The sequence below is a fragment of the Myxosarcina sp. GI1(2024) genome (assembly GCF_053543375.1).
The window spans coordinates 1652540-1710210 of sequence record NZ_JBKGTY010000001.1; the positions used below are offsets into that span (position 1 = coordinate 1652540).

General features: G+C 41.3%; 56 protein-coding genes and 1 pseudogene (1 of these 57 cut by a window edge). 26 read left to right on the top strand and 31 right to left on the bottom strand.

Annotated elements, in window-relative coordinates; translation table 11 throughout:
* A protein-coding gene (locus ACLFKQ_RS07935) for an ABC transporter ATP-binding protein (protein WP_448999259.1) crosses the window boundary here: on the bottom strand, positions 1-782 show its start. It extends 874 nt beyond the left edge of the window; 782 of the gene's 1656 nt are visible here — the first part of the coding sequence; its start codon is at positions 780-782; its stop codon lies off the left edge, out of view.
* A 116-nt stretch (positions 783-898) separates the two neighbouring features.
* Between ACLFKQ_RS07935 and lptC the strand changes: the two genes are divergently transcribed.
* Together lptC and ACLFKQ_RS07945 are read left to right on the top strand one after the other, a co-directional pair.
* Positions 899-2038, top strand: a complete 1140-nt coding sequence (gene lptC, locus ACLFKQ_RS07940) for an LPS export ABC transporter periplasmic protein LptC (RefSeq protein ID WP_448999260.1) — start codon at positions 899-901, stop codon at positions 2036-2038.
* Between the two features lie 236 nt (positions 2039-2274).
* The gene (locus tag ACLFKQ_RS07945; RefSeq protein ID WP_448999261.1) at positions 2275-2817 is read left to right on the top strand and encodes a Uma2 family endonuclease; all 543 of its coding nucleotides are present in this window, start codon (positions 2275-2277) and stop codon (positions 2815-2817) included.
* Positions 2818-2837: 20 nt separating this feature from the next.
* Here ACLFKQ_RS07945 and ACLFKQ_RS07950 read toward each other — a convergent pair whose 3' ends face one another.
* Together ACLFKQ_RS07950 and ACLFKQ_RS07955 are read right to left on the bottom strand one after the other, a co-directional pair.
* Positions 2838-5318 (bottom strand): glycosyltransferase family 39 protein, encoded by a 2481-nt coding sequence (locus tag ACLFKQ_RS07950; protein WP_448999262.1) that lies wholly within the window; start codon positions 5316-5318, stop codon positions 2838-2840.
* A gap of 11 nt (positions 5319-5329) precedes the next feature.
* Positions 5330-5767, bottom strand: coding sequence for a GNAT family N-acetyltransferase (locus ACLFKQ_RS07955; protein ID WP_448999263.1), 438 nt, complete (start codon positions 5765-5767; stop codon positions 5330-5332).
* Between the two features lie 123 nt (positions 5768-5890).
* Here ACLFKQ_RS07955 and ACLFKQ_RS07960 point away from each other — a divergent pair, with 123 nt between their 5' ends.
* The 4 genes from ACLFKQ_RS07960 (at position 5891) to ACLFKQ_RS07975 (ending at position 10156) form a co-directional block, all read left to right on the top strand.
* Positions 5891-7681, top strand: a complete 1791-nt coding sequence (locus tag ACLFKQ_RS07960; RefSeq protein ID WP_448999481.1) for an SLC13 family permease — start codon at positions 5891-5893, stop codon at positions 7679-7681.
* Positions 7682-7768: 87 nt separating this feature from the next.
* Positions 7769-8773 (top strand): thiamine phosphate synthase, encoded by a 1005-nt coding sequence (locus ACLFKQ_RS07965; protein ID WP_448999264.1) that lies wholly within the window; start codon positions 7769-7771, stop codon positions 8771-8773.
* Between the two features lie 165 nt (positions 8774-8938).
* The gene (gene thiS / locus ACLFKQ_RS07970) at positions 8939-9142 is read left to right on the top strand and encodes a sulfur carrier protein ThiS (RefSeq protein WP_448999265.1); all 204 of its coding nucleotides are present in this window, start codon (positions 8939-8941) and stop codon (positions 9140-9142) included.
* Positions 9143-9211: 69 nt separating this feature from the next.
* Positions 9212-10156, top strand: coding sequence for a DUF1517 domain-containing protein (locus ACLFKQ_RS07975; RefSeq protein WP_448999266.1), 945 nt, complete (start codon positions 9212-9214; stop codon positions 10154-10156).
* A 47-nt stretch (positions 10157-10203) separates the two neighbouring features.
* Here ACLFKQ_RS07975 and ACLFKQ_RS07980 read toward each other — a convergent pair whose 3' ends face one another.
* Together ACLFKQ_RS07980 and ACLFKQ_RS07985 are read right to left on the bottom strand one after the other, a co-directional pair.
* Positions 10204-10620, bottom strand: coding sequence for a hypothetical protein (locus ACLFKQ_RS07980; RefSeq protein WP_448999267.1), 417 nt, complete (start codon positions 10618-10620; stop codon positions 10204-10206).
* Positions 10621-10902: 282 nt separating this feature from the next.
* Positions 10903-11445 (bottom strand): DUF456 domain-containing protein, encoded by a 543-nt coding sequence (locus tag ACLFKQ_RS07985; protein WP_448999268.1) that lies wholly within the window; start codon positions 11443-11445, stop codon positions 10903-10905.
* A gap of 485 nt (positions 11446-11930) precedes the next feature.
* Between ACLFKQ_RS07985 and ACLFKQ_RS07990 the strand changes: the two genes are divergently transcribed.
* Positions 11931-12458: a DUF6658 family protein gene (locus ACLFKQ_RS07990; RefSeq protein ID WP_448999269.1), complete on the top strand. Its 528-nt coding sequence runs from the start codon at positions 11931-11933 to the stop codon at positions 12456-12458.
* Between the two features lie 155 nt (positions 12459-12613).
* Here ACLFKQ_RS07990 and ACLFKQ_RS07995 read toward each other — a convergent pair whose 3' ends face one another.
* Positions 12614-13297 carry a DNA-3-methyladenine glycosylase family protein gene (locus ACLFKQ_RS07995; RefSeq protein WP_448999270.1) on the bottom strand — a complete coding sequence of 228 codons (684 nt, stop codon included), beginning with the start codon at positions 13295-13297 and terminating at the stop codon, positions 12614-12616.
* An 11-nt stretch (positions 13298-13308) separates the two neighbouring features.
* The gene (locus ACLFKQ_RS08000; RefSeq protein WP_448999271.1) at positions 13309-15531 is read right to left on the bottom strand and encodes a glycosyltransferase; all 2223 of its coding nucleotides are present in this window, start codon (positions 15529-15531) and stop codon (positions 13309-13311) included.
* Between the two features lie 727 nt (positions 15532-16258).
* Here ACLFKQ_RS08000 and ACLFKQ_RS08005 point away from each other — a divergent pair.
* Together ACLFKQ_RS08005 and ACLFKQ_RS08010 are read left to right on the top strand one after the other, a co-directional pair.
* On the top strand, positions 16259-17827 hold the full coding sequence (locus ACLFKQ_RS08005; RefSeq protein WP_448999272.1) for a cation:proton antiporter: 1569 nt from the start codon (positions 16259-16261) through the stop codon (positions 17825-17827).
* A gap of 189 nt (positions 17828-18016) precedes the next feature.
* The gene (locus tag ACLFKQ_RS08010; protein WP_448999273.1) at positions 18017-18382 is read left to right on the top strand and encodes a DUF2237 family protein; all 366 of its coding nucleotides are present in this window, start codon (positions 18017-18019) and stop codon (positions 18380-18382) included.
* Between the two features lie 43 nt (positions 18383-18425).
* Here ACLFKQ_RS08010 and ACLFKQ_RS08015 read toward each other — a convergent pair whose 3' ends face one another.
* Positions 18426-20453 carry an FAD-dependent oxidoreductase gene (locus ACLFKQ_RS08015; protein ID WP_448999274.1) on the bottom strand — a complete coding sequence of 676 codons (2028 nt, stop codon included), beginning with the start codon at positions 20451-20453 and terminating at the stop codon, positions 18426-18428.
* A 505-nt stretch (positions 20454-20958) separates the two neighbouring features.
* Here ACLFKQ_RS08015 and ACLFKQ_RS08020 point away from each other — a divergent pair.
* Positions 20959-22374 (top strand): 2-succinylbenzoate--CoA ligase, encoded by a 1416-nt coding sequence (locus tag ACLFKQ_RS08020; RefSeq protein ID WP_448999275.1) that lies wholly within the window; start codon positions 20959-20961, stop codon positions 22372-22374.
* A gap of 33 nt (positions 22375-22407) precedes the next feature.
* Here the strand turns inward: ACLFKQ_RS08020 and ACLFKQ_RS08025 are convergent, their stop codons facing one another.
* From ACLFKQ_RS08025 to ACLFKQ_RS08035, 3 genes are all read right to left on the bottom strand, one after another.
* The gene (locus ACLFKQ_RS08025; protein WP_448999276.1) at positions 22408-23637 is read right to left on the bottom strand and encodes a DUF445 domain-containing protein; all 1230 of its coding nucleotides are present in this window, start codon (positions 23635-23637) and stop codon (positions 22408-22410) included.
* A gap of 56 nt (positions 23638-23693) precedes the next feature.
* Positions 23694-24386: a bifunctional demethylmenaquinone methyltransferase/2-methoxy-6-polyprenyl-1,4-benzoquinol methylase UbiE gene (gene ubiE / locus ACLFKQ_RS08030; RefSeq protein ID WP_448999277.1), complete on the bottom strand. Its 693-nt coding sequence runs from the start codon at positions 24384-24386 to the stop codon at positions 23694-23696.
* Positions 24387-24455: 69 nt separating this feature from the next.
* On the bottom strand, positions 24456-26105 hold the full coding sequence (locus tag ACLFKQ_RS08035) for an alpha-amylase family glycosyl hydrolase (protein ID WP_448999278.1): 1650 nt from the start codon (positions 26103-26105) through the stop codon (positions 24456-24458).
* Between the two features lie 324 nt (positions 26106-26429).
* Between ACLFKQ_RS08035 and ACLFKQ_RS08040 the strand changes: the two genes are divergently transcribed.
* Both ACLFKQ_RS08040 and rppA read left to right on the top strand, forming a co-directional pair.
* Positions 26430-26786 carry a hypothetical protein gene (locus ACLFKQ_RS08040; RefSeq protein ID WP_448999279.1) on the top strand — a complete coding sequence of 119 codons (357 nt, stop codon included), beginning with the start codon at positions 26430-26432 and terminating at the stop codon, positions 26784-26786.
* Between the two features lie 309 nt (positions 26787-27095).
* On the top strand, positions 27096-27782 hold the full coding sequence (gene rppA, locus ACLFKQ_RS08045; protein ID WP_448999280.1) for a two-component system response regulator RppA: 687 nt from the start codon (positions 27096-27098) through the stop codon (positions 27780-27782).
* A gap of 86 nt (positions 27783-27868) precedes the next feature.
* Here the strand turns inward: rppA and ACLFKQ_RS08050 are convergent, their stop codons facing one another.
* The gene (locus ACLFKQ_RS08050) at positions 27869-28513 is read right to left on the bottom strand and encodes a hypothetical protein (RefSeq protein ID WP_448999281.1); all 645 of its coding nucleotides are present in this window, start codon (positions 28511-28513) and stop codon (positions 27869-27871) included.
* Between the two features lie 109 nt (positions 28514-28622).
* On the opposite strand from ACLFKQ_RS08050, the pseudogene rppB reads away from it, so the two are divergent.
* A pseudogene (gene rppB / locus ACLFKQ_RS08055) lies at positions 28623-29971 on the top strand (two-component system sensor histidine kinase RppB).
* Between the two features lie 5 nt (positions 29972-29976).
* Here rppB and ACLFKQ_RS08060 read toward each other — a convergent pair.
* The 13 genes from ACLFKQ_RS08060 to ACLFKQ_RS08120 form a co-directional block, all read right to left on the bottom strand.
* Positions 29977-30273, bottom strand: coding sequence for a PepSY domain-containing protein (locus ACLFKQ_RS08060; protein WP_448999282.1), 297 nt, complete (start codon positions 30271-30273; stop codon positions 29977-29979).
* A 49-nt stretch (positions 30274-30322) separates the two neighbouring features.
* A complete protein-coding gene (locus ACLFKQ_RS08065; RefSeq protein WP_448999283.1) occupies positions 30323-30622 on the bottom strand; it encodes a hypothetical protein in 300 nt (99 codons plus the stop codon).
* A 292-nt stretch (positions 30623-30914) separates the two neighbouring features.
* Positions 30915-32021, bottom strand: a complete 1107-nt coding sequence (locus ACLFKQ_RS08070; RefSeq protein WP_448999284.1) for a potassium channel family protein — start codon at positions 32019-32021, stop codon at positions 30915-30917.
* Positions 32022-32099: 78 nt separating this feature from the next.
* A complete protein-coding gene (locus ACLFKQ_RS08075; protein ID WP_448999285.1) occupies positions 32100-32648 on the bottom strand; it encodes a hypothetical protein in 549 nt (182 codons plus the stop codon).
* Between the two features lie 3 nt (positions 32649-32651).
* Positions 32652-32861 (bottom strand): hypothetical protein, encoded by a 210-nt coding sequence (locus tag ACLFKQ_RS08080; RefSeq protein ID WP_448999286.1) that lies wholly within the window; start codon positions 32859-32861, stop codon positions 32652-32654.
* 148 nt (positions 32862-33009) lie between these two features.
* Positions 33010-33885 (bottom strand): hypothetical protein, encoded by an 876-nt coding sequence (locus ACLFKQ_RS08085; RefSeq protein WP_448999287.1) that lies wholly within the window; start codon positions 33883-33885, stop codon positions 33010-33012.
* Positions 33886-33947: 62 nt separating this feature from the next.
* Positions 33948-35714 (bottom strand): DUF4396 domain-containing protein, encoded by a 1767-nt coding sequence (locus ACLFKQ_RS08090; protein ID WP_448999288.1) that lies wholly within the window; start codon positions 35712-35714, stop codon positions 33948-33950.
* Between the two features lie 272 nt (positions 35715-35986).
* Positions 35987-36190, bottom strand: a complete 204-nt coding sequence (locus ACLFKQ_RS08095) for an SPW repeat domain-containing protein (protein WP_448999482.1) — start codon at positions 36188-36190, stop codon at positions 35987-35989.
* Between the two features lie 173 nt (positions 36191-36363).
* Positions 36364-38424, bottom strand: a complete 2061-nt coding sequence (locus tag ACLFKQ_RS08100) for a heavy metal translocating P-type ATPase (RefSeq protein ID WP_448999289.1) — start codon at positions 38422-38424, stop codon at positions 36364-36366.
* 91 nt (positions 38425-38515) lie between these two features.
* A complete protein-coding gene (locus tag ACLFKQ_RS08105) occupies positions 38516-38719 on the bottom strand; it encodes a DUF2933 domain-containing protein (protein ID WP_448999290.1) in 204 nt (67 codons plus the stop codon).
* Between the two features lie 352 nt (positions 38720-39071).
* Positions 39072-39362: a four-helix bundle copper-binding protein gene (locus ACLFKQ_RS08110; RefSeq protein WP_448999483.1), complete on the bottom strand. Its 291-nt coding sequence runs from the start codon at positions 39360-39362 to the stop codon at positions 39072-39074.
* Positions 39363-39907: 545 nt separating this feature from the next.
* Positions 39908-41362 (bottom strand): multicopper oxidase family protein, encoded by a 1455-nt coding sequence (locus tag ACLFKQ_RS08115; protein WP_448999291.1) that lies wholly within the window; start codon positions 41360-41362, stop codon positions 39908-39910.
* 46 nt (positions 41363-41408) lie between these two features.
* A complete protein-coding gene (locus tag ACLFKQ_RS08120; RefSeq protein WP_448999292.1) occupies positions 41409-41801 on the bottom strand; it encodes a DNA-binding protein in 393 nt (130 codons plus the stop codon).
* A gap of 73 nt (positions 41802-41874) precedes the next feature.
* Between ACLFKQ_RS08120 and ACLFKQ_RS08125 the strand changes: the two genes are divergently transcribed.
* Together ACLFKQ_RS08125 and ACLFKQ_RS08130 are read left to right on the top strand one after the other, a co-directional pair.
* The gene (locus ACLFKQ_RS08125) at positions 41875-42318 is read left to right on the top strand and encodes a hypothetical protein (RefSeq protein WP_448999293.1); all 444 of its coding nucleotides are present in this window, start codon (positions 41875-41877) and stop codon (positions 42316-42318) included.
* Between the two features lie 70 nt (positions 42319-42388).
* On the top strand, positions 42389-42613 hold the full coding sequence (locus tag ACLFKQ_RS08130; RefSeq protein WP_448999294.1) for a hypothetical protein: 225 nt from the start codon (positions 42389-42391) through the stop codon (positions 42611-42613).
* 108 nt (positions 42614-42721) lie between these two features.
* On the opposite strand, the gene ACLFKQ_RS08135 is transcribed toward ACLFKQ_RS08130, so the two are convergent.
* Both ACLFKQ_RS08135 and ACLFKQ_RS08140 read right to left on the bottom strand, forming a co-directional pair.
* Complete coding sequence (locus tag ACLFKQ_RS08135) at positions 42722-43465, bottom strand: SDR family NAD(P)-dependent oxidoreductase (RefSeq protein ID WP_448999295.1); 744 nt, start codon at positions 43463-43465, stop codon at positions 42722-42724.
* A 137-nt stretch (positions 43466-43602) separates the two neighbouring features.
* Positions 43603-43881, bottom strand: coding sequence for an HNH endonuclease (locus ACLFKQ_RS08140; RefSeq protein ID WP_448999296.1), 279 nt, complete (start codon positions 43879-43881; stop codon positions 43603-43605).
* A 40-nt stretch (positions 43882-43921) separates the two neighbouring features.
* On the opposite strand from ACLFKQ_RS08140, the gene ACLFKQ_RS08145 reads away from it, so the two are divergent.
* Positions 43922-44476, top strand: a complete 555-nt coding sequence (locus tag ACLFKQ_RS08145; protein ID WP_448999297.1) for a hypothetical protein — start codon at positions 43922-43924, stop codon at positions 44474-44476.
* Positions 44477-44609: 133 nt separating this feature from the next.
* Here ACLFKQ_RS08145 and ACLFKQ_RS08150 read toward each other — a convergent pair whose 3' ends face one another.
* Entirely contained in the window at positions 44610-44771 is a 162-nt protein-coding gene (locus ACLFKQ_RS08150; RefSeq protein ID WP_448999298.1) for a hypothetical protein, read from the bottom strand.
* A 51-nt stretch (positions 44772-44822) separates the two neighbouring features.
* Positions 44823-44981, bottom strand: a complete 159-nt coding sequence (locus ACLFKQ_RS08155) for a hypothetical protein (protein ID WP_448999299.1) — start codon at positions 44979-44981, stop codon at positions 44823-44825.
* Positions 44982-45114: 133 nt separating this feature from the next.
* On the opposite strand from ACLFKQ_RS08155, the gene ACLFKQ_RS08160 reads away from it, so the two are divergent.
* From ACLFKQ_RS08160 to ACLFKQ_RS08195, 8 genes are all read left to right on the top strand, one after another.
* On the top strand, positions 45115-45414 hold the full coding sequence (locus ACLFKQ_RS08160) for a transposase (protein ID WP_448999300.1): 300 nt from the start codon (positions 45115-45117) through the stop codon (positions 45412-45414).
* Between the two features lie 531 nt (positions 45415-45945).
* Complete coding sequence (locus tag ACLFKQ_RS08165) at positions 45946-47115, top strand: glycosyltransferase family 2 protein (RefSeq protein ID WP_448999301.1); 1170 nt, start codon at positions 45946-45948, stop codon at positions 47113-47115.
* A gap of 51 nt (positions 47116-47166) precedes the next feature.
* Positions 47167-48108 carry a glycosyltransferase gene (locus ACLFKQ_RS08170; RefSeq protein ID WP_448999302.1) on the top strand — a complete coding sequence of 314 codons (942 nt, stop codon included), beginning with the start codon at positions 47167-47169 and terminating at the stop codon, positions 48106-48108.
* Positions 48109-48220: 112 nt separating this feature from the next.
* Positions 48221-48838: a class I SAM-dependent methyltransferase gene (locus ACLFKQ_RS08175; protein ID WP_448999303.1), complete on the top strand. Its 618-nt coding sequence runs from the start codon at positions 48221-48223 to the stop codon at positions 48836-48838.
* A gap of 137 nt (positions 48839-48975) precedes the next feature.
* Positions 48976-49932, top strand: a complete 957-nt coding sequence (locus ACLFKQ_RS08180) for a sulfotransferase family protein (RefSeq protein WP_448999304.1) — start codon at positions 48976-48978, stop codon at positions 49930-49932.
* A gap of 183 nt (positions 49933-50115) precedes the next feature.
* Positions 50116-51117: a lysylphosphatidylglycerol synthase transmembrane domain-containing protein gene (locus tag ACLFKQ_RS08185; RefSeq protein WP_448999305.1), complete on the top strand. Its 1002-nt coding sequence runs from the start codon at positions 50116-50118 to the stop codon at positions 51115-51117.
* A 37-nt stretch (positions 51118-51154) separates the two neighbouring features.
* Positions 51155-52693: a hypothetical protein gene (locus ACLFKQ_RS08190; RefSeq protein ID WP_448999306.1), complete on the top strand. Its 1539-nt coding sequence runs from the start codon at positions 51155-51157 to the stop codon at positions 52691-52693.
* A 1-nt stretch (position 52694) separates the two neighbouring features.
* Complete coding sequence (locus tag ACLFKQ_RS08195; protein WP_448999307.1) at positions 52695-54197, top strand: hypothetical protein; 1503 nt, start codon at positions 52695-52697, stop codon at positions 54195-54197.
* 177 nt (positions 54198-54374) lie between these two features.
* Here ACLFKQ_RS08195 and ACLFKQ_RS08200 read toward each other — a convergent pair whose 3' ends face one another.
* Positions 54375-55436 carry an Mrp/NBP35 family ATP-binding protein gene (locus ACLFKQ_RS08200; RefSeq protein WP_448999308.1) on the bottom strand — a complete coding sequence of 354 codons (1062 nt, stop codon included), beginning with the start codon at positions 55434-55436 and terminating at the stop codon, positions 54375-54377.
* A gap of 148 nt (positions 55437-55584) precedes the next feature.
* Here ACLFKQ_RS08200 and ACLFKQ_RS08205 point away from each other — a divergent pair, with 148 nt between their 5' ends.
* Together ACLFKQ_RS08205 and ACLFKQ_RS08210 are read left to right on the top strand one after the other, a co-directional pair.
* Positions 55585-55998, top strand: coding sequence for a secondary thiamine-phosphate synthase enzyme YjbQ (locus tag ACLFKQ_RS08205; protein WP_448999484.1), 414 nt, complete (start codon positions 55585-55587; stop codon positions 55996-55998).
* Between the two features lie 186 nt (positions 55999-56184).
* A complete protein-coding gene (locus ACLFKQ_RS08210) occupies positions 56185-56913 on the top strand; it encodes a Bax inhibitor-1/YccA family protein (protein WP_448999309.1) in 729 nt (242 codons plus the stop codon).
* Positions 56914-57340: 427 nt separating this feature from the next.
* Here the strand turns inward: ACLFKQ_RS08210 and ACLFKQ_RS08215 are convergent, their stop codons facing one another.
* The gene (locus tag ACLFKQ_RS08215) at positions 57341-57502 is read right to left on the bottom strand and encodes a type II toxin-antitoxin system VapB family antitoxin (RefSeq protein ID WP_448999485.1); all 162 of its coding nucleotides are present in this window, start codon (positions 57500-57502) and stop codon (positions 57341-57343) included.
* Between the last annotated feature and the right edge of the window lie 169 nt (positions 57503-57671).

Consider the following 57671-nt stretch of genomic DNA (forward strand, 5'->3'; position numbering starts at 1 on the left):
AGCAAGGATTTAGTATATTCATGTTGGGGAGCTTGCAGAATCGATTTAACCGAGCCAGTTTCTACCATTTCGCCATCGTACATCACTCCCAGGCGATCGCAGTATTCTCCCACCATTGCCAAATCGTGAGAAATTAGTAACAGTGCCATGTCTCGTTCGCTACACAAGCGAGTCAGTTCGGTTAAAATTTCGGCAGAAACGGTAACGTCTAGGCTGCTAGTCGGTTCGTCGGCGACAATTACCTTGGGATTGAGTAATAAAGCTAGGGCGATCGCTACGCGCTGGCGCATTCCACCGCTAAACTCGTGGGGATATTGTTTGTGGCGCTCGCGAGGGATTTTCACCATCTCTAGGGTATCTAAAACTAATTGTTGGGCTTGCGAGCGCGATAATTGTGGCTGATGGGCTTGTAAAGTTTCTAAACAGTGTTCGCCAATAGTCATTAGCGGATCGAGGCGCGTCATGGGATCTTGAAAGACTAAGGCAACTACTTCTCCCCGAAACTGCCGAAGCTGCTTGGGCTCTAACTCGAAAACCGATTTGTCCTCAAAAATCACCTTTCCTTCTACTTGACTTCTAGGTGGTAACAGACGCATAATCGCCCTTCCTAGAGTAGATTTACCACAGCCAGATTCTCCTACCAATCCTAAAATTTCTCCTGGATAGAGAGCAAAAGAGACATCGTTTACTGCCCAGTTAGTCTCTTGTCTAGCGCGATCTGGATAAGCAACTCTTAAATTCTTTACTGACAACAAGCTTTGGGTAGTAAGAGTCTGAGACATAGCAGTTGAAGATTAGAAGATAATAATTCCCCTGCATTTTAATTACTAAACTCGAAAATTGCCGCTAGGAATCACAAGTTTTTATACTTAACAATAAGAGATAAATTTAAATAGAGTTGAAAATTTCTCACGCGATCGCTAAAAGCCTATTTTTCATTGTCGTTTGGTTGGGACTTGCCGCTTGTCAGCAGACTAAATCGGAAACTACTGATGCTGCTAACTCTGTCGACCGAGAGGCAACCCAGCTAACTCTCAATAATGCCGTCTGGCAACAATCTAACCCAGAAAATAAAACGGTTTGGAAGATTCGCGCTCAAAACGCTGTCTACAGTGAAGACAAACAAACTGCGCAGTTGGAAAAGGTAACGGGCAACTTACTACAGGATGGCAAACTAATTTTACAAATTAGTGCCCGACGGGGAGAAGTTCGTAATAACGGCAATTTAGTTCTACTGAACGATAATATAGTGGCAACCGATCCTCGTAACGGGGGAACCGTCAGAGGCGATATAGTAGAATGGCGACCGACAGAAAATTTACTGCTAATTCGAGAAAATCTTAGGGGCGATCGCGATAATATTCGACTAACGGCTAGCGAAGGTAGATACTATACTGATTCTGAAACTTTAGAGCTACAGAAGCAAGTTACTATATCTACAAGCGAACCATCCTTACAGCTAACTAGCGATCGCCTGTCTTGGAATATACCCCAAAACACGATCGACAGCCAAGTTCCCTTGCAAATCGTGCGCTATCAAAATAATCTTGCCAGCGATCGCCTGGTTGCCGAGCGCGGTATGGTAGACATCGATAATAATACCGTAACTTTAACTGATAACATCGAATTAATTGCAACCGCTCCTCAGTTGCAAATTGCTACTAACTCTCTAATTTGGAACTATCAAACTCGAATAATCAATACTGACAAACCGATCCAAATTATCGATCGCCAAAATCAATTAAACGTTACCGGGAATGCTGGCAAAGTAGATTTAAACCAAAACATCGCCCATTTAACAGCAGGAAGCAAGAGTATTAGTGAAGATAATTCCGCTCAACTTTACGCCCGCGAATTAATTTGGAATTTAGACACAGAAGTTGTTGAAGCGATCGGTAACGTAGTCTATCAACAAAGCGAACCACCAATAAACGTAACTGGTAACCAAGCAGAAGGGAAATTAACTGACAATAGTATTGTGGTTACTGGCGGCAAAGAATCAGGACAGGTAACTTCTATAATTGAGGAATTTGAGTAATTCTATTTTCGGTTTCGCATCAAAGAAAATAGGCAGTAATTTGATTTTTTCAACAATTTCAGCGAAGTATTTTATTAGTTAACGCGTACGCATTATTGAGATCTCGCAGCAACACTAAGCGAAGTTTGAGTTTCCAATAATGATATGATGTAAAGTAAGATAGCCTAACGGTTTGCCAAAAACGCTACAGAATAAGTTTAACTTCTATTTGTCGTTTTCTATTTTAGAGTAATTTGATGTCAACGCTAGCTAAATGGTCGGTGGAAGATTATCATTTAATGATCGAAAGCGGAGTTTTAAGCGATCGCTCGGTAGAGTTATTAGAGGGCGATATTGTTGAAATGAGTCCTGAAGGACCATTACACAGATTTATTAACGATACAGCAGCCGAATATCTGCGAGAATTGCTACGCGGACAAGCAAAAGTGTTTGAAGCCCATCCCATTACTCTTGCCAATTCCGAACCAGAACCCGATATTGCCGTAGTCCGTCTACCGAATACTAATTACTTAACTCGCCATCCTTATCCTGATGATATTTATTGGTTAATCGAAATTTCTAACACCACTTTAGAAGAAGATTTAGGCAAAAAGAAAAAAATCTACGCTAAAGCAAACATCAATGAATACTGGGTTATCGATCTCAAAACTACAGAATTAACTATATTTAGAGAACCATCGGCTAACGATTATAAAACTAAATTTACGGTGAGTTACGGGACGATCTTTTCAATTGCTTTCCCTAGTATACCGATTGAAGTTGTAAAACTATTCAATTAAAAGGCTCATTCGAGCTGTTGTTATTGCAATAAATCCCAAGCTTTAATCAAGTTACCCTGCATCAGCGCGGCGACACCTTGAAGAGTTCGTAATTCAGCAATATTGGGATCGATCTTAGCAGCGATATCTAATTTGTTAGCTGCAATCTGGGGCTGCCAGTCGTAGAGATAGACAAAAGCAAGATAGGCATAACCGTAGGGATTTTTAGGATCTAACTCGGTAATTTTGGTAAAAGTAGCGATCGCGCTATTTACATCTTGCTGCAATACTTGAGATAGTGCTACTGCATACAGCCAGTCCAGTCTTTGCTGAAGACTAATATTATCTCGTTCTAAGCGGTAGGATAAAGCTAACTCTGTTTGCGGCAAATAATCTTGTCTGCCGTCATATTGATTGATTCTGGCAGTTTGTGCGAAAATCGGCTCTAAGCTTCCGATACTGTTCGCCATCTGAGGTGCGATCGCTCGTAACTGAGTAACCGAATCTAATTCGCGTGCGGGTTTGGCTATAGTGTTATTAGCAATAGTAATAGTGGCGGAAGGAACATCTATGGGAGAGGTTTTACCCGTATCGCGGTTGAGGTAAGTCCCTTTGAGAGTATATTCACCCTCAGCAATATTTTTTGGTGGCAACATTGCCGTTCGTTCGATAACTTGAAAAGTAGCATCAAAATCTAGTTTTCTACCAGTTTCTAATGCACCCATACCGATGCCATGGTCGTGTAGCCAGAAAGATTTGTTGCTAGAGTCATTTTTTTCCCAAGTCAATAACAGTAAACCCGATCGCAACTCCGACCAACTTCCAGACCATTGATAGGTAACGGGAATGGGTGCGCCTGGAGGTGAAGTTTCTGGGATCGTAATATTTTGTAAAGAAATTTTGCTGGAAGATTTAGCAGCGATCGCTTTTACTTCAACTAGCGGTAACTTGCGGTGATAGAGTTTTAAATCGCTGTTATCGGGAAGTTGCCAGCTTCGATGTAAATTAAAATCCCCTCCAGATTCTACCAAATCTACCATTGCTGGTTGAGCATCGGGAATCGAACCCTGGTCGCCCGTTTTAGTAACAAACCAGTCGAGCGATCTCCCATCGGCTACAACTTCATTTTCTCTCACTCCTACCTGACGACCAAATACTTGAAAGTTTTTTAGTCCGCCATAATAAGAAAAATTATGCTGATTGATTTCGGGAGTAGAAGGTAATACGCCCAAAGTCGAGCGCAAATAGGGAGAGGTGTTAATCATTTCTCGAATAACTTCTTTATGGGGATATGATTTACCAGTGTAAGGATGTTGTTGAAAGTAGGGACTCAGTTTGGCTGTAATCGTATTTCCTCCCCAAGAAAATAAGTTAAATAGCATTAAAATTATCGCCAATAAAACCGTTCCCCAACGAATGTAGTGTTGCCAGCGTCCCGTCCATGACATTAAACCCGCAGCCAAGATTAAAGATAGGACGGGTAACAAAGGTAAGATGTAGCGAGCATCCTTATTGATATTTAAAGAAGAAAGTAGATAACCACCGATTAGGAATACTGTTAACCAACCCCATTCAACCATACGAAACATAGGGAGATAGGAAGATGGAGATATAGGGAGAGTTTTACTGTACTTACGGATGGCGTAGAAAATAAAACCAGCAATAGGAATTATAAATAATAGCCAGGAAAGCAAATAGGGTAAAATTTTAGCGTAATACGTCCACGCATCCAGAGTATGTAGTGCCGGATCGCCTTCGGCGATTGCCGAATCTACGGTAGCCCGTTTTCCAGATGTCAGAATTAATAGCCAGTTAGTACGATACCAAGGAAAACAAATTGCTACCCCGATTGAGATACTGGCGACAAGCTGAATCAAACGCCACCATTGCCGATTTTTCAGACAAGCAGTAAATAGCCACAAAATCGGAAAAAATAGAAAAAATAAAGCGGTTTGTTTGAGTAAAACCGCTAAGCCAAGGGAAATACCAAATAGTATTGCCGTGAATGTATTGTTTTTTAGTTTCCAGAGAGTTAATAACCAAAAACTAAGAGTCACCATCGCCGTTAGCGGATAGTCCAGCAAAAACTCCAGGCGATAGTAATATAATCCCGGCAATAGCTGACATAATCCAGCCGCCCATAACCCTACCGTAGGGTTAAATAAAATTACTCCCAAACCGTAAGTAGCAACCAGCAAAACTGCACTATAAAGCAGCATTACAGCAGTTGCCGCATCTCGGCTATTGCCGAGCAAATCGAAGAAAGGGACGGTCAAAATATAGTGAAACGGGGGAATCTTATTAGATCGCAGCCAAAACTCCCGCCACCAGTTACCATCAAACCAATGAGGAGTTTGTAAAGCACTCCAGTAGTTTAATACCCCGTTGAGATAATCAGCCCGATCCCAGTCTGGTACAGAATTATCCATAGCAAACCACAGGCGATCGACGACCGCACCGACTAACCAGATTACGCCGAGGATAGCTAAACCTCGCTGCCAACTGAGTTTTTGCTGTTTCACCAGTCTTATTCCTACGACAACTGCTTAATCATCTTGACATGGGGGATACCCGCTTCGGTAAAATTATGCCCGGTCGATACAAATCCCAAGTCTTCGTATAAACCCTTAATATATTCTTGAGCGTGGACGATAGCTGTTTTATATTTGCGATCGCGAGCTAGCTCCAAAGCGACGAGAGTCAACTTAGTTCCGATACCTTGCCTTCTAGCAGTAGGTAAAATAGCCAGCCTTTCGATTTTTACAGTTTTAGCGGCAATACATCTAATTCTCGCCGTTCCTACAGGTCGATTATCTAAATAGGCTAAAAGCTGGGTTGCTGCTATGTCCAGACCATCAAATTCTAGTTCGGCACTGACTCCTTGTTCTTCTTGAAAGACTTTGGTTCTAATCTCTTTAATTGGCTGAGAATATTCGCCATAGCTAACAACTTTGATTTCTAGCTGACTCATTAATAATTTATCACTTTAGTTTTAACTGATTACCGTACTGTAATACCTCATTTTTTGCCGATCTAGGTTATGCTCACTAAAAAGTTTTCCCAGTCAAGAGCTAACCAACTGAACTAAATGGACATCGACATCATACTAACTCTCGGCGTTCTCAGCTTGACTTTAATTGCCTTTGTTAGAGAATGGTTCCCTGTAGACTTAACCGCAATTACCGCTGCAATTTTACTGATGGTATTGGGCTTGGTAACCCCTGAAGAAGGTGTAGCTGGATTTGGTAATACTGCCACTATTACTGTGATGGCAATGTTCATTCTTAGTGCGGGAGTAACTCGCACTGGTGCAATTCAGGTGGTTAGAGACTGGTTGTTACTGTGGAACGGCAAGAATACAGTCGGGCAAGTCTTAGTTATGGGGATATTAGTCGGTTCTATTAGTGCGGTAATTAATAATACGGCGATCGTGGCAATCTTTATTCCGATTATTGAAGATTATTCCAAAAAAAAGGGAGTTTCGGTTTCCAAGCTATTAATGCCCTTGTCCTTTGCTTCTATTCTGGGAGGAACGCTGACTCTGATTGGCACCTCGACTAATATCTTGGCTAGTGGCTTATCTCAGAAATACGGACAGGGAGGATTCAGGTTATTTCAATTTACTCCGTTAGGGATTATTGTTTTTGGCGTAGGGCTATTATATATCGCTCTGGCTGCACCAAAACTTCTACCAAATCGCAAGCCAGTTAGTAGCGGTAACTTCAGTCAGGATTATCAACTAAAAGATTACGTCACCGAAATTGTAGTTAGTCCCAATTCAAGTTTAAATGGTCAAACCATTCGTCAAAGTGAAATTCAGCGCAAATTCGACGTTGACGTACTAGAGTTAGTCCGCGACGGCAGTCACTTCCCCCAACCAATAGCCGATAAAAAAATTTGCGTAGGAGATATTTTATTAGTTCGCGGTAGTCGTCAAGATTTACTACAAATTAGAGATGAAAGAGGAGTCGAAATTCTGGCTGATGTTAAATTCAACCAAACAGAACTAGAAACCGAACTCAATACCGGGGAAGAACAAATTGGCGAGGTGTTAATCTTATCTAATTCCCGTTTGATCGGAACTACTCTCAAAGACTTACGCTTTCGTCAACGCTATAATGCTACGGTATTGGCAATTCGTCGCGGACAGGAATTGTTGCGGGAAAGATTGGGTAGAGTTCCCCTCCGTTTTGGGGATCTACTTTTGGTACAGGGACCAAAGCAAAGTTTTTTGGGTTTGCAGACCACAAGAGAACTTCTAGTTTTAGAACAACGAGATGTGGATTACTTGCGACTGGATAAAGCTAGAGTTGCAGTGTTAATTTGTCTTGGGGTAATTTTGGCTGCTGCTTTTAATTTGACCTCAATTATGGTTAGTGCTTTGGCAGGAGTGGTGTTAATGGTACTCACTGGCTGTCTCAAACCAGGAGAAATCTACGGTGCAGTGCGTTGGGATGTTATATTTTTGCTGGCGGGATTGATTCCTTTAGGAACGGCGATGCAAAAGTCTGGTGCAACAGAATTGCTAGCTAGTCCCCTATTGTTTATCGGCAGTAATTTATCTGGTTATTGGATGTTGCTATTTTTTTATCTTGCCACTTCGCTGCTGACGGCAATTCTTTCTAATAGTGCTGCGGTTTTATTAATGATTCCCATCGGCATCCAAGTTGCTGAAGTTTTGGGTTTAAATGCTCTATCAATTATGTTTGCGATTACCTTTGCTGCGTCTAACAGTTTTATGACTCCCATTGGCTATCAAACTAATACCATGATCTACAGTCCTGGGGGATACAAATTTATTGATTATGTCAGGTTGGGAACGCCTTTAAGTATTTTAATGACAATAATTACTCCTGCCTTAATTATTTGGCTGTATGGTTTGTAGTTCTAAAAAATCAAAAAATTAATCGAAGCAGATAAAGATACAATGTGAACTAGCTTTTTTATATAACAACTTTTAAATAAAATAGATATGCAGCAAGCCATCTATCGCATTTTAGATGCTAATTTAGATCGTGCCAGAGAAGGACTGCGAATTATTGAAGAATGGTGTCGTTTCGGTTTAAACCATCAAGCATTAGCCGAAGAATGCAAGCAGATCCGCCAGGAAATAGCTAGTTGGCACAGTAGAGAGTTGCGTCAAGCCAGAGATACTCCAGCGGATGTGGGAACGGAGTTGACCCATTCTCTGGAAGAAACACGCCACAGTATCGAGGAATTATTGCAGGCTAATTTATGTAGAGTGCAAGAGGCGATGCGAGTATTAGAAGAATACAGCAAGTTCGATCGCCCGCAGATGGCGATCGCCTGTAAACAAATGCGTTATCGAGTCTATAATATAGAAAGTAGCTTGTTAAATAGCGATCGCCACCGACAGCTACAAACTGCTCTACTATATCTGATTACTTCTCCTTCTGAGCGGCTATTACCAATAGTAGATGATGCTTTAAAAGGGGGGTTGACTCTGGTTCAGTACCGAGATAAACAAATTGACGATTTATTCCGTCTGCAAATCGCCGAACGACTTTGCCAACTCTGTCATCAATACGGCGCATTATTTATCGTTAACGATCGCGTCGATATAGCCCTAGCCGTAAATGCTGATGGTGTACATCTCGGACAGCAAGATATCCCGATTAGTTTTGCTAGAGAAATGCTCGGCTGGCAAAAAATTATCGGTCGTTCCACTACCAACCAACAGGAAATGAAAGCGGCGATCGCTGAAGGTGCGGACTACATCGGCGTAGGTCCTGTCTATCAAACTCCAACCAAACCGAATAAGGTTGCGGCGGGACTAGACTATGTTAATTATGCTGCTAGCAAATGTCCCATTCCCTGGTTTGCTATTGGAGGAGTCGATCTCGATAACGTCAGCGAGATTCTAGCTGCAGGAGGACAAAGGGTAGCTGTAGTTCGCGCTATCATGCAAGCAGAAGAACCGGGCTTGGTGACAAGACAATTTTTATCTCTACTATAGGGGTTAGGATCGAATTACAAAGCATAATGAGAGGAAAATTATTTTAATCAGTACTATTTAATAATTTGCTCTTAGTTTTTAGTCATTTCAATCATCGAGAAGAAGATGAAGCAGGAATGATAAGCGAGCGATTATCCGGCAATATTACTCGTAGTTGGTTGACAAATGATTGATATACAAGTAAACGGAGAAACTCATTCTTGTTCTAGGGAGATTTCTTTACCCGAACTGTTGACTCAAATGGGCTTAAATCCGCGTTTAGTAGCAGTAGAATATAACGGCGAAATTTTGCATCGGCAGTATTGGACGAACACTCAACTCCAGTCTGGCGATCGCTTGGAAGTCGTAACTATTGTGGGCGGTGGCTGATTGCAAACAACCACGAGCATTTTTAAGATTTTAAGTGTGTTAGCAAATTGACAATTTATTTTATTTCTGATGAAACATAAAATTTTTAACCGTAAATTTTGGTTTAAATCGTTTTTGGCATTGTGTTTAGTCTGCATCCTAGTTTTGGGTAATGCTGGCAATGCTCTGGCAGCCCGTAGCGGCGGCAGAATTGGGGGTGGTTCATTCCGTACACCCCGAACCTATTCTCCTCCGGGTGGTGGCTATGGAGGGGGTTATCGTTCTCCAGGCTATGGTTATCCAGGTGGCGGCTTTGGCTTTCCCTTTCTATTGCCTTTCTTTGGTTTTGGCGGTGGTGGTTTATTCACCATTCTGATCTTTATTGCCATTGCTAATTTTTTAGTCAGAAGCTTGAGAAATGCTAGTAGCGGCGACACTGGCTACAATAGTTCTCAAGTTTCCGTGGCACAAGTACAGGTAGGTTTGCTCTCTAATGCTCGCGAGCTACAGTCAGAACTAAATCGTCTGGCTTTAACTGCCGATACCAATTCGGCATCTGGACGCGCTACAGTGGCACAAGAAGCGAGCTTGGCTCTATTGCGTCACCCTGAATATTGGGTATATGGCGCGTCACAATCGCAAAAAACCGATATTGATAGTGCAGAAGCTAAGTTCAATCAACTGGCTTTGAGCGAACGCAGTAAATTTACTAGTGAAACTCTGAGTAATGTCGATAGCGTAGTGCGACAAGCTGAAGCTAAAGATTTAGCTCCCAGCCAGGAAAGTTCGGCAATTCAGCAAGTTCCCGAAACGGGAGAATTTATCATTGCTACGATCATCGTAGGCGTACAGGGTAGTTTGAGACTTCCTGAAGTTAACAGTTCAGAAGATTTGCGCCAAGCACTACAGCAAATTGGCGGTGTCGGTAGCGATCGCCTGTTAGCCATAGAAGTCTTGTGGACGCCACAGGCAGAAGAAGATACTCTATCGACTAACGATATTTTGGCTTATTATCCCAATTTAAAATTAGTTTAGAGTTATAAAAAAAACTCGAGGATTTGGCAGCCGCCAAATCCGACCGATTAATTGTTAGCTGAGAGACGCGACTTAATTTTGTTTAATTGTTGCTGGGTATTTACGGGCGATCGCGGTTGGGGCAGTTGAGTATTGGGCCAATTGTCTAAATCGCTACAGGGACACGAAAGCTCTTGAATTCCCAGGTCGGTAACGGGAACGGGCATGTCGCATCTGGCACAGGAGTCGATATTCCAACCAGAAGAAAGTAACTCTTCAACAGTATTATCCGTTCCTTCAAGAGCATATTCTTTGCCCCCTGCAGAGAGGACTTGCTGCCAGCACTCTTCAAACTCTGCAGAATAGCGATCTTTTTGAATTATCGAACTCGGCAAAAACTCTTTTTGCCCATTGCGCCAGAGTAACTTCTTACCCAATTGAAACCAGTAAGCGAGATATCGTTTTACTTTTTGTTCGGATGCCATTTAATTTAAAATTACTTACTCCTTATAATTAATCAGTGTAGTTTATTGCACTGTAGCCGAAGAATACTCAATCTAAATTGTTTATTTAGATTAGATAAGAAAACTTACAGCAATTTCGAGCTAAAAAGCCAAAAAAAGTATAGAAAGGCTATCGCCCAAATTCCGCCGTAAATGTAGCCAATTTTGGCTCGGTAAGAACTAGATTTGTTTTTACTGACAGATAGATGAATAGTTAAGCCGATGGGAGTTAGCAAAAACAATGCTGAAGCAAATAAATATCCACTATCCATCTAGATGAACCAGAGACCAAGTACTAATAACAAAAATAATTACCGCTAAAGCAGCCAGAATTGCCTCGATGACATTACCAATGATTGAAGCAACAACTACACCCATGCTAGCTTTAAATGCTTGTTTTACCCTAGCACTGCCCGCTAGATTACTGCGGTAGAGATATTCTCCGATAAACGCTCCTAAAATAGCACCTATTAATACCCCGACTAGCGGTCCTCCCAATGGCAAAGTAGGTAGTAAGCCAAAAAAGCCCAAGATCATGCCCACTATTGCTCCTATTTGACCCCATTTACTCGCACCCGCTCGTCGAACCCCAAAATAAAGTGCTAAGTATTCTACTACCGCACTTAACAATAAGACGATAAAAACTAGAATTAACGGCCACCCGACACCAGCAAAGTTAGTAGCCACACTCCAAATTAAAATAGCAACTAAAATAATCCCGCTACCTGGAAGTCCGGGAATAATCGCTCCGATGACCCCGACGATCATTAAAGCCAATACAATCCAGTAAATAGTTATCAAGTCCATATTTTAGCAGGCAAGTAGAAAACAGACGAGCAGACGACATCAACCAAGTCAAACTTTTCTCGTCTTCTTTCAAGATCTTAGAATACCTGATGACTCTCTGCTTGAGATGTCTAACTTGCTGCTTGAGATGTCTAACTTGGAAACGATTGAAAGCATGGTAATACAAGCACCAAAATAATCTAGTTTCTGTCTGGGGAATGAAAAATTAGCCGCTCGTTTGTCTGAGAATGAGACTTTTGTTAGAAGCAATTAAATTCGCGATCGGCAAGTATAGGCAATAAGTGAGTGTGGAGTAACAAAACAAATATTATAGTTCGCGATTGGTTTTATTACAGTCTAGGCTGTTAACCACCTTTTTAAGACGGTATCCTGCTGACTGTTGTAAACCTGTAAACCGCGATCGCAGAAATATTTTTAACTAGTTTTTGCTAGTAAGCTTTTTGACACTCTAGTATCTAAAACAAACAATAAATTTTAAATTTCTCATGAAAAAAATAGCTAATTTTCTCAACCAATGGCAGCTTAGTAAGCTACTAACTAGTTTCGTTCTGGCAGCAGTGTTATTATTAACCACAGCCTGTAATAGCGGTGACGAACTAGGGGCGCGTCCTCAAAATCCACCAGTTCAGTTAGGTGGACAAAATAATCCTCATAAAGGCGGAGGCGATGACTATACTCAGTATAAAGTTCCTACCGATCCCAGACTAGAAAAGGACGACCGCGCTAGTTTACTACAGCCCCTAGCAACGGCGATCGCGGCAGATATTCCCGACAAAAGCGATGAAGGTATACTGTATCCCAACACTACTTCTGCCAAATCTTTAGATAGCGATAAAGATTTTGTCAGTCCCCAACGCAAACGAGAGTTGCTCGATCCCACACAAATACCTGCCAAGCAACAACGACCCAATCTCGATCGCTCCGATCCTAATTCCCGTCTTTTAGAAAAAACCGGGCGAATGTTTGATGATGCGTCTGAATTTTTACCTGATTTAGAGAAAGCAGTGCAATAAAAAGTAGGAAATAGAAAGTAGAAAGCGGCGAGACCCCGCGCAGTCTTACGGCGCAAGGGAACGCTCGCCAAGAAAGTAAGAAGTCTTTTTGGCAAGAGGCAATAAATAATAGATAGTGGGTAGTGGTTAATACTTACCCCTACTAAATATTAATCTTACCTACTCTCTGCTACCTCTACTTTTTTCCCTCGATTCAAATAATAATGCCAGAGAATTTTAGTAGCGATCGCTCTCCAAGGTCGCCAAGCTTCGGCAATTAATAATAATTCGGCGGGTTTGGGTCTAGTAGCTAAGTTTTTGATTTGCTCTACGGCGATCGCTACAGCTAAATCCCCTGGAGGAAAAACATCAGGACGTTGCAAAGCCATCATTAAGTACATGTCTACCGTCCAATTACCGATGCCTTTAATTTTAGTCAACTCCCTTCTAATAGCAAGATCGTCTAATTTTTGAAGCTGGTCGAAATTCAACTGTCCGCTTACGACTGCACTAGCTAATTCGCGACCGTATCTGGATTTTTGCCGGCTAAAGCCAACTGCTTTAAGTTGAAAATCGTTTAAAACCAAAAAACTCTCTGGAGTTAGAGGTTTGGCTGTGGCGCAGAGGCGGTCGTATACTGCCCGAGCAGAAGCAAGAGAAACCTGTTGTTCTAAAATAATCCGAATTAGAGTTGCAAAACCGGGCTTTCTCTGCCAACTAGGTGGTTTTCCTAACGAGTTAACCACTCTAGCCAAATCGCGATCGCGTTGAATTAGTTCTCGTAATCCTAAACTTAAGTTTGATTCGAGGGAAAATTGGTTTTCAGTTACAATCTCGTTAGTCTCAGTCACATCTTGCATGTAGAAGCAGTTTAGTATTGCTCGACCAATTGACGGGCTTTTTTCCGATTTAAAAATATTAACGGTCTGAGCAACATTTTACAGAGAATCAAAAGTGACTGTAATTCTCCTGGTGCTTTTCGTCTCTGCCATTGACCAGGACGACAGTAAAGCAGATGTATCAACTGTCTGTGCTGGGGCAAAGTCAACTCAGAGAATTTAACCACCGCTCTATATCCTTCATCTTGAATACAGCTACGAGTAATATATCCCGATAGGATTAGGTTTTCAGCGATAATTTCTACGGTTATTTTAGTACTTAGAGCTACTGCCGGATCTAACAAAACTTCCATACCTACTTCCGAGATTTTTTGGGTAACTCCGTAGTAAATGCGATCGCCACTGGTAATTTTTATCTGTTGACGATTGGCAAACCATTCGTAAAAACTCGGTAGGGGTATATCTAATAAAGTAATAAGGGCAACGCAAATGGTCATCAGATTGTAAACACTCCACCACAAACCAATATTTATCGTATTGGACTGGATATTTATAATGCTGAGATAAAAGCTAATTATCGTTGCCATCAATAAGACAATTAAAGGTAGTGCCAAATTCCAATTGTAGCGAAACTGATTTCTCGCCTCTCCTTTGGGAGTTACTTTGAAACCTCGAGCAAAAGGACTAAACATCACACTGATTACCGAAATCGCCACTGGAACAGCCTGTAGTAAAACATACAAATCGGCAAGTAGTGCCGAGCGGGAGCGTTCGTTCAACCAGGCAAAGCAGGTCAACAGCATTACATAATAAGGAATGAACATATATAGTCCTTCGGCAGGAGTAGCTAAAACTGGATTTAAGCCACCGAAAATACAGATGAGAGGAACGAATAAAAAAAAGAGACGAGGAATACAGGTAAACCAGTGACAAAATAACTCTAAATGTCCCAATCTCTGCCACAAATTCAAGCCAGGAATAGTTAAGGGATTAGACTTGATAAAAAACGCTTGTAAAGTTCCCCGCGACCAACGCAATCTTTGGTCGATGTGAGCGGCAATACTCTCTGCAGCCAAACCAGCACTTAGTTTTTCATTTAAGTAAACCAGTTCGTAACCTCGAGCAGACAACTGAATTCCCGTAAAGTAATCTTCGCAAATCGAGTCCGTGGAAAAATTGCCAATTTCTTGTAATGCTTCTCGTCTGACTACAAAAGAAGTTCCGGCACAGACTAAGCTACCGGCACCATCCTTAATTGGCTGCGCTTGACGATAAAAGAGTTCTTCTTCAGTAGTTAAAATATTTTCCAAACCTAAGTTTTTGGCAATGGGATCGCTGTTGTAAAAGCTCTGGGGAGTCTGAACTAAACCAACTTTGGGATTGATAAAAAAGCCAATGGTTCTTTCTAAAAAATTAGTTGTCGGTACGAAATCCGCATCAAAAACGACAATTAGCTCGCTACTGGTACGAGCGATCGCATGATTTAAATTACCTGCTTTAGCATGTGAATTATCGGGTCTGGTAAGATATTTACAGCCTAATTCTTTGGCTAATTTTCTAATTTGTGGTCTTTTGGTGTCATCCAAGACATAAATTTTTTTATGCTCGTAGTTAAGAGCTTGACAGCCAATAATAGTTCTTTTAAGAATAAAGTCTGGTTCGTTGTAGGTAGGAATTAAAATATCGACGCTAGGGCTATATTTTTTTTCGATAACTGCTTGACTGTAAAAATTTGCTTGCGACTTTCTATCTTTAACCGTGAACATTAACAGTAGCTGTAGCGTTGCTGACGCCATAGCGACAAATTCCATAAACAGTAGCGTTAAGCTAAAGATACCATCGGTAGGATTACTTAGATTGAGTGTAGAAAGAGATCTCCAGAGTAAATAGCGGATTACTAAAATAAATAAAATACCTGCTACCAGGCGGCGCGACCATATTTTAGGGGTAGGAGATAGCTTCATAACTATTTGTGCCAATAAAAACAAAACCAGAGTCGGCACTAATAGATAATATTCATTACCCCATTGTGGTGGCATCAGCCAACTTGGAGGATTTTCTTGAACTAGGTGTAACCGAATAAATAATTCCGTAACATGGGTATTGCCTAGTAACCAAGAAATGGCAATACTACTAAAAAAACTCAGTATCCCTATGATTATTAAAGTGGGTAGGCGAACAGAAAAATTTGAAGATAGCCCCCAGTTGACAAAAACTCTGTTTCTATGTTTTGATACTGGTTTAATAGTTTGCATATCCGCTAATCTCTATCCATATTGATTCGGGTAGGCACAATTTAACAAAACATTTGTGAATTTCTAGTTAACGTTTGAGGCATCTTCGAGGGAAATATATTTGTAGAGTTATTTCGTTCCTCTTGAGGATGAGTAAGAAACGATAATTAATATAAAGACTATTTATTTAATTAATAATTGATTTTTATCAGGATGCGCTTGCTAAACCTAAAAAATTTGACTTTCAGTCTACCAAAGTGGTTATTTTTCGCGGCGTAGCAAATTATAGTTAGTACTAGTGTGACGGAGGATACAAACTAAAACTCGCTCGGTTAAAGCGATCGCCTCGAGTAATTTCAGTTCTTAAAACAAATGAATCAATCGGCGATCTACTTATCGAGTTTTGCACTTTTATTTAGTAAAGAATGAGTGCTCGCTTACAGTAAGGTAAATTATTTATTCACGGAGTAACACATTAATTGAAATACTGCAGAATCTTTGCTACGAAAAATTGGTTCGATCTGTAGAAACTCGATTTCTAGTTGTTTTTCTAAAACATGACCGATAAAAGTTTTGCCCGCTCCTTTTAATCCTACTAGTAGTAATAGAACGCAGGGGTTTGTATTAAACGATCTATATATCTCCATCCTCTATCAGAACTGCGATCGAATAACAATTTAACCTTACAACGGATGAAGGATAAAATTATGCGAGCGACATTAGGTTTATTACTCGTATGGAATTGTTGATGAACGTCGATCCTGGTCTATCCGAGGCTTCTATTAAAGGAAATTTAGAGCAATTTTTGGTTGTTTTATCGGTATCTTTGTCTGTAGCTACAGTTTCTCGCATTTTTAGCTGGTTTAGGCAGATTCCCTATACTTTACTCTTAGTAATTGTCGGACTCGCTCTAGCTTTTGTGGACATTCGTTTAGTTAGTCTTTCTCCCGAACTCATTCTAGAGATTTTTCTGCCGCCGTTACTATTTGAAGCAGCTTGGAATATTCGCTGGCGCAGTCTGCAAAATAGTTTGTTGCCAGTCGGTTTGTTTGCCATAGTCGGCGTAATCATTTCCGTATTAGGCGTAGCATATGGACTCAGCACCCTTACCGATTTAACCTTGCCGACTGCATTATTAGTAGGTGCTAGCTTAGCAGCAACCGATCCGGTTTCGGTAGTAGCTTTGTTTCGCGAGTTGGGTGCTAGCAAACGGCTGACAATAGTTATGGAAGGAGAAAGTCTATTTAATGATGGTGTAGCGGTAGTTGCTTTTCTCTTGTTGGTAGATATTCCTCTAGGCAATGCTGAGTTCGATCTAACTACTACCGTCGTTCGCTTTTTCACCTTTGTCGGCATTGGTTTGGGGATTGGTACTACTATTGGCTTTGGGATTTCTTATCTTACTCAAAGATTCGATTTGCCGTTAGTAGAACAATCTTTGACTCTAGTTTCTGCCTATGGAACTTATTTGATTACCGAAGAACTAGGCGGTTCTGGGGTTATTGGCGTAGTTACAGTAGGGGTAATTTTAGGTAACTTTGGCTCGCGTATCGGGATGAACCCCCGCACGCGGCTTTTAGTTTCGGAATTTTGGGACTTTCTGGCTTTCTTTGTCAATTCAATTGTTTTTTTGTTGATCGGCGATCAGATAAACTTTACTCGTTTAGAAGATAATTTAGACTTGATTGGAGTGGCGATCGCGGCTGTATTATTAACTAGGTTTATCGTCATTTTTGGTTTGGGCAGTATCAGTAATTTATTTACTAAATCTAAAATTAATTGGCGCGAACAAACCGTTCTCTGGTGGGGAGGTTTGAGAGGTTCGGTATCTATTGCCGTTGCCTTAAGCGTTCCCGTCTTCCTCAATGGTAGAGAAGAAATTATCGATACCGTGTTTGGGGTAGTGTTGTTTACCCTTTTGGTTCAAGGCTTGACTACTAAGTGGCTATTGGGAAGTCTAAACTTAATTGGCGATCAACCCCTACGTCAAGAATATTCAGAATTATTGGCAAGAAAAGTGGCTTTAGGTCGAGTTTTAGATTATTTAGCTAATAATGACCTCGCCGACGGCATCGATCCCGAATACTATCGCTATCAACAAGGATTGGTTAAAGGACAGTTACAAAGTATTGAAAGCAAGATCGAGCAAATGCAAAAAGAACATGCTAACTTGCGATCGCTCAGCATCGAGCAGTTACAAGAGCAACTATTAGATATTGAAGCCGATACTTATGCCGAATTTATTCGCGCTGGTAAGTTAAACAATAGGCTTTCTCCTGTCTTGCAAGAAATCATTGCCAAGGCTGGAGATACTTAAAACTCAAGCTAAGAGAAAAATTATCTTGACGTTCTATTTCCTAGGTTCTACTTCTCACTTTTGGCACTGCCATAAAATTAGATTGGATGGGGAAAATTTTGGCTTTGATTTGGCAATTAACTATAAAACCAGATCGCCGTTCATGATTTTTTCACTAGGTGATGTTTAGCAATACTGGCAAAATAAATTATGAAATCAGCTAAAAACGTTCTGGGTGAAGAATTACAAATTTGCTGTACTTCACCGATGACGGGATTTTATCGTACTGGAAAATGCGAAACTAGCTCTCAAGATTTTGGGGTACACGTAGTTTGCGCTCGAGTTACTGAAGAATTTTTAGTTTTTAGCAAACAACAGGGTAACGATTTAACTACACCTCTACCAATGTATAATTTTCCCGGGTTGAAACCAGGAGATTGCTGGTGTCTCTGCGCTGCTCGTTGGAAAAAAGCTTTAGATGCGGGAATCGCCCCACCGATAAACCTGCCAGCTACCCATGAGGCGATGTTAAATTACTTTCCTCTTGAAGTTCTCCAAGAGCATTCAATTGACTAGTGGAAGACTACCTCAATTGGTATAACGGATTCAAACGGCATTGCTACTCCCAATCTTCCCAAGACTCATTAAAGATCGAAGTATCGGGAAAAGCCGTAGGATTGCCACTTTCATCTAATCTATTTTTGAGAACTTTTAATTGTTCTTCTTTGAGGAATATTTCATCTACTAGCTGATAGGGCATTATTTGCTCGTCTAGGGCAAAGCTGGCAGTAATTCCTGCAGCCGCACCAGAAGACCATTCAAAAGAATGGACTCGATAGGCAGCGGCAGCTATGTGACTGGTAGCGATACTTTTTCCCGCTACCAGCAAATTGTCAATCTCTTGGGGAATCATGGCTCTTAGGGGGATTTGAAAAGGATAAGCTGCCCCTCCTCCCTGTCTTTCTCCTTCTCGCTCGGTGTTACCTGCTTTTTCTGGAGGACTTTCCTTCATACAAGGATGAAAGTCGATCGCATAATGACCGATACCCACTGAATCGGGATAAATTGTAGAGCGAGTTCTTCTGCTAATTTCATCTATAGGTATATCTTTGTTTCGTATGGCTTCTAAACCGTCGATCGCCGTCCATAATTGACGATAGGTCATGGGAGAAAGATTATTGCGATAGTATTCGTCTCGGTAGTCGCGACGAGAAATATCAATTTCGCTAATGGTAAAACCTTGAGGATAACCACGATAGGGACGACCGATAATTCTTCTGCCCTCGCGAATATAAGGATATTTAGATAAGCCGTGAACCGTACCCATTGGCGAATCTAGTCCGGTTAACAAGCGGTTACTGGGCTGAGGCTGTTTAACTTTATCTCCTAGCTGAGAGTCAGTATCACCTTCTACCAGCCAGTAAAAATAGCCTAGAGCGTGTTCTTCTCCTTTTCTAAGGGTTTTGGTGCGCAATCCTCCCATCCAGCCTCCAGGTTCTAGTTGTCCTCTTTCCTGTAACTGCTCGCGAGTATAAACTAGGTTATCTTTAGCCGTACCGGGACGATAGTCGTTACCCCAAGTCCAATTTTGCATGGAAATATCCCCTGGTGTGGGACTGGTAAAAGTGATGCCGCCAAACTTTTCCAATTCTCCCGTTTCGGGACTCCAGATACGACGATAGGTAAAAACTAAGTCAAAATCTGCCAGTCTTTCTAATTCGTAACTATAATATCCAGCGTGTTGGGGATAAAAAGGTGGCATCTCATGTTCTTGAGGTTCTTCAGTGGCTTCCATCGCAAAGGTATAAGTGAACCCTTGGGTACAGTAGGGATCTCTAGTGCGACTCGATGAAGATGGTTCGGTAGGAGAAATGGGATCGATACCCAAACGATAGGGAACATCTGCCAAGGCAATAATTTCTCCCGTTTCTGTAGCATCGATAACGTACCAATCAGCAGATTCCGTGGAGGAAGATTGAGGTACAAAACGAATTATGGTTTTATCGAAGTTGCGGGAATTTTCGTAGGTGTAGGCTTCTTCGATAGTAAAAGACAGGGGTAAGGTATTTAAAGGCAGAAATTCATTAGCGGTAGTATGTTGAATGGCGATCGCGCTAGTAATCTGTTTTCCCGTTCCTTTTCCTGGTACGTCTTCAACCTCTAACTCTTTGACTACTGTAGTCGGAAACCACTTTAACGTGCCGCCACCTTCTTCTGCAGCAGCCTGTAATTGTTGACTAATAATCTCATGGGCATCCTTTGGTATAAAACAAGAGACACTAACCCAACAGTCGCCTGGGTTGAGTTCGCCATAGTGTTCTTCAATACGATCGCGCAATTCTAGGTAACCACGAGGATAAAACAGTCTTTCTCTTTGAGTAGTTCTCTCATCTAAGGCTGAAGTTCCCTGAGAAGATATCTGTCCTCCAACCCAGTCAGTTATCTCCGTCAAACAGACGGTTTTTCCCGCCAATAATGCTTCATAACTAGCGGCTACACCTGCTAATCCACCGCCAACTACTAACAGTTCGCACTCTTCGGTTTTATCTATACTCTCGGGAGCGGCGGCTAATACCGACAACCCTGATTCCCAAAGACACAAACTTAAAGATACACAAAAAACCGACTTAAGCCATCTAAATTCCACTATTTACCCCTCACAATTATTTCAAACTCGATTTTAATTCATTTTTTGTCTAATTTTGAGGGAGCGAAAAATGATAGTAGCTTTATTTATCTAGCTATTTCAATATTGTTGTTTTTTTCTTCTACAGCTTGATAATATTTCCAGCCTAAATGTCCGAATAGAATAAGTACTATCAAAGCCGATAAAATTGCTGCTTGTTCAAACATTTTTTTAACTTGGTTATAAACTTGATGCGTAAGTTTGGTGATGCAACTCAACCAATAAGCAACGCAGTGATTTTACTTTTTATTTATTATCAGTTATCATTTTCGTTTTGCCATTAGTTGTATCACACAAATTAATCGTTATTAAATAAATTATTCTCCGTATTTGTTGGTAAAATATAGTTATTTATACTTAATTAAATATTGACTAACTGGGCTAATTTAACAAATTGATGTTTATTAAAGAGCGAGCCTTGCTGGCTTTGGCTACTATAGTATTTACTAAATTTAAGTGCTGACTGATGACAGAAGAGATTTTAGAGTGTTTGCAAAAATGTAGCGCCAGTAAATGGTTGGGCGATCGCGACAGTCAAAAACTAGATTGTTTAATAGGGGAACGACTGACGGAGTTATTAGAATTAACTGCCAAAAACCAGGATCGAATAAAAGTATTTATTGTTGAAACTAATTACCTAAAATTTATCGCTGCTTTTATTGCCTGCATTGTGGCTAAAGTAGAAATATTTTTATGTAATCCTAACTGGAAAACGGGAGAATGGCAACAAGTATTAGATTTGGTACAGCCTGCTTTGATTCTGGGAGACAAGTTAACCCAACAATTAATTAAGAAAATTTTACCGCTCGCTAATAATTCAAAAACTCTATTTATTAAAAATTATGCTTTAATTATGATTCCGACAGGAGGATCTTCGGGTAAAATTCGTTTTACCATGCATACTATGTCGAATCTCACGGCATCTGTAAGAGGATTTAGTCAATATTTCCAAGATAAAACCATTAACTCTTGTTGTATTTTGCCTCTATTTCATGTCAGCGGTTTAATGCAGTTAATGCGCTCGTTATTAACTAATGGCAAGTTGCTAATTTTAAATTATGAAACTCTCAAGCAAACTAGTAAACCAAAGTTAGATAAAACTAATTTTTTTATTTCTTTAGTACCGACTCAACTACAGTTTTTTATCGATACCGATCCTTTATGGTTGTCTGAGTTTAAAACAGTATTAATCGGTGGTGCGCCAGTAGCGCGATTGCTTTTAGCGAAAGCTAGATCTTATAATATTCCTCTTGCCCTTACCTATGGCATGACTGAAACCGCCTCCCAAATTGTAACTCTCAAACCTCAAGATTTTCTGCAAGGTAATAATAGCAGTGGCAAAGTTTTACCCCACGCCAAAATAACCATTGAGAGCGATCGCAAAAACTTAATCTCAGAAAAAAAGCTTGGTTTAATTAAAATTAAAGCCGAGTCTCTTTGTTTGGGATACTATCCTCAGTTGTTTGTAGGTAGTAAAAAATTTACTACTGACGATCTTGGCTGGTTCGATCCGGCTGGTTATTTACACGTCGTCGGTAGAAATAGTCATAAAATTATTACTGGCGGCGAAAATGTCTTTCCTTCCGAAGTAGAAGCCGCAATTATAGATACAGAATTAGTCACCGATGTTTGCGTCATCGGTTTGCCAGACTCCTATTGGGGACAGGTAGTTACGGCAGTATACGTTCCCAAGCAATCGCCTATAAATTTGAATCTAATCAGACAACATCTACAAGCAACTTTAAGTAACTACAAACATCCCAAACATTGGCTTGAAGTTAATAATTTGCCTCGCAACAATCGCGGTAAGATTGAGTATCGAGAAGTAAAATTACTAGCTCGTAAGCTAATTGCCAATTTTAAAAATTCCGGTGGATTATAACAATTAATCCTTAAAGATCGACGGCTATACAAACTAATTAAAAAACAACAGTACTGTTTGCATTAGACCGACAATAAAACCAAGTAAACCACCTAAGTTAACAATTGCCTGTAATTCGTTTTTAACTATACCTTTAACTGCTATTTCTAGATCTTCTGGAGATGTTGCCGCTACCCGTTCGGAGATAACGCGATCGATCGCTAGAATGGGAATTGCTTGAGCGACTAATTTTTCTAAATCTTCTTCTAAATATCGTTCCAATACTAATGCCAGTTCTAGGCTGATTACTTCTAAGGATTCAGTGACGGTAGGAGAAGAACGCAAACGATTGAGAATCAAGATAGCAATATTTTCCCAATCTATCGACTCCCCGAGATTTTGAATTAATTCTGGTCCTCGATCTTGGAGATAGCTACGTACGGCATCGCGGACGGTTTTGCGTAACTGTCTGACGGTAGAAACGGGTAAATTTTGTAAGGACAACTCCTGCAACCAAACTTTGAGGCGATCGCGAACCTGTAGGGAGAGAATTATTTCTTTCAATCTAGCATTGGCTACTTCCTTCTCATCCAGACAAAACGACCGCAAGCGCACTAAACTATTACGCACGCCAAATAAGTTAGCTACTACCCAGTAAGTACCACTAGTTTTTTCGCGAAACCCTTCATCGATAACTTGAATATTGCGATCGGTCAAAAAATCGATAATTCCCCTGCGGATCAAATCAGCAGGAATAACCACTTCTAAAATCCAGTCGGAAAACTTTCTCGCCTGGGGTTCTTTTAGCTGAAAATCTAGGAGAATGCGATCGAAAATGCGATCGATTTGTGGTTCTAAAAAATCGTCTCTTCTAGCGAATACCTTTAGCAGACGCGGTAAAGATTGACCGAATAGATCCCGCAAAATATTACCTAAAATTTTAGCGGTTTTTTGTTCGCGATCTAATTGAAGCTGGTCTAAAGCTAGCTTGAGTACCCATAAGATTGCTCCCTGAACTCGCTCTGTTTGTAGCAGTTTTCTGGCTAAATTTTGCAATTCCCCTGGAGTGAGCAAAGAACCCATAATCGTGTCGGCAACTTTAGTCGCCAAACGCTCTTGATTGCTGGGAATTAAGCCTGGAGTAAACGGTAACTTACGCTTACCGATGTATATTGCCCGATAGGGACGAAACAGCATATTGATGGCTAAATCGTTAGTAAAATAGCCAATAATACTTCCTGCTATGGGAGGAACGATATATATCCAGAGATCTGTGAGGGTCAAACCAGTAGTTAAATCAAAAATAAAAAGTCAGGGGGTTACAAATAATTTATCTGTTTTTATTTTACCAATACTAGTATCCCCATCATGCCACCCATCAGCGGATAATGAGTCCCTTGACTAAACCCGATTTTAGCAGCAAGCTCGACTTGTTCTTTACCCGTAGGAAATCTATCGATACTAGGGTTGATATAGGCATATTCTTCGCCCATACCCAAATCCCGTGCTGTTGTCACGACAATATTTTGTAAATACCACCGTTGAAACATACGCATATAAGCCTGACTGGGAAGATGAAAATCGAGAATTGCTGCTTTAGCTTCCGGTTTGAGAACGCGATATAGTTCCTGTAAGCAGAGAGGAATATCGGTTACATTACGCAAGCCGTAACCGATGGTGGCACAGTTAAAATAGCCTTCGTCAAATGGTAGATTGAGAGCGTCTCCTTGTAACCAAGTAATAGGCAGTTGAGGACAATAATAGGCTTGTCTGGCTTTGGCAACTGCTAGTTGTTCGCTAGCAAAGTCGAGTCCGAATGTCGCTCCAGTCTTACCCACCTGTTTTGCCAGCTTTAAAGTCAAATCGCCGCTACCACAACAAATATCTAGGGCAGTATTGCCAAGGCTAGCTCCGCTCCATTTTACCGCCATTTGTTTCCAAATACGATGCAGTCCCAGGCTCAAGCGATCGTTAAGGCGATCGTATACTGGTGCTATGCGATCGAACATCCCCTGAATTTGTGCTGCTTCCATCTACCTATGAACTATTAGTTATCAGTTAACGATCGCACACTAACTAGGAGCCAGTCAAGCAATTGAGAGTTACCAGACAAAAGCTTTAGCTTCGTATTCTGCTAAATCGATCTGGATCTGATTTTCTCCTGCTTCGATGTCGTAATTACCAGTCCACTCGTGCCAAGTACCATTTTTGGGGAAGTTAGAAACTTTGTAGCCAGCCAAGAAGCGATCGGAGAAATTCACGACTACCACTACACGAGAACCTTCACTATTCCAGCGAGTGTAGGCAAAAACTTTAGCTTCTGGATTTTTATGGAAAAACTCGATGTTTTCGGTATAGAGAGCGTGATTTTCTTTACGAAGATGGATCAAACCCCGACAATATTCTCGTAAGTTTTTATTGCGATCGCCGTTGAGTAACTTCCAGTCAATTTTACTAGATTCCTGGCTCAAAGGATTGGTAGCGCCGAATTCTTCTCCCATCCACAGCATGGGAATGCCGACTGCTGTCATCAGCAGTACGTACCCCAGCTTGACTCGTTTAAAGGCAGCATCATCTAGAATTTGCCGATTGCCCAACTCGACCATCAGACGTTCGTGGTCGTGACTGGATAGATAATTAACCACATTGGTCGCGCCTAGATATCCCTGACGTTTGCAGTCGAGAGCGTCCTTTAGTTCTTCTAACTCGAACTTGTCGCCACATAGATGTTCTTTGAGCGTATAGTAAAAACTATAGTGCCAGCAACCATCCATTGGACCGTCGACATTAGTAATGTCGGGATTTTCGGGAATATGTTCGGCGACGTTATAAAATGGTTTGGGACCAGAAGTATGGTGAGCTTTATCGACAATCCAGTGCATAAAGTCGAAGTTACCTATTTGCCGTGCCGCATCATAGCGAATACCGTCGAGGTGATATTCTCTAATCCAATACTCAACTGCATCGCCCATGAATTTCCAAGCTGGTTTGAGGTCTAAATTTTCGTCGTAGTGTTCGTAATTAAATTCTGGTCCCCAGCTATTATCGGGATCGGTTGGTTCGTGATGAAACCAGTAGTCGTGGTCGATTTGAGTTAGAGGACAGTCGGTATTGGCATGATTGTAAATACCGTCCATAATCACCCGAATACCTTTACCGTGACATTCATCGATCAGACGCTTGAGTTGGTAACTAGAACCGTAATTAGATTCAGTAGCAAAAAAATGTTGGGGACTATAACCCCAAGTATATTCTCCGGGGTTTTCTTTAACCGGCATCAGTTCGATCGCATTAACTCCCAGTTCGAGTAAATAGTCCAACTTTTCGGTAACGTGCTGATATTTTCCGTTGGTTTGACCGTTTCCTTCTCCCCCCGAAAAATCCCCGACGTGCAGTTCGTAAATAACTAATTCGCGATCGCTCGGCAATGGTTTATCGTCGTGTTGCCAAACATAAGTATCGACAATTTTTTCTCCGTCCTTAATTCGCAAGATGCCATTTTGAGTATATTCGTCGATATCAGTAGCATAAGGATCGATAACGTCTACCCATTCATCTGGTTCGAAAAACCAACTTTTGGAGCGAATTCTATATTTATACTTATACTCTCCATCTTCAAGTTTGACTTCGGTACGAAAATAACCGTCATCATCTTTGGTCATGGCAATGGCTTCCCAGTCAGAAAAAGAACCAATTACGGCAGCTTCTTGGTTATAGGGTGCGAACAACTCAAATCTAATCGAATTACCCATAATAACTTTGAACAGAATAATAATTTAAATTTTTATGAATATATTCGGTTTCCGACATACAAAACATCATTCTTTAGTTATATAGATACGACGATCGCCGATAAACTATTTTCGAGCCAAATAGATTCAACTTAACTATCGAAAATTAAGCAGGCAAATTATATATAACTTTTGTTAGACGGATTAATCGCTTTTTTAAACTAGATTTATTTTGAAACTTAATATTGGTCAGAGTTAAATTTTGGTTTTGCGGGTATTTCCAACCAATCTCTCTGACTAGTAAGCTAAGTAAAACTATAAAAATAAATTATTCTAGAAATAATCATGAGCAATCTAATTTTTCAAGCGATCGGAAAACTCAGTTCTCTGTTGAAAAAAATTAAAATTACAACTTTGGTAACCGCTGTTTTAGTAGGATTGATTTTCCTAACCAGTAATCCCAGTTATGCAGCTCAAAGGCAAGATACCAGCAATATCGATCGCGATGTTCTAGAAAGTAGCAATCCCGAACGACCCACAAACATTAAAGAGTGGCAACAAGAAGCTCGACGTACCGAAGACGAACCACTCGAAAGAGCCCAAGAAATTGGCAAAGAAACAGTAGAAGCAGTAAAAGACATGGGTAAAATGTATTCAGATACTGCCGAAAGAACTGCTCCCGATAACTTGTCAGATAGCTAAGTTAAAATACCGACGACACGAGTATAATAAAATAACAGGCACCATTCTGGATAATTAGTGGTGTCTTTTTTGTTTTGTTCGCCGCGGCAAGAAACGATTGCAATGAAAATTCCTCTTATCGATTTAGCTCCCTTCAGATACGGAAATTCTGAGACAAAACAACAGAAACAAGCCTGTTCAGAGAAAATGAGCAGATTTTAAAAGTCAATCCTGACACTTTCCTTTTACCCAGAACTTATTTTTCATCACGATTTAATAATCTTATGCCAGGATAAAAATTGTTTCCAGACAGTTAGTCAATAATCATTAATGAGAATATTGCTAGTTGAAGATGAACCAGACCTAGGGGCTGCGATTAAACAAAGCTTGAACCACAACAATCACATTGTAGATTGGGCATTAGATGGTTTTGATGCTTGGGATTACTTAAAACTCAAGGAATATCATCTGGGAATTTTTGACTGGTTATTACCTAGCTTATCGGGAATAGAATTAATTAAAAGAATTAGGGAACAGCAAAAATCTTTACCGATATTGATGCTTACGGCTAAAGATAGCATGGAAGATAAAATAATTGGTTTGGATGCAGGAGCAGATGATTATTTAGTTAAACTCTTCGATATGCCCGAATTATTGGCAAGATTGAGAGCTTTACAAAGAAGAACTCCTCAATTACAACCCCAACGCTTACAAGTAGGAAATCTCAGTTTAGATTACGCTACTAATACTTTTTGGTTGCAACAAAAATCTGGAGAAATACAAGTCTTACTCACCAAAAAAGAATTTCAACTATTAGAGTATTTCATGCAGCATTCCAACCAAATTGTTACTAGCGAGCAGCTTTTAGAACAACTCTGGGAATTTGGTGCAGAACCCCCCAGTAATGTAGTAGCAGCACAGGTATGTTTGTTAAGGCGCAAGTTAACCAAGTATGGTTGCGATGAGATGTTAGAAACTGTCTACGGTTTGGGTTATCGTTTCAAGTCTTTTTCTTAAACCAATTTAAAATAATCATTTGTGTTAATCGATATATTTTCCTCATCAAATTTGTTCTCTTGTTAAATTGAGGAGTATATTTAATACTACAGAGGGTGACCAGCTACAAAATCTGCAACTTGCTTTTTAAGATCGTATTCTGCTTTCTTTGTTATTCTTTCTGCTTCTTTTTTCGCTTTTTCTACTTCTTGTTCTATAGTTTTTTTACTTGCTTGGTCGAGTAATGAACCAATTACTAAACCTATAAAGGGTGGAATAAAAAGAACAAATAAAACTGCATTTCCTGATAATGTGCTGGCAACCGCAATGCAACCGCCTACTGCTGTCAGACAACCATAACTACATCCAACGGCAGCTTTTTCGTTATATTTATTTTCAATTTTTTTTATATTTTCCTCTGCATGTTTTTTTACTTTGGCAATTGCCTCTATATATGGACTGACATCATTGATAAAGTCATTAATGAAATGCCTATCTCTTTCACAAGACAAATCTAATGTTACACTTGTCAAATTTTTAATGACTTGACGAGTTTTATACAAGTCGGCAGCTTTCCAAGATGTACCACAATCAAGACAAACGTTGGCATTTCTGTCTTCACCTGTAACCGCACCAACTGCTCCTCCTACAACTCCAAATAAAGCCCAACCAGCAACAGCACGCCCCCAATCTACATTTGTATCTTTTTTTAGCTGAATATGCTCCGATCCACAATTAGGACAATTAGCCATTTTGTTAATAAATTAGTTTAGAAGTCAACTTTCTTACATATTTATTTTTCCCTTTTTCATCTTTCTAATTTTCATAATCTGATTTTTTTGAGTTAACCTTTTAATTAATGTGAAGCAAAACCGACTTTTCGAGCGATCGCGCTGGCGACTGGCTAGCTGGTATGCAGCAATTCTGAGTATAGTCTTGTCGATCTGCGCTTGGGGATTTTATGAAGCAGTCGCCCATGCCTATCGCATCACCATTAACCAAGAATTAGAATCGGTAGCAGGAACTCTTCACGATAGTCTGTTACCCGTTCTCAAACAGCCAGGGAAAATAGAACCTGAAGTAAAAGAGCTATTACCCAATACGTGCCTTGTGGAAACAGGTTGCTACAATCGCGATCGTTTTCAACCGTTGAGGTTGGGAGTAATCGGACAAGATAAGTATTATTTACGTTTGTTTGCTCTTTCAGGAGATTTCGTAGCAGTGGCAGGAATGCAGCCCGAATTACCTCAAGTATTCGCTCGGCAGGAGTGGGAAACTCTGACAGATTCTCAAGGAACTCGCTATCGGCAAATTTCTTTTCTCTTACACACTCAACAGGGTAAGAATTGGGGTTATCTTCAAGTGGGTAGAAGTCTCCAAGACTTTGATACTTATGTTGCTAATGTCAAATGGATACTGCTATTAGGAATACCTTTAGTAGTGCTGTTAGTAGCGGGTGCTAGCTGGTGGCTGTCGGGATTAGCTATCCGCCCGATTTACCAATCCTATCGGCAGATGCAGCAATTTACCGCCGATGCTGCCCACGAACTCAGAACCCCTCTAGCAGCCATTCAAGCAACGGCTCAATCCAATTTCATGCTGCCCAATCTCTCTGAGGGTAAAGCCAAAGATACCCTCAAAAGTATCGTCAAACAGAACAAGCGTTTATCTTATTTAGTAGCAGATTTATTAATCCTGTGTCGCATAGATGGAGAGTTAAGCAGTAAGCACTCTAACAAAAAAAGAGAAAAAGTTGCTTTGGCAAACCTAATTATTGAAGTAGAAGAAGATTTGGCAGCTTTGGCAATGGCTTCCGAAATCGAGCTTAGTTCCCAAATTAAAGTATCTCAACCTATCGAGATAATGGGCGATCGCCAACAGCTATATCGTTTGATTACTAATTTAGTTACTAACGCGATTCAATACACTCCAGTCGGGGGGAAGTAACCATAACTCTCACTGAAGAAAGTCAAAATGCAGTAATTGGCGTTGTCGATACGGGTATTGGTATTGCTAAAAATGAACAGAAACACATCTTTGACCGTTTCTATCGGGTCGATAAGGCTCGTTCTAGAAGTCAGGGTGGTTCTGGACTAGGATTACCCATTGCTCGTGCGATCACTCTGGCTCATAATGGCAGTCTGGAAGTACAGAGTGAAATCGGTCGGGGTAGTCAATTTATTGTCAAATTAGCAAAATTAGATCGATAGCACACTTAAGATCTTTTGTGTGATTTTTTGACTTTTCGATTAATTTGCAGCCACATAATAATTCCTGTAATAGCAATAAATAACACTCCAAAAGCATTAAGCAAAGGGTAAATAAGCTCTAGATTGATACTGCCAAATTTACCTCGATGCAAGTCTAATAACCACAAAAAGTTTTCACCTTTACCTGTAATTACTGCTACTTGAAATAAAGAACCTGTAATTGCTGTCAAAAATAACGGCAAGAACATAAGAGGTGCAAAAATATAGTGCCAATAACGTATACGAGTTTTTAAATTGCTCATAGCATTGTCTTTTTAATCGATCGCAATAAAAATAGTTCTAATTCAATGATTATTTATGTAGCCAATTTTTGAAACCTAATAGTAAAAAAGGACTAGCGATTAGCAGAGTGAAAATAGATTCTCCCAACCCTGGAATCAGAGTGACAGTTTCTAGTTGGGGTGTAATAGTGGTTTCTTCTTTTACTGTCGATTTAGGAATGAGATTTGGTGGAATTGCAGTTGGTTTTGTTTGAACTTCTAGTGATTGAGAATTATTTGGTTGCTCGGTTTGACTCTGATGATGAGTTTCAGTTTCTAACGAATTAGATTTTGTTTGCTGGTGATTGACTCCATTATGTGCTATTAACACTTTTATACTCCCTGGGAATAGATCTTTAATCTACACTTTAAAGCTCGGTTTAAAGTGTAAAAATTATAACAACATTCACATTATCGGCAACTAAATTGTTTTGTTTTGAGTCAAATAGTCAAAATATTAATCAAAATCGAGGTAAACAATCGCTAAATAATTAATTATCTTCTAGATGCGCCTCTCTTTGTCTTTCTAGCTCATAATCCAAGCATTCTGGAGCTTCTTTTGTTAGTACTATGCTAGGATGAACCGCACACTGTTTGATTTTAATAATCGATAACTTTGTTAATTAGTCTCGAACAAGAGGAAAAGTAGAAAACTTGTTTTCTAACTCAGTAGGGAAAATTTCATGGCATCTATATGCCATGTGTTTGGCAAAACCAGCTACTTCGTCATTCCACTCCCGTCGCAGCGAAACGTATCTATCTGCACCAGTTTCGATATCTTCTGGGGTTTTTATGCCCTCAGACTGTAGCCATTGAATAACGTGGTAATACCATTCACGCCATTGGGCTTCACAGGAGTAGGACTTAATCAAACTTTGAGGTAAAAAGGAGTCTGCTAGCTGCTTCAGGGTATATAAACCGCTCGACTGTAATTCGGTGACAGCAGCAGAGCCGATTAAGGTTTTGTATTCTCGATGGTGCAGCGCGGTTTTGATTAACGTCGCAGTATCCATCGTTATTAAGATCATTCGCGCCAGGGAGTAATGAGTCTCTGGGAAACGAAAATAGTGTAAGACGGGATAAGACTTGTGAGATTCGAGTAATTGCAGTAAATTTCGCGCCATGCTGGTAATATCTTGTTTGGCGTTATCAAATTCACCGCTCATTTCCCAACCTAATAGTAATTCGACAGCATGAGCTTTTGTACCAGTACGAAGATACAGACTTAAAGCAAAAACGTTTCGTTGTGTTAAAGCATTTAACACTGAAAGTAAATAAGTTAAGGTAACGGTAAAAGTAGCGAAGCCTAACGCTGCTTCGAGGATTGTGACTAGACGACAGATTGTAGTCTTAGGAATTAAATCTCCCACTCCTAAAATGGTAAAGTTGAATCCACTGTAATAAAGAGCAGTAGCGAAATCATTAGGTGTTTTTCCCTGGCTGGCTTGGATACCTTGACCCAAAGCAGACCAAACAATTAAGGCAAAACCAATAATGAATAAAGCAGTCCAAACTAAGACGATCGCCACCAAAACCACCGAACCACAATAAGCTAAGATGCGATCGCTCATACTCCACCGTGCTATCTGTCGAAATATTTTCCACATTCCTTGACTAATAGGCATACTTAAGACACTATTACCCGTGCGGGGATACAAAACAGTCATGAATATATCGACCGCAGCTATAGCTATTAGAACCAATCCAAATGTTCGAGTTAACCAAGCCATCAATTTGTTTTATACTTGTATTTCAATCAAATGCGCTAATTGCGAGCGCCATAGCAAATAAAGCTGCTATTGACTTTTCTATTCCTGGGTAGACATAACCTCGTCTGGATTCTCCACCTCGATAACCGATAGAGCTTTTGCACGGGCAAGTATTCGTTCTACCTCAACTAATCTTTGTTGGGGAAGGGTCAGTCTAACCTCATATTTAGAACCAGAAGAAGAAGTCTGAAACAGTCGAATCAAAGCACCAAGCAGCCAGGCGATACAGGCAAAGATTCCTGCCCAGAAGAAAATAACCACGACTAGCCCGCCAGAAAGAGTGGGAGCAATAAGACCGGGAATCGGAATTCGTCCTGAAAAGGTAAACGCACCCCAAAATGCGCCCAGGATGCTGCCAATAATTAGCCCCGCCCAAGCAAGATTGCCGATTTCCACCACTGAAACTCCGGCCTTGGCTTCGGCGATCGCTCTTCGAGCTTGTTTGTCAGATACTCGCTCTATCCGAACGGAGGTTGTATCGTTGGATAGTCTTTTAGCTAGTTTTTCAGCCTTAGCTCGATGGTCGAAGTAAGCAACAATGTGGCGATGGAATTGCTGCGGATTAGTATGCTTGTAAATAGTAGACATCTGTTATTCTCCTTCGTTTGCTGCTTCAAGTGACTTAGGCTGCAACAAGTTATCGATTTCTGCCTGTAGGCGAGTGCTAATCGCCTCGCTGTTGCCCACAATGCTGCCGTGATTCAATAACTGGTCGCGAGGGGCTGTGGGGCGGGGGCGCACGGTGTAGTCGAGATAACCCCGTACTGACTCGGGAATGTTATCTTGCTCGACTAGCAGCATCGGTCCATGCTTGCCTCGGTGGGAAAGAATCGAGCCAGCAATGGTTTCAGCCCAGCGCTCGGGGTTGGCAAAGGTAAAATTATGTCCTGGTTCGGCAACGCCTCAGCCCAGCCTGCGCGGAATGCGCCAAATCCAGTAGCCGAAGTTATTACCCAGATCGGCATAACCAGCGAAATAGGAGCATTTGATAGGGGTCTTCAGCTGAGAGCCTCTGTACGTGTCCGTATTGTGAGAGATCTTTCATCACTGCTTCAGATACCGCCGATTCTGGACCCATAATATACATATAGGTGGGACCATAGCGTCGTTCGAGTATTTCTCCAGTTTTTTCGAGGATGCTGTCTCGCCCTACAAAAGCAATATTGCTCATGGCGTGTGCTAAAAACGCGGTCGCTGGCAGAGCAAAGGCTGGTTCGTCGAGAGAAGCAATAAACACCACGTCGGGGTGATTGCCCATCATGCTAGCTCTGTAAGCATCAATGTCAAAAGCCAGATCGACGGGATCGTTACTCTCTGAGCTAATGCGCCGAGTCTTAAGTCCCATCGCTTCGACTTCACTGACGACGGCATCGGAAATTAGCCCTACTACCAAGACCTGCACATTAGAATCATAAGTAATGCTAATGGGATTAAGTACTTCCATCATTGCCTTAGTGACTGGTGGTAGCCTGTCGGCTTCGGTATACAAAATTGGCGCGTCAATCGGCATATGAATTAGCTGTTCGACCGTCATCAGACCTGCATCTAAATTGGGATTGGCTAATATCACGGCATTGGGACGGCTCAACTCACTGGTAGCAGGAAAGGTAATTTGAGCCAGCGTAGCAGCAGTTTCATAAACATCGCTTCCAGCATAACGAGCCGTAAAGCCAGTAATTTGAGTATTTTCGGGATAAATACTGAGAGCTACCTCTGGCTGTTGAGCTTGGACGGAATTGCTACTAAGGCGATCGCTCATCCATAGTCCAGATACCGCTATTATTGACAGTAATAGCCAACTGGTGAACCAAATAAATCGTTTCATCGTTCAAAGTTGTTAGTTATTAATTGTTAGTGGTTAGTGATTAATACTTCTGACCCCTCTAGTTACATATCACCAGGCTGAATGTCGTGCTTGACCAGTAAAGCATCAAACGGCAGTGCTACTAGCCAGCCCACCGCGATCGAAACTACCGTCGTTCCCCACCACAGCAGTTCGTCATCATCGGGCATCTCGCCGAGGTTGACCATCTGTATCCACCACATAAAGCCCATCATGCCGAAAGCCATTGCCGTCATCGAGACAAAAGCTGGGAAAAATGCTCGCTTGACTGCCTCACCGTAGGAGCAATCTCCGTTCATCATAAACATCCCCGCGTGCATAACCAGCCAGTGTAACAAAAGCGCACCCAAGTAGGCTGCATAAATGCCAAACATCATCGAGTTAGTCAGCCAAAATAATGGACCTTCAAACACTACCAATGGCAGACCTAAAAACGTTACTATCCAGAAAATCACCAGCATCAGAGGTCCGTCAAAACCTCGATTCATTGCCGAAGCTGCCATCACCCCATTGAAGCTAGGTCGCTGCCAAGATGTTCTCATGCCATCTTTTTTCCAGGGGGCTTGGTCGTAGCTCATCGAGTAAATCCATACGCCAACAGGTCCAAATACCAACCCCAGCAGTACCCAGGTAACTAGCATCATCGTGCTAATTTGGGGTAGCCTGCGCCAGCTATAGAAAATCAACCAGATCGCGCTTACGATTCCAGCCACAATCCAAACAATTAACAGCATTTCTAGACCTGAAAGTCCATAATCGCCTTGAGAGCGGTAATCATTGATTTCCTGCGTTAGATCGGCACGTCCCTGTACAGCCGAGTTAATGATGTCGTAATCTCCTAAAATCCAAACATGGTTGAAAGGACCTTCTACGGGGTTGGTATACCATTCCGTTCTTGCTTTCCAGAGATACTGTCCCGTGAGAATCGGAATCCGATCGCCGTCTGTCCACAGTAGCGGTCCAAATTTACCAAAGCGTCCCAAAGACACTCCCGTGATCGCCATTTCTGGTAAATCTCGGTTAGCCAACACAAAGTTATAGTGAGCATTGACTCGCCAGCCAAAATTGTTCAGCTCAAAACCCCAACCAAAGTCATTGTCTTCGTCATAAAACTCAGCCATTTCCAGGGCAGCAGTAATATCATTGTTGGCAGACAAATTTTTATAGGTGCCAAATTCATCTAGCCCTAAAGTCCTACCGTCTACCCCCAGAGTGTAAATACGAGCATTACCATTACGTCGTAATAAAGCTTCGCGGGTTGGCTGTGGCAACTCATCATCGGCAAATAGCACTGTATCCCCCGACTGAGCTGCCCAGTAAGCAGCAGGAATGGCAAATCCAGGATCTTCTGACACCAGCAGAACGTTAATAGTTGGTGAACCAGCGATCGATGCGGTAGCAGCATCTACTGAAGCTGCCAGACTAGCAGCATCGGTTTGGGAGAACTCGCCTGGAACATTTGGTACTGAAGATTCTACTCTCACTGCGGATACACTTTCATCCATAACCAGTGGTCCATTTAGCCAGCGTATTAGCGGTGCTGCTGCTACACCCGCTTGCCAGCTATTGGTGGGAACGCGGACAATTCCACTGGGGGGTTGGTTGCCAGCTTCGGGAAACAGAGCGTTAGCAACTGACAAACTAAGAGCTGCTGGTGTTGAAGCTAGAAAGCGACTGCTGTTTTTGGTATTTGGCGTAATTACTGCCGGTATCGGCTCTGGTGGCTTCCACGTAATCCAGAGAATGTATCCAGGAACAAACAGAATGAAGAAGGCTAGCAGCAAAGCAACCACAACCACAATTTTACGCATATTTATACCTATTTCTTAAAATTTAAGCCCAAGTCTATTTGATAGACTGATATACTGCACTATTGACTATTTCTCTAATTCTTTTATCCGTTAGCTTTTTACTTCATTGAGCATCTAGCATTTTTTAATGTCTAATGTTTAACGTGTTGAAAAGTGCACTAATAAAACAGTCCTGCTATTCCACGGGAGGACTACGGCGACGGCTTGCATTCGCACTCCAAATTGCCAGGCACAAAATGATTAGCCCAACGATAACGTCATTCCACAACGCACTAGAAGCACCGTACAGCAGTACAAAAGGAGCAATTATTAGCCGCCATGCTCAATGCATTTAACCAACTTAACCAAGCTGCTCTGTATGCACCAAATAACCTAAGTGCAGCCAGGATGGCAATGATTATACCAATGGCAATATCATTACCTCTCGATGCAGAAGTGACATAACCTAAGAGAAAGGGAGCGATAATTAACCAGATTCCTAGTAGTAGATTTACACCACTAGCTGTTTTGACTTGTTAAACTGAACTGTTAGTCATGATGTTTTTCCTCATCGACAATTTTTACTGTTTGTTCAAAGTATTGATTTTTATCCATTTCACTGGTTTCCCAGTCAACTCGTGTAACTAATGTGTAAATCATACTAACTCTACTAAGCCAACTTCGCCCGTCTCAACATCACAGCATTAATTGCCACAATTACAGTTGATAAACTCATTAGTAACGCGCCAACTGCGGGGGAAAGTAAAATCCCCCAAGTATAGGCTACACCTGCTGCTAAAGGAATCGCGATAACGTTATAACCCGTCGCCCAAAACAGATTTTGAATCATTTTGCTATAGGTTTTTTTGGCTAAATTGAGAGCTTTGACTGCATCTAGAGGATCGTCTTCAATTAACACTAAATCGGCAGATTCGATAGCTACATTCGTCCCTGCACCAATCGCTAAACCCATATTGGCTTCTAGTAGGGCAGCAGCATCGTTAATACCGTCACCAACAAAAGCGGTAGGTCTTTTTTGCTTTAATTGTTTGATGATATTTACCTTGTCTTCTGGCAAAGCCCGGGCATAATATTTATCAATACCTAAATCGTTGGCTACGGTACGAGCAACGGCTTCAGCATCTCCCGTAATCATTACGGGTTGAATGTTTTCGCTTTGTAGTTTATTAATAGTTTCTCTGGCTCTTTCTCTGACTTTATCGGCTAGGGATATTACCGCTACTGCTTGTGATTCATCCAGCAGTACCACCGCGCTTTCACCCCGTTCGTCGGCAATATTTAAACCTTTTTGTAAAGAGTTGGGCAAATATAGCTGCTGTTCCTCAATCCATTCTGGTCTGCCTACTTGATAGGTTCTACCGTTAACTCTTCCTTTTACTCCTCTACCCGTTACCGTTTCAAAGTCAATCATCTGGGGCAGTTCTAACTCTTCAAATTCTGCTGCTTCCACGATCGCTTTACCTAAAGGATGTTCCGAAGAAGTTTCTAAGGCTGCTGCGATCGCCAGTGCTTCATCTTCATCCATCCCTTCAACATAGATTTTCTGTACCCCAAAGTGTCCTTCAGTCAGCGTTCCCGTTTTATCAAACGCCATAGTTTTAATATCTTTGGCTCTTTCTAAAGCATCGCGGTTACGAACTAGAATTCCGTTTTTAGCAGCCAAGGCAGTAGAGTTGGCGATAACCAAGGGAATCGCTAAACCCAAAGCATGAGGACAGGTGATAACTAGAACGGTGACACTACGGTTGATGGAAAATACTAAATCGCTAATTGACAGCCAAACGATAAAAGTTAGCGTACCTGCAGCGATCGCAATTAAAGTCAACCAATAAGCGGTGCGGTCTGCTAGAACCTGATAGCGACTGCGCGAATTCTGCGCTTCTTCTACCAAACGCATGATTTGGCTGAGGGTGGTTTCATCCCCGGTGCGAGTAACCCTAACCTTTACCGAACCTGCGTTGTTGACCGAACCCGCTACTACTTCATCCCCTTCTTGTTTTGGTATGGGACGAGATTCCCCAGTTAAAAAAGCTTCGTCTACTTCCGTGGCACCCTCAATTACCTCTCCGTCGTTGGGAATCTGTTCTCCAGGTCGAATTAGAATTATGTCTTCTGCTGTTACTTCACTAACGGGAATATCCTCAACTTTCCCATTACGCAATAGATGCGCTTGAGCGGGAACTAATTCCTTGAGAGATTCCAATGCCTGGGATGCACCTTGTACTGAAGCCATTTCCACCCAGTGTCCCAGCAGCATAATATCTACTAATGTTACCAGTTCCCAATAAAATGGCTCCCCTCGCAATCCCAGAGTTACTGCCAGACTGTAGACAAAAGCTACTGTAATCGCCAAGGCAATCAGAGTCATCATGCCAATTTGACTGCGTAACTCGTGCCATGCACCTTTGAGGAATACCCAGCCACCGTAGAAATAAATAATAATCCCTAGTACGGGACTTATCCAGTTTGAGCCAGGAAATTCTATGGCTTGATAACCCAACCAGCTTTGTAACTGCGAGGAAAAATAGAGAACTGGCAGGGTTAGAATTAGACAAATAAAGAAACGACGTTTGAAAATTTCTGGATTATGACCGGCGTGCTTGTCGTGTCCGCCATGACCGTGATGTCCGTCGCGTTCGCGTCGATGATGGTTTTCTTGGGAGTGGTGATGACGAGCAGAGTGATGCTGCCTAGTTGGTTGTTGTGTCATTAATTTGCACCTATGTAAAATAAATTCGTGCTTGAAGCTAAAACGTCTGGAAAGGTAATAGCTGCTAGCTTTCATAAAAAATTGTTAATTGCTAATCTACTCTAGAGTTGTGTTTATAGCTGCCGTGCATGAACGAGTGCATTAATGGACAAAGTAGTAAAAACAACCAAGGTGAGACAGTAACTAAATGCGACCAATACATGGTAACGAGCCAAAAAGTGCCAATCCCAAGTGAGACTAATAAAACAATTGTGTAGGGCGATTGCCAACGCCGAGTAATTCTGTTGCGTACCATATATTTTTCCTCATCATATATTGTGGTTATTTGCGATCGAGAAAAAATTCAATTTATTAAATTCTAAAATTTAGCTTAAACTCTATAGTTAACTTGAGACTCAAGTATTTATTTACAAATGTTTACTCGTCGCGATCGAATTAAGGTCGAAAAATACTAGCAATTACTCCATAAGCTATTTCATATAATAGCAGCATGGTGAGAAATCATCGAGCGTAAGAATTACTGATTGCCTACTCCTGTCATAAGTAGATTTCATAGCGAGAAAGATTTATTAGTAGTGATAAATAAAAGTGCGTAGCGGAAAGTAAAAAGCTAAGTTTTGCCAACTTTTTAGCCTCCGCTCGATCTTTTAGGCAGCTATAGCAGCAATTTTGTTATATTCTTCTACTGCATCGCGACAAGCTTGAGCGCACTTCTGGCAATGATTTATATCGTGAGAACTGCATTCATCGGCAAAAGCCTGACAAATTTCTGCACAAGCTTTAGTTAAGTTAGGAATGAAGCGAGAACCACGCACCATATATGTAGAAATGGTACGGCAAATTTCCGCACAGTCTAGACAGGTACGAGCGCATTTCAGCATATCGGGATTACCCATACAGGCTTCGGCACAATGTTCGCATTCCACTGCACATTTCATTGCGACATCAAAACTAGATTGATATTTTTCATGAACCTGGCTGCCTGACACAAGTGCCTCAAAAGCTTACACTCTATAGAATTTGCTTTTTTCTCTAAAAAGACATTTTCTAAGAAAGCGATCGCTTGAAAGCGTTGATTTATTGTACTGGAAAAATTCAATTATCACGAAAAATATGAGTTTGACATAGATGTGTCAGGCAGTCAGTTCATGAACTAATAACATCAGGTATTTCCTATTATTTTTCTGCAATGTTCAGATAATAGGTAAATGTGGCAATTGATTCGTCTATCAACCGTAATAAATAATATTTCTATCTATAGTTATGGTCTAATTTCATACCTATTTAATAATTGTTTGTTAATAAAAAACACCTTAACAGGATATCTGAAAAGTCTTAATGATTACCTTCGAGCAAATTTACTCGAACGAAATTACTAGGATTATAATCCGATCTTCTAGGTATAGAATTAGATCTCAAGGTGACAAAATTTACTTTTCAGACCACCTCTAAAACTCGTATATTTTTAGTTATTAAATGTCTATCAAACATTGATCATCAAATTACCCATCATGCCTAAATCCTCGTGATCTAAAATATGACAATGATAAACTGTCTTACCAGGAAAATCTCTAAAACGAACTCGACAGCGTAGCGTTTCTCCTGCCCGAACTAAGACCGTATCTTTCCAAGCTCGAAAGGGTTCGGCTTGTCCATTGCGACTTATTACTTGAAAGGGATTGGTGTGCAAGTGGAAGGTATGATCCATTACGCCTGTATTGGTAATTTCCCAATCTTCTACTGTATTAAGAGATACCTGAGTATCTAACCGTTGACGGTCGAACGCTTTGCCGTTAATTAAGAAGACCATACCCATGCCAGGAGCCATGCTGTGGTTGAGAATGAAGCGACGCACTCTTTGAGGTTCGGGCAGTGTGTCTACAGGAAGGAGTTTTTGGGGTAAGGGAAGAGTTTCCACCTGTCCCCTATAAGTTAAAGTTGCTAGATTCCTGGTGCTTTCCCAGTCCGAACGAGCCATCATTCCCGGACCCATACCTCGACCCATCATGCCACCACCCATCATTCCCATGCCCCCACGGTTGTAGGGCAGAGCTAGCAATCTATATTGCTTTGGTACTCGCTCTCCGCGAACTAATACCTCAGCCCGTTCTCCTGGAGTCAACAGCAACTCCCTGAGTTCGACTGGTTCAGAAAGAGAAATTCCGTCCGTAGCGATCAGATAGAGGGGGGGATCTTCTAAAGCTAAACGATAAAAACGGGAAGTAGAAGCATTGACCAGACGCAGGCGCAGCAATCCCCCCTGGGAAATTGACAAGGTAGGATTGACCTGACCGTTTGTCGTAATCAGCGGTCCTTCTCGTCCTATCATTTGTGCCACGTGCCGGGGCGGCGATATTCGTCCATCAGTATCGAGGTCAAAATCTTTGAGAAATAAAAATACCTCCTGGGCTGCTTGAATCTCAGGAATTGCATCGAGTTGTCCTCGAATGACGAAAGTTCCTCCTAAACCTGCAAAGACTTGCTCGGCTACTAATCCATGCAGGTGGGGATGATAGTAAAAAGTACCTCCAGGATGATTGTCGGGAATGGTGAATTCGTAGGTGAAGGTTTCGCCACTGGGGATGTTTAGAAAGATGTTATCGGCATTGCCAGTTGGCGGTACGTGCAGTCCATGGTAATGAATATTGGTCGGTTGGGGTAAATTGTTAATCAAGCGAATGCGGACGCTATCCCCTGGTCTGGCTTCAAGCTGGGGACCAGGAATCTGATTGTTGTAACTGTATAAGTACCCTTGTTGTCCTGCTAGGTTAACTGCCCCGTAACTAGCATCGAGGGTAAGAGCTAAAACTCCGTTCTTACTGGTGTATTGGTTCGGCTCAGGGGATGACGATTGACCAGCTACACGAGATGCCAGAAACACGGCACTAGCACTACTGACCCCAAGGATTAAAAATTGTCTGCGGTTCAAGCGTCCCATATCGAACTTACCAACTTAACTATCAGCTTTCCTAGCTCCCTTTGACTTACCAGCAACAAGAACCCCAGTCTCCTTGTCGATTCCAATTGCGATTTCCACTCCAAGTGGGAATGCCGTTATTGTTTCTCAGTTCTAGCACTTTGTCTCCCTGCCGTACTTCGGCTGCCATGATGACGGGATTGCCTGCCCAATTGACTTGAGAACCTTTTACCTCAATTTCATCACCTGAGTTGACTTGGAAGCCTCGCTCGTCGAGATACCATGCAGGTCCGAGATGTACGGGTACGGTTTGGTCTTCAGTTTTGACTAACAGCTGCATTCCTTGACCCATACCACTCATGGGCGTGAAGCTGTTCGTACTGACTACCGTTCCACGGATTGTCTCAACCGTACTAGGGTCGTACATACCGCCGTACTGACTATCATGTGTGATTCCCAATGAGCCAAATAACTGACAGTTCGCAACAATTATTTAAGTATGGTAGTCAACCACCAATGACTAATTACCATCTATGATGTCTATCACTCATGCAGTGATTGGCTTTGCCAGTATGCGAAGCGTAATCGCCGCAGCAGGAATATCTTTAATCTTAGGAACCACCGAACCATTACCGTTGGATTTGCCATTATCGGTTCGTAGCTTCCCGACTTGGACACTACCACTTCAACCATTGGAAAAATTTTCTTTTTTGGCAACGGCAGCGATCGCCCTCCTGTGTTTGGGAATTTATCTCGCCAACGTTGGGGGCATAACTCAGAAAGTCTCACAGAATCTGGGCTTGAGAGACGGCATCATCAGAGTATACAATGAGAATGCTAGTACCAACAAAGTCTATGCGAATATTAAGGGTTTCTGGTCGAGCGATAGAACTATTACCGATGGGAAGCATTTAGTCATTGGGAATGAAGGCAGTGAGTTTATGGAGAGGAGATTTATAAGACTGGAAAACAGATAATTACTAGTAAAATCACTACAGACAGTGGGGAAACTACTACTAATTTAATGATGAGGATGCCGTAGAACCATTGCTAGAACTACGTGATGCTTATCCCGATGCTGATATAAATGGAGAACTGGCGGCAGATTTCCCCGAAGATGTCAAGATACCAATTGAACCTAACCAAATGACTACAGCTAAGTTGACTGGTAGTACGATTGATTTTGATTATTGTCGGTTGGAACGGGCGATCGCGTTGTTGAGGAAACAGTGTGCAGTAGGCACAGTAGAAGTAAGGATAGTTAATAGCTAGTTTGTCGAGTTTGCAGAGGTTAGCATAGTGCAGACTGTGCAGGGGAATCGATTAACCCGAGCGGCCGCACCACGGCATCTAATAGGTCTGCATCCAGTGGACTAACATCTATGCGCCCCAACCGCCATCGGTTCGTAGGGTCGCTCCAGTAATGTTGCTGGCTTCTGGTGAAGCCACAAACGCTACCAAGGCTGCCACATCTTCGGGTTTGCCGTAGCGACCGAGAGCTATCATATACTTTTGGTAGTCAGCCTGTTCCCCATCAGCGGGGTTCGAATCGGTATCAATTGGACCAGGTTCTACACAGTTAACGGTGATGTTCTGCGGATCCAAATCTCTTGCCCAGCCCCGTGTCAGTCCAGCTATGGTAAACTTAGTGGCACAGTAGATGGAAAGTCCTGGCATGGGCACCGCTTCGCCTAACGAGCTGCCAATATTGATGATCCGTCCGCCCGACTCCATGCGTCGAGCCGCTTCCCGACTGGCGACGAACACCCCGCGCACGTTGAGGTTAAATTGCTTGTCAAAGGCTTCGTCGGTAATCTCGGCTAGGATACCAGGGACGGCGGTACCTGCATTGTTTACCAGAATTGAGACCTTGCCCAAACTTTTTTCGGCTTCGTCGAACAAGTTGATCACCTGGGCTGGGTCACTCATGTCGGCTTTGATAGCGATCACCTTGCCGCCATCGGTCCGAATCTGCTCCACCAGATGATTGGCTGCATCGGCACTGCTGGCGTAGTTCACTACCACATGAGCACCGTGGGCTGCTAGCTTTTGGCAAATCGCCGCTCCGATGCCACGGGAGCCACCGGTAACGAGGGCAACTTTGTTAGATAACGGTTGGTTCATGAAGAGTAACTAAGATAGAAAACAAAAACATTATAGAGGTTGAGTTAAACTAAGCCGAAGGGTCACCCCTCCGACTCGTCTGCAAAACTGGACGTGAAACTTTCACTTCATCCAGCTTCTCAACAATCTGATGCTTGTCATGCATGCATACCTCGATGAACTTGGTCATGGCAATGTTGGTGAAGTAGAGCCAAGTTATTTCTTCTATGATTTTGATGATTACCATCCAAATGGTGGACTTCCAGAAGATTACTTGAGTCAAAATAAAGTCCGCAATAAGAGCATTTACCTCCTTGTGACTTCAATAATCGGGCGATATGATTGGGTAGTTCAGGATGTTTGCCTATTCTTTTGGCCCAATAACTCCAATCACCATCAAACGGACTGCGGTCGCTTTGAACTTTGATATGTCGCACGATGGGAGTTTGTGAGTGAGTGAGTGGCTAATTTCAGCAGTTGGTTGCCCAAGAGAGCTGCGAAAACCCAACCCCCACCACTGTTAACCAGCCAGTATCGGCTTGCTATCCATCTACCGCTTTTATACTGATAACTGATCGCTGGTCACTGATAACTGAATTGCCCTGTCTCAACAGTAGCGATCGCTGTGTAGAGCAGCTTACCAATAGAGTGATCGCCAACTCAAATAAACTCCAGCAGACAGCAGAAAGAATCGCTCTCATCGAACAGAGACTTGAAGTTACAGAAGAGAGAATCGACTACACCAGCAAAAAGAAGTGGACTAACTACATCACCACGAATCCCGTAGACATCATTCAAAATCTCTTTGGTGGCGGTGGTATGCAGCGAGATAATCTGGCGATCGCCAATCTAGATATCAGAACCGCAGACTTATTGGCAGCTAAAGCGGAACTAGAAAGGCAGCAGGAAGAAGAGAAGGGAAAAATTGAAGATAAAGTGCTACACCTGCTCTTAAATTATGAAGCTGCTCAACGCAAACATGAGTTACTAACTTCTCAACTAGAGATTTTAGAGCAGCAAAGAGAAGTATAGCCCTTCTCAAAATGGTGAGATACAGTAACAGGAATCAGCGAACCAATTACAAATGTCTTTCAAAGATACTTGAGCACAAGCTTCAGCCTCAGTTGGATGTAGAGTTTTGTCTTGGCGAGCATTCCCTTGCGTCTTACGCCGACGCGGGGTCTCGCCGCTTTTTAACGGTTAATTGCAATTTTTGAGTCATTCTTCCCATCGTGGCACGAGAAACATTAATGCCTAACTTCTCATCTAGCATTTGGCATAACTCGTCTAAGGTTGCATCATTGTTTTGTTCAATCAACTCCGCCAAAACTACTAAATTGTCAGAACTTAATTTGAGTTTGACTCCTCCATTGAAAGGTTAGGGGGCTATTTCTCCTGTAGTTCGATATTGTTTGAGTAATTTAAAAATAAAACTTAAAGCGACATCAAACCTTTTAGCTAATTGACGCTGAGAAATTTCCTCTTGGTTGTAGACATCAATAATTTTCTGTCTGAAATCGAGTGAATACGCTTTCATTCCAAATTTCCTATTAAAATTTTAATAAGTGTATCTCACTTATTTGAGAACCGCTATAGCCCTCTTATGTCAAACTCCGAGAATTAGTATTAACATAAATAAAACTATAAGATTATTCGCTGTTGCTTGTTTAATGGAAGATGTGGAAGAATTATCCCAGCTAGAACTAATCTGGGTCGATGGTGGTTATACAGGGAAAAACTTGGCTCGCGTAGTCAAGAAGCTATGCAACGCCGAAGTTGAAGTCATCAAGCGCAGTGATGATTCCTCTGGATTTCAAATCTTGCCTCGGCGATGGGTTGTTGAGAGAACATTTAGCTGGTTGGTTAGTTCTCGTCGTTTAGGTTTAGACTACGAACTCTCGCCAGAAGTTAGTGAGGCTCTTATCTATACTGCAATGATACGACTTATGTTACGTCGATTAAGTGCTTAATTTTTACTTTTAAAACAACTCAAATAATGATTGAGGCGGTAAACCAATGAGTTTGAAAAAAGCGATTGCTTTCTAACTAAGCCACAGCGCGTCCACATTCAAATAATAGTTTTCAACTAGGAGCTAGACGAATTTACCAAACCCTTCTCTTTACCCCAAATTTCTTGAAAACTGCAGTTTTTGAGCTTTGGCGGGTTTAGCTCATGCTACTAGTATCGATTAACTTGTCTCAGCCTCAAGGGTTAAGTTGGGAAGCGAGTTTATTTTTCAGTGGCAATAATTTCGACCAACCCGAGCCCAAAAAAAATTTCTTACGTTCACCAAACTTTTACTCCTTTAGATTATCTTTTGTCTAACAGTAAAAAATAAGAGATCGTTATAATTCGGTCGAAGTTTTTTCTGCTAGCTGCGATCGACACCATATTACTTTGTTGGCTTAGATTACTAACCAACTAAATAGGTAAAAAGCGGCAAAATCTACAGTATTTTATTGGCTAATCCTCTATCTATCGGGAAAACAAATCATAAGTGATGCTAAGTAATATAACCAAAGCAGAAATACCTTCTAGAACTAAAACTACCCTCGAAGTTTCTATTGTCATGCCTTGTTTGAACGAAGCCGAAACTTTAGCTATCTGTATTAAAAAGGCGAAATATTATCTCAACGAGAACAATATTTATGGAGAGGTGATCGTTGCCGATAATGGTAGTCAGGATGGCTCGCAAGACATTGCTAGAAGTCTGGGTGCGAGAGTTGTGAACGTACCGACTAAAGGATATGGTAGTGCCCTTCTAGGGGGAATTGCGGCAGCTCGTGGCGAATATATTATTATGGGTGATGCCGACGACAGTTATGATTTTAGTAACTTGGCTCCCTTTGTCAAAAAGCTGCGCGACGGTTACGACTTGGTGATGGGAAATCGTTTTAAAGGCGGAATCAAACCAGGAGCAATGCCCAAGCTACACCGCTACTTAGGTAATCCAGTCTTAACGGGAATTGGCAGACTCTTATTTGCTAGCCCCTGCGGTGATTTTCACTGCGGACTACGGGGTTTTAGAAAAGATGCGATCGCTTCTCTTCAGTTGCAAACCAGGGGTATGGAATTTGCTAGCGAAATGATCGTTAAGGCAACTCTGAACAAGATGCGAATTACAGAGGTTCCTACTACTCTATCTCCCGATGGTCGCAGTCGTCCTCCCCACCTCAATACTTGGCGCGATGGCTGGCGACACCTGCGTTTTCTATTAATGTATAGTCCTCGTTGGCTGTTTTTCTATCCCGGGGTCTTTTTGATTTTGGCAGGATTGCTAACTACTCTGTGGTTGTTGCCCAGTCCTAAGGTGCATACTCTACTTTATTCTTCGACGGCAATGACTATTGGATTTCAAATCGTAATTTTTGCCCTGTTTACGAAAGTATTTGGGATGAGTGAGGGATTGCTCCCAGAAGACCGCCGCTTTCTAAGATTACTAAATCGTGTCAATTTAGAATCGGGTTTAATTACTGGTTGTGTATTAGTTTTGATTGGGATTGCAGCATCGATTTATGCCTTTGGAATTTGGGGATTAAATTCTTTTGGCTCTCTCGATCCGACTCAAACTATGCCAATTGTCATTCCTGCCGTTACTTGTTTAGCTCTGGGTTGTCAAGTAATATTTTCTAGTTTCTTTTTAAGTATTTTGAGTTTGAAACGCAAGTAATTGGAAACGCGGTGTAAACTTTAGTTGGGTTTGGCGCAAAGACGTAGAGCAATGAATAAACCTTGGTTATCGATTGTTATTCCTACTTATAACGGCGAGAAGTATTTAGCAGCAGCTTTGGATTCTGTAGTTGCTCAAGGAGACGACAAGCTAGAGTGTGTAATTGTCGATGATGGTTCTACAGATGATACTTTTTCAATCGTTGAGGCTTATCGGGATAAGTTGAATCTAAAGTTAGTCAAGCGATCGCGCGTAGGTAATTGGGTGACCAATACTAACTATGCTTTGTCGGTAGCTAGTGGTGAGTACGCCTGTTTTCTCCATCAGGACGATATCTGGCTGCCCAATCGTTTAAAAACCCTAAAAAAAGCGATCGTCCTTTTTCCTCAAGCCGATCTTTATTTACATTCGGCTCTCTTTATCAATAATACTGGAGATCGCCTGGGTGTTTGGCAGTGTCCTTTACCTTCGTTACAGTTAATCGACTCCAAAACGATGGTAGCCAAACTTCTGGTACAGAACTTTATTGCTATTCCCGCGCCAACTTTTAAACGCCAACTGGCACTAGATTTGGGAGGCATGGATGAAACTCTTTGGTATACCGCGGATTGGGATTTTTGGCTCAAACTCGCATCGGCAGGTCATACAGTCTATTCCTCCGAGCCTTTGGCAGCGTTTCGTGTCCATGGTGACTCTCAAACTATTCGTCGCAGTTCTAGCATCGAAGACTTTCGCCAGCAATTACGAATGGTAGTGAACAAATACCTCGATTGTGCTGGAGACAATTCGGCTGGGTTGGAAAAGGTAGCTTGGTTTTCTACTGAAGTTAATACCACCCTGGCGGCACTAGTTCACGGTAAGTCGGCTAATGTATGGCAGTTATTTTCTGATTTTGCCTTTCTAGGTCCTTGGGGTTGGTATCGTTATTGGCAAGATTCACGAATACAAGAGCGAGTTTCGGCAAGGCTGAAAGCGAAATTGCAAAATATTTAGTTGAGAGTTAAAGTCAGTGAGACTTGAGAATGCTAACTTTTCAAGTGGTGTGTGAGAAAATGATGTTTCATGAGAAGTAACTGTTGCTGGTAACGGTGACTAGGAGGTTATATTGATACCTAACGGTAATTTCGAGGTTTCTGATACCCAAGATGGAGAGTACACAAATCTTCTGGTAGAAAAACAAATAGCTGGGTGGAAACGTTTATTTGACGTTCAAGCACCCTATCGTTGGAATCTTCGACGATTAAAACCAGGTTTAACTCTTGACATTGGCTGTGGAATAGGAAGAAATTTAATCAACTTGAAAGGCAAAGCGATAGGAATCGACCATAATTCAAATTCAGTGGAAATTGCGCGCAACTTGGGGCTTACAGCTTTTACTCCTGAAGAGTTTCAAAATTCACCTTTCAATACTTCTCAACGATTTGACTCTTTGCTCTTGTCACATGTAGCCGAGCATATGAATCAAGATGAAGCGGTAGAGCTACTAAACAAATATACAACCTTTTTAAAACCTAAAGGAAAACTGATTCTTATGACTCCTCAAGAAGCCGGATACAAAACGGATCCGACCCACATCGAATTTATGGATTTTCTAAAGTTACGTAATATTGCAAGTCAACTTAGATTTAAAGTATTGCAAGAATATTCATTTCCTTTTCCGAGAGTTATCGGTCATTTTTTTATTTACAATGAATTTATTTCAGTGAGCCACAAGCCTATATGACCTTGAAAAATAAGGGATAGTACTGATATTTGCAGTAGCAGTATTATCCTTAATAGTTTGATTTAAAAAAATAATTTACAAATAAATTTTACCAGATTATCTGGGACTTATTTTTAATAGTAATACTTAATAATTAAATGAAAAAGCCTAATTTTTTTATTGTCGGGCAACCAAAATCAGGTACCACAGCACTGCATCAATTTTTGGGACAGCATCCCCAAATTTTTATGTCTAGTATCAAAGAACCGCATTTTTTTTGTAAAGATTTCCATCGGGAAAGCGATCGCTACTACGGAAAACAACGTTTTTTCGATTTTAGAACCGAAGCTGAATATCTAAAATTATTCGATCGAGTTGATACAGAAATCATTGCGGGAGAATCTTCGACTAATTATCTATATTCTCAGGTGGCAGCCCGAAAAATATCTCAGTTTAATCCCGAAGCTAAGATTATTATTCTGTTAAGAGAACCGGCTAAGTTTCTCTATTCTCTGCACAGTCACTTTGTTAAATTTACTGAAGAAAACGAAGCGGATTTTCAACGAGCTTTGTCATTAGAATCGCTAAGAAGAAAGGGGGAATTTATGAGTCCTCGAGTTACCAGTCCTTGTTATTTATATTATTCCGATCGCGTTAAATATTACGAACAGATAAAACGCTATTACAATCTCTTCGAGCAATCGCAAATAAAAGTAGTGTTGTTTGAAGATTTTCGCGCTAATAATCAGCAGGTTTATCGAGAAATTTTAGATTTTCTAGGGGTGGATAATACTTTTGTTCCCCAATACGAAGCCGTTAATGTTAACAAAGAAGTCCGCTTTCAGACATTGAATAATTTGGTTAACAATCCCGTTCTTAAAAATATTTCTAAGACTCTAATTTCTCAAGAATTTAATGAATTTATTAGAGATAAGATCGTAGAGCGATTTCTATGGCACCAAAGCCCGAAAGAAGTAATGCCAGCGGAGATTAAAACCAAGCTGATGGAATGTTATCACTCTGAAGTCGTCCGAGTAGCCGAACTAATTGGTGTTGATTTAGAAGCTAAGTGGGGATACACACGACTATCAAGCGATCGCCAGGCTATATGCTAGACTTGGTAATTCTCGATTGCCTGAGATACACTTTGGTTGAATTTGGTAAAAGGCAAAAAATATATAAACCTTTATCCTTTTACCATTTCTAGTTACTAGTGCCTAGAGACCTCTTTACAGATTCATCCTTATGGTCGATAAAAATCACTATCAAAAATTTCCTATAAACTCTTACACTTAAATATGCTAACAAAAAAAAATCTGGTATACAGTCTGTTATCCCTGGGTTTGGGGATTTTTCTCATCTGGTTAATCATCTACTTTACCGATGTCGATCTAGAAGAAGTGATTGCCAGTTTCTATAATTTAAATCCTTGGTATACTTCCTTGGCAATTTTGACGTTGTTAATTCATACTTGGTTCACTGCTTACAAGTGGAATTTGGTAACTCATCAATTAACGCCCGATCGCCGACAGTCTTTTCGTTTTTATCTGTTTTATACTACTTTAGGCTCTTTAACCATGCAGTTTATGCCTCAGTATATTGGCATGGTTGCGGTGCAAAACCTGGCTTTAAGAGTACATAAAGTCAGCTCTTTGTCTAAAGGTTTCTTGACAGTAATTTACGATCAGTTTTTTAATTTTTTAATTCCTCTACTAATATTTCCCGCTTCCATCTTATTCGTTCTCGGACATATATCTTTGGCGATTGCGGTTTTTGTCACTACAACAATAATAATCGCTACTCATTTTATTATTAAAAAATGGTATAAGCCTTTAATGGCTGGTTTAATTAAAACCTATATTTATTTGAAAAAATTAAGAACAAAAAGCAAGTCTACTCAACCCAATCTAGTCTTTAAAACCTCTGATATTTTAGACCGCAAGTTCACTATCAATCAATATTGGCTTTCGGTAATTCGTTATGTTTTCTGGATAATTAGAGGACTAATTATCGTCTTTGCAGGAGGATTGACAATTAACTTATGGGCAGTAGTTTTCGTTACCCCAATCGTTCAGCTAGCAATGCTACTTAGTTTTACCCCTGCTAATTTGGGATTGATGGAGTTGAGCTGGGTTGGTTTACTAGCATTATTTCAGGTTTCTAATACCCAGGCGATCGAATTTGCCCTGTTGCAAAGATTTCTCTATGTAGTAGCTACCACGTTAGCTTTAGGAGGCTTTGTATTTATTTGGTCGATCGAGCGTATATTTCGTCTGAAAACTAGTAACAGAAAACTTTAATTTACTCGTTACTTAATTGATTAAACTATTTGATTAAATGCTTCACGCCGCAACAGAATTGTCAAGGGAACATTCTCAGAAACAAAAGCTAGGAATAGAAATAATCTTACAGGCGATCGCCCTGATTGTCTTGACTTCTATATTTCTTAAAGCAATTATCGATGTCGATATAAGTTACGATCCTTGGTGGTATCATTTGCCCTTTGCTGCCAGAATTTGGGGGATTGTGCCGACAGAATTGTTTTTAGGAGATAATAGATGGTTCGAGCCGCGTTTTGATGGTTTTCCTCTGTTAGCGCATTTCTTACAGGGCTTTTTTTGGTGGATTAGCGGCAGAGTGCAAACGGCAAACTTAGTCTGTTTCTCGAGTTTGATTATTTACTTGGTCTTTCTAAAAACCTATTTTAAAGTTCCTCTCTATCTATCGACGATCGCTCTACTGGCTATTCCTCTAGTTTTAACCCATGCTACTACCTGCTTTATCGATCTACCAGGTAATATTGGGGTGTCGATTTTGGTAATGATGACTTATGTCATTTATCGACAAAAGCAACTGCCGAGTAAACAGGATTTATCGATCTTAGTTATAGCCGCAGCCGCGGCAGCCAATATCAAAACTCAGTTGCAACCTTTAGTTTTTGTAATTCTCTGTGTCGTGGCTGTAAGACTAATTTGGCTCTACTGGCGGCACAAAACTACTATCAAACAGCTATTTAAAATTGTTCCAGTAACCATACTGGCATCGCTATTAATCTTTGCTACACCAGTCAAAAATACGGTTGTTTATGGCAACCCTCTCTATCCAATCAAACTAGAGGTAGCAGGTATCGTTCTCAACCACGAATTAGTACCAGAAGCATATGAACAGGGCAACAGGAGACAGAAATGGCTGTATTCTATCTTAGAAATTAAATCTGCTCCCTGGTCAGCAGATATGGGAGATTTAAATTCCGAACTCAATCGTATGGGTGGTTTTTTCGGTGCGTATGTGATTTTTAATTTATTATTGCTGTTTGGTTTGGCTGCACGAGAAACTTTATCTAAAAGCGATCGCACTTCGGAGGCTAGAATTGCCCTAGTAACTGTAATTTTAATTTCGCTCATACCTGCCAATTTTCCCCAATCTCACGAGTTGAGATATTTTATGTTCTGGATGATTTGCTTGGTATCTTTGAACTTGTATCTCATCTCTCGTCAGCAAAAAATTTACTGGCGATGGTTGCAGCCAAAATATATAGGATTGATTTATGTCATTTTCCTCACGATTGTTTTAACTAAGATAGGTGGTTTCTACGCCATACCGAGATTCAATAGTTTAGAGGAACATATTGCTAGAGGTGTCAAACCAGAATTTTTGAGCCAAATTGGAGCAAACCAACGAGTATGTCTAGTTACCAAACACTTAGCCAAACCTCAAAAAGCTTCCGTTGTCGCTATCCAGTACGCTTTCCTGTACAGTTCCCGCTTTCACCCCGAATTAGATTATTCCTATTCTGTTAAGTCGGCATTCTATCCCGAAAACTGTGGCGATCGGCAAATTATTCCTCAAAATTATTTGAATACTGAAAATAATTAAAATGTCATCAATGGCAACCAAAAAGAATCACAAAACCAAACGACTGGGATTGAAGACTGTTTTACAGGTCATTGCTGGGGCAGTCGCCATCTCAGTCTTTCTTAAGGCAATCATCGACGTTGATTATGCTTTCGATACCTGGGGTTATCATCTTCCCTTTGCTGCCAGAATATGGCAAATAGTTCCTGCCGAACAATACATCAATATGGAGGGGCGGTTTAATGGTTTTCCTCTGTTTGCCGAGTTTTTGCAGGGTTTTTTCTGGTGGGTTACAGGACACGTTGGGGCAGCTAACCTAGTTGGTTGGTTGAGTATTGCAGTCTTCGTTTATTTTCTGAAAGCTTATTTTCAAGTGCCTTGGTTTCTCTCTACCATAGCATTACTAGCAATTCCTCTAGTGCAAACTCACGCCACCAGTGCTTATGTGGACTTACCGGGAAATATTGCTCTGGCGATAACAATTATGATGGCTTATGTGGTCTATAAAGAGCGGGAGTTTCCCGATACTAAAAGTTTAGTTATTATCGTATTGAGTGCCGCCGCAGCATCTAATACTAAGCCACAACTACAGCCTTTAGTATTTGTAGTCTTATTTTTTATTGCTGTCAGAATTATCTGGTTTCGTTGGCGAGATCGCAAAAGGCAGAATCTTGGTAAATGGTTAGTCAAAGCTGGTGCGATCGCTTTGTTGTCTAGCTTACTAATTTTTGTCACGCCGATAAAAAATATTGCTCTTTATGGTAATCCTTTTTATCCTGTAAGAATTGAAATTGCGGGACGGGTACTCAATCACACACTACCTCTGTATGATGCTTCTCCCGGCTATTTAGCAGATGCACCGCGAGCGCAACGATGGGTTTATTCGATATTAGATATCAAAGCTGCACCCTGGTCGATCGATCAGTACAGTCAAGATGTCGATCGCAATCGTATGGGCGGTTTTTTTGGTGTCTACGTAGTATTTCACCTACTGTTATTTGGCTATTTGTTGATTTTTCATCGCGATCGCCAAACTACTATTGGGGCTGCGGTATTACTAGTCATGTCGATAGTAGCGGCTAACTTTCCCCAATCTCACGAATTGAGATATTTTATGTATTGGATGCTTTGTTTGGTAGGGATTAATTTGTATTTAGTCAGCCGTATCGAAAATTCGTCTCGGAGTGCCAAATTAGTCAATCCCAAAACTATTGGCTTAGTGTCTTTATTTGCTCTGGCGATCGTGGTGGTTAAAACCAATTTTACCTTTATCAAACCAGAATTTTTCACCCTAACTAAATTTATCGACGGGTTTAAAGAACATCCCGAATATCGCCAAACTCTAGCGGCGATCGAACCCAACGATAAAGTCTGTTTGGTAGGTCAGTATCCCTATACTTTTACTTATCAGAGTCTGTTTCATCCCGAAATCGACTACACTTATTCCATCGAAGCAGAAGGTTCTCCCGAACACTGTATGAGCGACCGCAAAATTATCGCACCGGACCTGAGTTTTTTAGAATGATCGAATTTATCGCGATATAAATGCGATCGCCTCTTGGTTAAACGACAATAGAAGGTGGAGGGCAGAGTCTAGAAGTTTACTAATTTAAAAACGACTTATCCTATACTCACCGCGACTCTACCCCTTCAAAAGCTGCCGTACTAACCCACAGCGTTAGGGTCAGGATACATGTATTGCCTACACAAAAGCTGCAATTGATACTTTGGCGGCAATCTGTTCGGCAACAGCAGTGAGAGCCTTAGCCGAAGCAGATTCTGGCTCGGCGATAACTATGGGAATCCCTCTGTCACCGCCCTCTCTTAAAGTAATTTCTAGCGGTACGCAACCGAGTAGGGGCACTGCTAATTCTTGAGCAGTTTTTTCGCCTCCTCCCGAACCAAATAAGTCATAACTTTTATCTGGCATATCGGGAGGAATAAAATAGCTCATGTTCTCCACAATACCCAAGACATTAACTCCCAACTGCTGGAACATTTTTAATCCACGACGAGCATCTAATAAAGATACTGTCTGGGGAGTAGTAACGATTACTGCCCCTGCCATCGGTACTGCTTGGGTCATGGTAAGCTGTGCGTCTCCTGTACCAGGAGGCATATCGACAATCAAGTAATCTAGTTCGCCCCATTCTACCTGATAGAGAAACTGGCGAATGATTCCATTTAACATCGGTCCGCGCCAAATTACGGGCTGGTCGGGGTCGATCAAAAAGGCCATCGACACTAGCTTGACTCCGTAGTTAAAGGCAGGTTCTAGTACTTCGCCGTTACTACCTTGGCTGACGGTAATCTGTGCCGTGGATAGTCCCAACATATTGGGGGCATTAGGACCGTAAATATCGGCATCTAACAAACCGACTCTTGCACCTGTGTTGGCTAGAGCTACTGCCACATTAACCGCTACCGAACTTTTTCCTACTCCTCCTTTGCCACTAGAAATAGCGATAATATTTTTGACTCCCTCTACAGAGGTACGGTCTGGTAAAGACTTTTGCTGTGGCGTTTCGGCTGTTACCTCTACCTCTACCATTTCTACTCCCGGTAGCTGTTTGACAGCTCGTTGACAGTCCTCAACGATAAATTCTCTTAGGGGACAAGCAGGTGTAGTTAAAACTAAGGTAAAGCTAACCTTATCGCCTTCTACTTTAACGTTGCGAATCATGTTTAACTCTACCAAACTTTTTTGGAGTTCGGGATCTTGTACGGGACGTAAAACTTCTAAAATTGAGTTGGTATCGAGCATTTTATTTAAACTAAGTATTCTTTTTACTGCTGGCGATTGGCGACCGCTAAAATGACATTAAGTATTTTTATCTATCTTTATTATTAGGGTAAAAGAATATTAGTGACTTTAACAATTAATAATTGCGATCGCAGGAGGTGTAATTACGATTTTTCAGGAACAAATAACCATTAAAACTCAACCCAACGGCGATATGCACGATCTTACGACTTCGGTAAATCAGATCGTCAAACAATCGGGCATCAAGACGGGAATTGCCCACGTATTCAATCTGGGCAGCACGGGAGCAATTGGCGCGATCGAATTCGAACCAGGTTTGCAGCAAGATTTACCCGCCATGCTAAATAAGCTAATGCCTCCCAGTCGTGAATACGGACACGAACAAACTTGGCACGACAGCAACGGGCATTCTCATTTACAGGCTACTACTTTAGGACCTTCTCTGAGCGTTCCCGTATCGCAGGGCAGGTTGAAGCTAGGTACTTGGCAGCAAATTTTTCATCTCGAATGCGATATCAAACCCAGACAGCGGCAAATTATGGTTACGATTTATGGCGAATAATTTGTAGCAGTTCCGGGAGAGATTGAGAAGAGAAAGCTTGTAGAAGCGTTTCACGGAAAGCTTATATGGTTAAGTATCTTTGGACAAATACGGTAATCACCATAAAGCTTAAAACTATTGGTTGAGTTACGATTGATACTAAACAACGAAGTTTAAATTACTAACTTAGATTTTGATATAAAGCTCATGAGTAATACTAGTAATTTTAGAAAAGCAATTAGAGAAACTCAGGGACAAGCGATTATTGGTCCTGACGTTATCTCCAACGCCTTGCCATATTTAGGTGGCGGCTTAATTTTAACTGCTTTGGGTACCTATGGTGGTTTAGGCGTACTCGGTTCTCGCCCAGAAATATTTATGCCCACTTTTTGGGTAGCTTTAATCGCTGAGTTCGCTTTGTTTTTTGTGGCACGTGGTATTGCAGAAAAGGGTAACAATAGCACCGCACTACCTTTACTAGCTCTGTATAGTCTGCTCTCAGGTTATACTCTCAGCGGTATCGTAGCTTTAGCGCTTAGCACTTCTGGAGTTGGAATTCAAGGTGTCGGTATTGCAGCTTTAGGCTGTGGTGTTACGTTTATTGCAGGGCGTAACATCGGCTCGAATCTTTCCGACGAAGATGGTATGGCGTTAGCGCAAACCGTCCGTCTGGGAATTATTGCCCTACTCGTCGTATTGGTGGGACAGTTACTATTTGCCGTATTCGGCGTATTCACTCCTAGCTGGCTAGAGGTCGCCATTTCAGGTATTGGAGTGGCACTGTTCGCAGGTTCGGCAGTTGTAGATTTCTATATCTTACCCCGCACCTATAAAGACGAACAATATTTACCAGCAGCACTTTCGATGTATCTAACTTACATCAACCTCTTCGTATTTATTCTGCGTTTGCTGATTGCAATTAATGGTCGTGACTGAGCTATAAGTAATGATAAATAAATAATTTATCAGTCCGTTTCTGTTTAATCAGAAACGGATTTTTTTGCATAATTATCCAGAAATGTGAGTAAAGAGAGGACTTGGAAGGTTAAACAGAATTCCCTTATGAATTGTCGACGGCGATCGTTTCTAAACTGATTAAAGCGTTTGGACCAGTCGGCAGGATTCCAATCAGCGACAACATTGTGGTTAACTGTCTTGACACTGCTATTTCTATAGCTTATCTCCCGATCGCCTTTTTCAGCGAATAACCTTCCCAGTCATGTCAATAAACGGCTTGGTAGCCTAAAATTTCTTCTTCACTAGGTTGGTCAATTAATTATAGGTAAAGCTCGATAACTTCTAGCGATCGCCAGTGATTCTTTTGGCAAAGGTATAGCCCCGCAGTTTGTTTGCATTTTTCTCTCTATAATCTCTCTGAGAGGGCTTTAATTACCGTTTCTGTAATTGTTTTCTCAGTTAATTGGCTTAGTTCTCTGGCTAATCGATCTGCCTGTTCGTTTTTAATATTGATTGATATTTCAACAATAAAGAATTTTTTAATGTTGAAATTGACAGCAACCTTTATTTAACACTACTAGCCTCCTTGTTTACAAATCTAGACATTCTCTGGCTCACAGCTAAAAATTAACGCTTCTTTACTAAAAATTCTGCTGTGACTGGAAATAGGAAAATTTACTCAGCGACAAGTAGCCAATAGCTGTAGTTTATCGATATTTATCCGCTTTTCACTCAAC

Bases quoted from the DNA above. Each gene is read 5' to 3' on its own strand.
- ACLFKQ_RS07945 (WP_448999261.1), top strand. From the start codon at position 2,275: ATGTCAACGCTAGCTAAATGGTCGGTGGAAGATTATCATTTAATGATC.
- ACLFKQ_RS07955 (WP_448999263.1), bottom strand. From the start codon at position 5,767: ATGAGTCAGCTAGAAATCAAAGTTGTTAGCTATGGCGAATATTCTCAG.
- ACLFKQ_RS07965 (WP_448999264.1), top strand. From the start codon at position 7,769: ATGCAGCAAGCCATCTATCGCATTTTAGATGCTAATTTAGATCGTGCC.
- thiS (WP_448999265.1), top strand. From the start codon at position 8,939: ATGATTGATATACAAGTAAACGGAGAAACTCATTCTTGTTCTAGGGAG.
- ACLFKQ_RS07975 (WP_448999266.1), top strand. From the start codon at position 9,212: ATGAAACATAAAATTTTTAACCGTAAATTTTGGTTTAAATCGTTTTTG.
- ACLFKQ_RS07980 (WP_448999267.1), bottom strand. From the start codon at position 10,620: ATGGCATCCGAACAAAAAGTAAAACGATATCTCGCTTACTGGTTTCAA.
- ACLFKQ_RS07985 (WP_448999268.1), bottom strand. From the start codon at position 11,445: ATGGACTTGATAACTATTTACTGGATTGTATTGGCTTTAATGATCGTC.
- ACLFKQ_RS07990 (WP_448999269.1), top strand. From the start codon at position 11,931: ATGAAAAAAATAGCTAATTTTCTCAACCAATGGCAGCTTAGTAAGCTA.
- ACLFKQ_RS07995 (WP_448999270.1), bottom strand. From the start codon at position 13,297: ATGCAAGATGTGACTGAGACTAACGAGATTGTAACTGAAAACCAATTT.
- ACLFKQ_RS08000 (WP_448999271.1), bottom strand. From the start codon at position 15,531: ATGCAAACTATTAAACCAGTATCAAAACATAGAAACAGAGTTTTTGTC.
- ACLFKQ_RS08005 (WP_448999272.1), top strand. From the start codon at position 16,259: ATGAACGTCGATCCTGGTCTATCCGAGGCTTCTATTAAAGGAAATTTA.
- ACLFKQ_RS08010 (WP_448999273.1), top strand. From the start codon at position 18,017: ATGAAATCAGCTAAAAACGTTCTGGGTGAAGAATTACAAATTTGCTGT.
- ACLFKQ_RS08020 (WP_448999275.1), top strand. From the start codon at position 20,959: ATGACAGAAGAGATTTTAGAGTGTTTGCAAAAATGTAGCGCCAGTAAA.
- ubiE (WP_448999277.1), bottom strand. From the start codon at position 24,386: ATGGAAGCAGCACAAATTCAGGGGATGTTCGATCGCATAGCACCAGTA.
- ACLFKQ_RS08035 (WP_448999278.1), bottom strand. From the start codon at position 26,105: ATGGGTAATTCGATTAGATTTGAGTTGTTCGCACCCTATAACCAAGAA.
- ACLFKQ_RS08040 (WP_448999279.1), top strand. From the start codon at position 26,430: ATGAGCAATCTAATTTTTCAAGCGATCGGAAAACTCAGTTCTCTGTTG.
- rppA (WP_448999280.1), top strand. From the start codon at position 27,096: ATGAGAATATTGCTAGTTGAAGATGAACCAGACCTAGGGGCTGCGATT.
- ACLFKQ_RS08050 (WP_448999281.1), bottom strand. From the start codon at position 28,513: ATGGCTAATTGTCCTAATTGTGGATCGGAGCATATTCAGCTAAAAAAA.
- ACLFKQ_RS08060 (WP_448999282.1), bottom strand. From the start codon at position 30,273: ATGAGCAATTTAAAAACTCGTATACGTTATTGGCACTATATTTTTGCA.
- ACLFKQ_RS08070 (WP_448999284.1), bottom strand. From the start codon at position 32,021: ATGGCTTGGTTAACTCGAACATTTGGATTGGTTCTAATAGCTATAGCT.
- ACLFKQ_RS08075 (WP_448999285.1), bottom strand. From the start codon at position 32,648: ATGTCTACTATTTACAAGCATACTAATCCGCAGCAATTCCATCGCCAC.
- ACLFKQ_RS08080 (WP_448999286.1), bottom strand. From the start codon at position 32,861: ATGCTGCTAGTCGAGCAAGATAACATTCCCGAGTCAGTACGGGGTTAT.
- ACLFKQ_RS08085 (WP_448999287.1), bottom strand. From the start codon at position 33,885: ATGAAACGATTTATTTGGTTCACCAGTTGGCTATTACTGTCAATAATA.
- ACLFKQ_RS08090 (WP_448999288.1), bottom strand. From the start codon at position 35,714: ATGCGTAAAATTGTGGTTGTGGTTGCTTTGCTGCTAGCCTTCTTCATT.
- ACLFKQ_RS08100 (WP_448999289.1), bottom strand. From the start codon at position 38,424: ATGACACAACAACCAACTAGGCAGCATCACTCTGCTCGTCATCACCAC.
- ACLFKQ_RS08105 (WP_448999290.1), bottom strand. From the start codon at position 38,719: ATGGTACGCAACAGAATTACTCGGCGTTGGCAATCGCCCTACACAATT.
- ACLFKQ_RS08110 (WP_448999483.1), bottom strand. From the start codon at position 39,362: ATGAAATGTGCAGTGGAATGCGAACATTGTGCCGAAGCCTGTATGGGT.
- ACLFKQ_RS08115 (WP_448999291.1), bottom strand. From the start codon at position 41,362: ATGGGACGCTTGAACCGCAGACAATTTTTAATCCTTGGGGTCAGTAGT.
- ACLFKQ_RS08125 (WP_448999293.1), top strand. From the start codon at position 41,875: ATGATGTCTATCACTCATGCAGTGATTGGCTTTGCCAGTATGCGAAGC.
- ACLFKQ_RS08135 (WP_448999295.1), bottom strand. From the start codon at position 43,465: ATGAACCAACCGTTATCTAACAAAGTTGCCCTCGTTACCGGTGGCTCC.
- ACLFKQ_RS08155 (WP_448999299.1), bottom strand. From the start codon at position 44,981: ATGAAAGCGTATTCACTCGATTTCAGACAGAAAATTATTGATGTCTAC.
- ACLFKQ_RS08160 (WP_448999300.1), top strand. From the start codon at position 45,115: ATGGAAGATGTGGAAGAATTATCCCAGCTAGAACTAATCTGGGTCGAT.
- ACLFKQ_RS08165 (WP_448999301.1), top strand. From the start codon at position 45,946: ATGCTAAGTAATATAACCAAAGCAGAAATACCTTCTAGAACTAAAACT.
- ACLFKQ_RS08170 (WP_448999302.1), top strand. From the start codon at position 47,167: ATGAATAAACCTTGGTTATCGATTGTTATTCCTACTTATAACGGCGAG.
- ACLFKQ_RS08180 (WP_448999304.1), top strand. From the start codon at position 48,976: ATGAAAAAGCCTAATTTTTTTATTGTCGGGCAACCAAAATCAGGTACC.
- ACLFKQ_RS08185 (WP_448999305.1), top strand. From the start codon at position 50,116: ATGCTAACAAAAAAAAATCTGGTATACAGTCTGTTATCCCTGGGTTTG.
- ACLFKQ_RS08190 (WP_448999306.1), top strand. From the start codon at position 51,155: ATGCTTCACGCCGCAACAGAATTGTCAAGGGAACATTCTCAGAAACAA.
- ACLFKQ_RS08195 (WP_448999307.1), top strand. From the start codon at position 52,695: ATGTCATCAATGGCAACCAAAAAGAATCACAAAACCAAACGACTGGGA.
- ACLFKQ_RS08200 (WP_448999308.1), bottom strand. From the start codon at position 55,436: ATGCTCGATACCAACTCAATTTTAGAAGTTTTACGTCCCGTACAAGAT.
- ACLFKQ_RS08210 (WP_448999309.1), top strand. From the start codon at position 56,185: ATGAGTAATACTAGTAATTTTAGAAAAGCAATTAGAGAAACTCAGGGA.